The organism is Moraxella boevrei DSM 14165 (assembly GCF_000379845.1).
Lineage (GTDB): Bacteria > Pseudomonadota > Gammaproteobacteria > Pseudomonadales > Moraxellaceae > Faucicola > Faucicola boevrei.
In genome coordinates this window covers 1-57,671 of sequence record NZ_KB903809.1, presented here as the reverse complement: position 1 = coordinate 57,671, position 57,671 = coordinate 1, and the positions used below count along the sequence as shown (strand labels likewise).

The window sequence follows — 57,671 nt, the reverse complement described above, 5'->3', positions numbered from 1 at the left end:
TGATGGACTAAAAGTTGTTCCATTATCTAATACGAATTCAATTTCACTCATATTGTTTAGACCAATAAATATAGTTTTTTTTATCATAAATAAAGTCGTGGTAACTTTATCCGTTAGATTATTGTATCACAAACGTTTTTAACACGACGATTTTATCACAGATTTTCTTAATAACCTTTAACATATCAATAAAAAACGCCAATAAATCAAATTACTGACGTTTTTATGCCTTTATCACAATTTATTCATCAACATAACTTAACCAATGAGCGTATTTTTCATTGCGACCTTGCACCACATCAAAAAACAAGGTTTGCAATTTTTCGGTAATTTCACCCCTTGCACCACAGCCAATCACACGGTCATCATATTCACGAATTGGGGTAACTTCGGCGGCAGTACCTGTCATAAAGATTTCATCTGCCAAATAAAACTCATCACGAGTAATACGGCGTTCATGCACTTTGATACCCAAATCATTGGCAAACTGGATAATGGTACGGCGAGTGATACCGTCTAACGCACCCCCTGACAAATCTGGTGTGTGTAATTCTCCGTCTTTTACCAAAAATAAATTTTCGCCAGAACCTTGACAAACATAGCCTTGTGGGTCCATTAAAATCGCTTCGTCATAGCCATTGCGAGTAACTTCTTGATTTGACATGATAGACACTGGATAATTGCTCACCGCTTTGGCTTTACACATGGTAACGTTTGGCATATGGTGGGTGTAAGATGATGTTTTGACACGAATGCCTTTTTGCATACCTTCTTCACCAAGATACGCACCCCATTGCCAAGCAGCGACAATGGCGTGAATAGTGTTGTCTTTGGCGGCGATACCCAGTTTTTCTGAACCAACCCAAATTAATGGACGAATGTAAGCAGAGTCCAAATTATTTTTGCGAACCACGTCTTTTTGAGCTTGGTTAAACGTGGCGAAGTCGTAAGGTACTTCCAATTGAAAAATTTTTGCCGAATTTAACAAACGCTTGGTGTGGTCGTCAAGGCGAAAAATTGCGGTACGTCCGTCATGGGTTTTATAAGCTCGCACGCCTTCAAACACGCCCATGCCGTAATGCAAGGTATGGGTTAAAACGTGGATTTTGGCTTCACGCCAGTCAATTAATTCGCCGTCTTTCCAGATTACACCGTCACGGTCTGCCATGGTTGGGATTGTTGCCATATGAGTTACCTTCTTGTTTCTTTGTTAAAGTTTTTTCGTTAAATTCTTTTTAAACTAAATTTTTTGTTTTTACCATTTTATCAAAATAAAAGTTTTGTATAAAGTAAAGATTTTCACATTTACACCATTTATATAGAAAAATTTTTAGCCTTAACCAAATTTTCAGGAATACAAATCCATTAATCAAACCAATTTTCAATCATTATACCATTAATATGTTTAAAATCACCTACATTTTTTATTACCAAAACTGCATAATTTAAAAATGCTAGCCGTTGTCTTTACTATATCATTTTTTCTTAAAATTTTATTTATCTATACTAAAATAATGTTAAAAATCAAAGTGCTTCAGGGCGTTGCCCAATCAGCATTTGCCATTGCTCATCAACAAATATCCGCAGTTCATGCCAACCACTGTCATCTACGACGGTAGATTGTTCCGCTAATGCCAAGGTATGGGTTTTGGCACGCAAGCTCAAATAACATTCGATCAAACGTTCGCAAATCGCCTTATCCACCAAGCCTGTTTTGCCAAGTTCTTCAAAAATCCGCACATTATCGCTCCACACCGCAAGTTCTGGATAGTCGCTGGCATAGGCAAGCACGGCAAACTGTGCCATAAATTCAATATCCACCATGCCACCTGCATCTTGTTTTAGGTGAAATTTGCCTTGTTGTTTCATGTGTTTTTTCGTGCCAAGGTGGTCTTGCATTTTGTGTCGCATTTCGCCCACGTCAATCCGCACCGCATTTAGCTCTCGTGGCATACACAGAATTTTTCGGCGAATAGTGTTAAATTTTGCCATAACTTGCTTGTCACCACAAATCGCCCTTGCTCGTACCAAGGCTTGATGTTCCCATGCCCACGCTTTTTGCTCTTGGTATAGCAGATAGGCATGGCACGAGACCACAAGCATGCCCGCTTGCCCTGACGGACGCAGTCGCATATCAATTTCATAGGCTCGCCCGTCCCGAGTTTGGGTAGAGAGATAATTCATCAACCGCTGTGCCAAACGACTTGCAAACTGCATTCCGCTAATCGGTTTATCGCCAATCGTCATCGCCTGCTCGTCAATGTCATGCAAAAACACCAAGTCCAAATCCGAGCTATAACTCATCTCCAATCCACCAAGTTTGCCGTAGCCAATCACCGCAAAGCCATTTTGATTGGCATTGACAGGCTCGCCTTGGATATTGAGCGGATAGCCGTGTTTTTTCACCAAATCAGCAAATACCCGCTCCAATGCTTTTTCTAGCACCACTTCTGCAATAAAGGTCAAAGAGTCCGACACTTTCATCAAGGGTCGTTCCGCCAAAATATCACTACTAGCAACTGCCAATACTTGGGTTTTTTTAAAAAAACGAAAGGCATTGAGTAGCCCTTCTTCATCATTAGGCTCAACCCTTAGTAACTGTTGGCGTAAAATATCGGCTAGCTCATCTTTATTCGGCAAATGTCGGTATTTTTCACGCAAAAACGAATCCAACAACACAGGATGATTTGCCAATTCGGTGGCAATCCATGGACTAGATGCCAACATCGGAATGAGTTTGGCGGTAGCGTGTGGATTTTCGCTCAGCATTACCAGATAAATAGAACGGCGACTGACCGACTCAAGCAAATTTAACAAACGTGGCAACGCCACATTCGCTACCGTTTTATCCACTTGTAACAAAGCGTACACTAGTAACGGATAAGCCGTATCTAAGCGATTTTTGGCTTCATCGCTAAGTTTTTTTACCAAATTACTTTGCCAAAAATTTGTCAATTTTTGTTGATTTTCTTCGGTTAAACGTGTGGATAATTGTTCTAAATTTTGGTCATGTTTGATTTCCACAACAGCGACAGGGTGTTTGCGTTCAGTAACAAGGTTGTCAAACGGTACTTTTACCAGTAACCGATGTTGATTTAAACAGGTTAATAATGCCATCCAATCATCAAACCCTAACACATTGGCTAAATTTTGTTGCCAAACTGGGTCACTCGGCAAACGTTGGGTTTGTTCATCATGAATTGCCTGAATACCGTGTTCCAAACGGCGTAAAAACCGATAGGCATTGGCTAAATTTTCATAAGTTTGCGCATCCAAATAGTCCAATTCATGCAACTTTTGCATCGCTTGTAAACAATTTTTGACTTTTAAGGGCAATACTCGCCCACCATAAATGAGCTGAAACGACTGCACAATAAATTCAATATCCCGAATACCCCCTGCCCCAAGTTTAATATTATCGGTGTCTTGGCGTTGGGTCACTTGGTTTTCAATCAGCGACTTCATCTCTCGCAAGGCGGAAAATGCACTATAGTCCACATAATAACGAAACACAAACGGCTGAATAAGCTGTTGTAAATTGTCTGTAAAATCAATGCAATTGACAATCCGAGCTTTTAGCCATGCAAAGCGTTCCCACGCACGCCCATGTTGGGCAAAATATTTTTCTAACGCCGACAAATGTATCGCCAAATCACTACCATCGCCCCACGGACGCAATCGCATATCAATGCGAAAAACAAAACCGTCTTGGGTCGGCTTGTCTAGCAACTCAATAATACCTTGCCCCCATTTTTTCATAAAAACTTTGGTATCAATACATTTTTTGCCGTCCGTTTCGCCCTGCCCTTGATGCACAAAAATCAAATCAATATCACTGGATAAATTTAACTCTTTAGCCCCCATTTTTCCCATGGCAATAATGGCTAAATCATCTTTTTGCAAGCGATTTTTGGTATCGTAAAAATGCGGTTCGCCATACTTTTGAATTAAGGTTTGATAAACATAACTTTTGGCAAAAATTAAACACTCATCGGCAAAATGGCTTAGTTCCCATGTTAATTGTTCTAATGAAATTAGCCTTAGTGCATCTTGCCAAATCCAACGTAACATCATTAAGTTACGCAAGGTTCGCAAGCCTTTCATCACGCTGATTTCATCTGCAATACAGCACTCATCATCAAGGGTATAATCTTGGATTAAATCTTTAATAACTTGCTCATTTAGGGTTTGATTAAGCGGATAACTTTTGATAAAAGACTGGGCAACGGTTGGTTTATTTTGCCAAAGTTGAAATCCAAATTGGCTTGCCCGTTGTAAAACGTTGATAGCTTCAGGGGTTGGCAAAACGGTTGGCATGGGGTTTTCCCTTTTTTAAAACAGTCTAAACTTTAACAATAACATATTTTAGAACCTTTTTAAAAGGGTTTTCACAAATTTTTTGATAGCCAATTATTCCATTTAGCTTTAATAAAAAAAGGAGCTGTTCGCTCTGAGCTTGTCAAAGTTTTGGTTAACGTTGTATTTTGACAGGCTCACCACGAACGCAGACTGGTATAATTGTGAGAAAATACGATTTTGTAACGTAAAAACGTTTAACGCAAAAAGCTCGCCGCCATTTCAATCATTAACGCCAAAATCGCCGTGTTATAAAAAAAGGTTAGCACCGAATGCACCGTGCCGATACGTCGCACCACTTTGGTGGTAAATGATACATCTGATGCTTGCCCCGACACACCAATACCATAGGAAAAATACAAAAAATCATAATAGTCGGGGTGCGAATCGTGCGGAAAATCTAGCGGAAAATCATCGTCATGCTCAGCATGATAATAATAATGGGCGTAATATAACGCAAATAAGGTGTGAATAAAAAACCACGACAAAATCACAGTGGTAATCGCCAAACCAACGTGAAATCCAATCTGCGTATCACTCCAACGGTCGGACGAACCAAGCTCTCGCACCACCGACACCACGCAGTTAATACTCGATAAAATTGTGGTAATCAGCATAATGCGTTTACGTTCGTATTCATTTTTGGTACGACGCTTGATTTGACCATGTTGCGTATGCCAAATCATCCAAAATGTCATGCCCAAATACACCAAGGTCGCCAAATTCCAACTAATCAAATAAAGCGTTTCTGACGATAACTCAAGCGGAATAATATGCTCGATACGGCTAAACCACGGCGATTTAAACAGTATAAAACTGCCAACAAATACAAATAATGCCCACAATAATTGACGGTTTTGTGAATAAAATTTATTCATACTTCACTACTTTTTAACCAAAATTAAATAAAATAATAAAAATTTGACTATTTTACCGATTTTTTTGGCAAAAATATAAGGGTGTTTTGTTCAAAAAATGCAACAAAAACCCCTTATTTTTTATAAATTTCATAGTCTTAAGAAATTTAATAATTTGTTTAACATTATTCTAACATTTCCACGCCACTCGGACGAGCGATTAATAATTTATCGGCTTTTTGATACGCAAAAATCCCGTTACACACCACGCCCACGATGTTATTCATACGTTGTTCCATTACCAATGGTTCTGTCAAATCTAGGTCGTACACATCCAAAATCAGATTGCCATAATCGGTAACAAACCCTTCACGGTACACAGGCTCACCGCCCATTTTTACCAATTCACGAGCCACATAAGAACGAGCTTGGGGCAATACTTCAATTGGCAATGGGAAGGTGACCCCCAGTTTTTCCACCCATTTACTTCCATCAACCATACAGATAAATTGTTTAGAACTGGCACACACAATTTTTTCTCTGGTTAAAGCACCGCCACCACCTTTGATAAGTTGTAAATTGGCATTGACTTCGTCCGCACCGTCAATGTATAAATCAAGCTCACCTGTCATATTTAAATCCAACACCTCAATCCCCAGTTTAGCAAGGCGTTCAGCGGTAGCATTAGAACTTGCGACCGCCCCTTTTATTTTTAATTTTGGTAATAAGTCAATTAAGCAGTTTACAGTACTGCCTGTACCAACGCCCAAAATCATGCCATCTTCAATGTAGGTTAATGCGTGTTCGGCAACCGCTTGTTTTAATTGTTGTTGAGTTGTCATGTGAAAGAATGCCCTTTTGGTAACAAATTTGTGATATTTTAGCAAACTTTTTCACAAAATGGCATGAAAATCACGGCAAAATATGAAAAAAGCCACCGATAACCGATAAATTGGCATAGGCAAACAATTTTTCTCATGATTTGTGCGAAAAAAACTTGCAAGCATGGCTAAAAAGCCCTAAGCTAATAGGTTTACTATTTGCATGAAAGGAATTACCATGTTATCGCATTATGTCCGTCTAATCCTACAAGCAACCGTCTATGATGCTGCTATCCAAACACCGCTTGAACCTGCCAAAAAATTAAGCCTACGTTTTGGCAATGATATCCGTTTTAAACGAGAAGACTTGCAACCTGTATTTTCCTTTAAACTGCGTGGGGCATATAACCGCATTAGCCAGTTGTCAAAACACGAGCAAGCACAAGGGGTTATCTGTGCATCTGCAGGCAATCATGCTCAGGGTGTTGCCTATTCTGCCAGTCAATTAAAGCTAAAAAATGTCATCGTCATGCCCACCACCACGCCAGATATCAAAGTCAGTGCGGTTAAAGCACTGGGCGGAAATGTGGTGCTACATGGCGATAGTTTTGATGAGTCTAACCGTTATGCCATTGAACGTGCCAAAAATGAAGGATTAACCTTTATTCCGCCTTATGATGATGAATTGGTCATTGCAGGGCAAGGCACGATTGCGATGGAGCTTGTACAACAATGGCGAAAAATGGATTATGTGTTTGTCGCTGTGGGCGGTGGTGGGTTGATTGCAGGGATTTCAGCATTTTTGGGTGAAGTTGCCCCACACGTCAAAGTGGTTGCTGTTGAGCCCGAAGATGCTTGTTGTTTAAAACTTGCCTTAGAAACAGGCGAGCGACAACGCTTGCCCCAAGTTGGGCTATTTGTGGACGGCGTGGCGGTGGCACAATTGGGCGAATTACCATTTGAAATTGTCAATTTGCACAAAAGCGATAACTCTGGCAAAGTTGTTGAGCCAGACGTTGTAACTTGTAGCAATGACGAAGTCTGTTCCGCCTTAAAAGACGTGTATGAAGACACACGCAGTATTGTTGAGCCTGCAGGGGCGTTGGCGGTGGCAGGCATGAAAAAATATCTCCAAACACACCAATTAACAGGCAAAAATTGCGTGGCAATTTTGTGCGGTGCAAATATGAATTTTGACCGTTTGCGTTATATTGCCGAGCGTACCGAAATTGGCGAGAAAAAAGAAGCGATTTTTGCCGTTACCATTCCTGAAAAAACAGGGGCATTTTTGGACTTTTGCCGTAGCCTAAAAGGTCGCAATATCACCGAGTTTAACTATCGGTTACACAACAGTCCTGAAAAATTTGCCCATATTTTTGTCGGTATTGCCCTAAAAGAAGGGGAAAAAGAGCGGCAAGCGATTTTGCACTTATTAACCGATAACGGCTATCAAGTGGTAGATTTGACCGATGACGAAGTAGCAAAAACCCATATTCGCTATTTGATTGGCGGTCATGCCAATTTGAGCGATGAGCAATTATTCCGCATTATGTTCCCAGAGCGTCCGATGGCATTGTTAAACTTTTTAGAAAAATTGGGACAAGATTTTAATATTTCTTTATTCCACTATCGCAATCATGGGGCAGCAGAAGGGCGGATTTTGGCAGGTATTCAAATGGGTGAACAAACTGCCGAAACCTTGCAAAACACCTTGCAAAATATCGGTTATGAATGTGAAAATATTACCGATAATCTTGGCTATCAAGTTTTTTTAAAATAAGTTGATAATCCCATGACCCGTATTAATGTGATTGACGTACAAGAACTAACTGACCAACATTTATTTGCTGAATACCGAGAGATTACCCGTATTTTTGCCCTTGTCAAACAAGCGTGCGAAAAATACCCCACTGCCGATATTCTTAAAAAAATCCCACCGACTTATCGCATGGGTACAGGTCATGTGTTGTTTTTTTATGATAAGCTTGAGTTTATTGAAAAACGTTATTTTCAACTGCGTGATGAAGTGTTAAAACGTGGGTTTAAGGTCAGGCTAAAAGATGATATCGTGGCATTTCGTGCGTTAATTGAGCCACGATTTTATCAGGATTTTTATCCCAATCCAACCGATAAAGCGGTCAATATTGAGCGATTATTGGAAAAAATCCAAGCTAAACCAAATTGGTACAAAATAAACGGTATCATTATTGATGATGACGATTATTGCCAACAGTTGCAACAGCTTAGCGATATCAAATAGTTTTTATTCAAAAAAAATATTAAATTTATTTATTTTTTCTTAATTATAGTGAAAACTAAATTAAAATAAACACCGTTCGTCCCAAGCTTGTTGAAAGGTAACAGCCTTAGGTTTAACAGGATCAGCATGAATGGCTTTGTTCAATATATAAATGACGCCTTCGCTGACTGTCTGCTAATACTTTTGTGTTTAACCTAACGCCATTTTTAGCATTATTTTGGGCAAAATTTACAAAAATTTCAACATAACTGTTGCATAATACGTCAAAAAATACAATAATGTTGCTGGTAAACTCAACAATAACCAATTTTTGTTGATTTTTATAATGGTTTTGCTTAAAATTTAACCAAATAACCGTAAAATAGGAAAATATGTCATGACCGATTTGCGTGTGATAAAGACCACCCAACACATTGAACAAGCCTTTTTAGATTTACTTGGTAACATGCCATATCGTGCGATTACGGTGCAAGATATTTTGGACAAAGCGGTTGTCAACCGCTCTACTTTTTATCGGCATTATCTAAGCAAACAAGCCCTTGCTGAAAAAATGGTGAATGAGTTTAAAAAAAACTATGAAAGTTTGTTAAATCAACGCTTTAGCTTACCTGAAAATAGCGATTTAGATGCGTTTTTATTGACCTTTGTTGCCTTTATTGAGCGAGAAAAACCGAAAATTTTAGCACTTTGGCAAATCAAAACCGATGAATTACACCTTTATGATGATATGTACCAAATGATTAAACAAAAGTACATTGAATTTGCCAAAAATAATCAAGGATTGGGCAATTTAGATTATCAAGGTCATGCGTATGCGACCTTTATGCTCAGTAATTTGAGTTATACCTTGCAACAAGATAAGTCCATGACCATTAATGAAATCCGTTATGAATTGGCAGCCATGTTAAATACAATTGAATTCAATCATAAATATTAGTTCACAATTAATCCTGTTTTTTACAATTTTGAGTTAAGATTTTGGCTGTAAATCAATTATCCAAACTTCCGATTGTGAGCCCAAGCGAAACGGAACGCCCCAAAAACCAAAACCTGATGTCACTAACACGTCAGTATCATTAATCCGTTTATGCCCATAAGCGACTGTATTTAAGTATTTGACAATAAAATTGGCGGGGAAAACTTGCCCATTATGGGTATGCCCAGAGACTTGTAAATCAATGGGGAGCTTGACATTTTCGTCAATTTGACTGGGTCGGTGGTCAAGCAAAATCACAGGTTTATCAATGGTTTGTGGCAATAAATTGGCAGTCGGCTTACGCATTTTTATCATATCATCTAATCGCCCAACCAAATACAAACGCTCATCAACTTTTAGCGTTTCATCAATCAACATGGTGACGCCTGCTTGTTGTAAAGCAGTAACGATTTGGTTTTCATGCCCAAATACATCATGATTGCCAAACGTCGCATACACACCAAGCGGTAGGCTTTGCACGAGTTTTGTCATGCTTGGATGCATATTTTCTCGTTCATAATATTCGGTATCATCGTCAAGCACATCCCCAGCTATCAACAAAAGTTCCGGTTTTTCGCTTTGCATAATCTTTGTCAGTTTATCAAGTTGCCGATTACCCACCAAAAATCCCAAATGCAAATCCGCCACCATGGCAATTCGCATCGGTTTTGCTAAGGATTGATTGGGGGTGATTTTCAGATAACGCACAGTCGGCGTGTAGGCATTGTACACCGATTGGACAATTATCGCCAAAAAAATACCGATGATTAAAATTCTCACACCAAAATTTTGATACATTAACGAATGGTAAAATTGGCTCACAAATTGATTAAGCAACATATTTATCAAACCTGTCGCTAAAATTGCCATGATAAAAAACCATAATAAGGCTTGCCACGTCATTAACAGCCGAAAACCGACTTTGGAAAAACCAATTATCGCAAACGCCAATAACGCATTACTGAATACAAACAGCCCAATCATCAGCCAACGTTTACCCGCTATCCCAAACCAATCGCCCGCCAACCACTGTAGCCCACGAGCCACGCCGTAAGTCATGGTTTGCAACAAAATAAACGTCACTGCCAAAAAAAATATTCGCATAAATGCTATTACCTACTTTTCTACACCTAAATTTTAAACCGCCGTATATTTTATAATGAAATGGGTTACTAAAGTAGCCAAATTTTGTAAATTTTTTACCAAGAAATCATCAATTTTGTTAAGTTTTAATTAAAAATTAACACGATTAATATAGAAATGATCTTTGAATAAACGTCTTATTAGTATAAAAAATATGTTAAAATAGTTTCTTTTAACCCTTGATACATGAATAACTGTGATGCAATCTTTACCAACAACAGAAAAATCTCAACATGACACACGCCAAAATCAGCTGATAGAACTACAAAGCCAACTGATGTTCATGGAAGCTACGCTAGATACGCTCAATGATATCGTCATACAGCAAAGCCAACAAATCGCCGACCAACAGCGACAAATACAACTGTTGTACCAAAAAATCACCGCCATGCCGAACGAAAGCCAAATTCAGCCGTTTGACCTGTTGGCGGATAGACCACCGCATTATTAATAGTCAATTTTACGGTTTTTAGTTATGTTCACAAATTCTCACATTCTGCCCTTGACGACCTCCGACAATCCTATTCAAGTGGTGCAAACCTTTAGCCAAATGCCAAGTTCTGCAACAAATTTGTATGGTGATTTTAACTTAGGCTTACACGTTTTGGACAGTCCAACAATCGTGCATCAGCATCGTATGGATTTGTTAAGCGAATTGCAACAGCACTACCCAAGCGTGAACCAAATCCATTGGCTTAGCCAAGTGCATGGCAATCTTGTGCATCACGCAACACAACCACACGCCTGCCCTATTTCAGCAGATGCCCATATTACCGACCGCCCGAATGTCGCTCTTGCAATTATGACCGCTGACTGTGTGCCGATTATGCTTGCTGATGGGGCAGGTAATCTGGGAGCGATACACGCAGGTTGGCAAGGTTTGGCAAAATCTATCATTGCTGAAACCATAAATTACATGAACCGACAGGGAGCGTACCAAGCCCCAACGAGAGTGTACCAAGCATGGATAGGTGCGTGCATTGCCCAAGCCAATTATGAAGTGGATGACAATGTAAAAACCCAAGTGTTGGCAAGTTTGGCAAGATTATCTATCACGGTAGATGATGCGTTAAGCCAGTCGCTATTTACCCCAACCACGCACGGACATTATTTGGCAAATTTGGCAAAAGTCGCCGAGTTACAGTTGCAGGCGTGCGGTGTTCAGCAAATTTATCAAAGCGGTTTGGATAGTTATAGCGACCCACGTTTTTATTCGTACAGGCAACAAAGCCAACAAAAAAGCGTTGCCACAGGACGTATGGCAACGTTGATTTTTTGTACGAATTAATTGACAAACATTATTGCATAATTTTGATATAAGACTGGGCTTTTAATTCTTGCATCCAATCTTCTAGGGCTTGTGGTGCAAGGCGTTGATACAGGATTTCTTTTGCCATATTTCTACGATAAGTGCCGCTCACGTCTTGTTGGCGTTTACCGTCCACTTTTAAAATATGCCAACCAAATTGACTCTGAAATGGAATAGAAAAATCATTCACCGCCGTTTGTTTCATCATCGCTTCAAACGGTGCAACCATTTCACCTTCACTCACCCAACCAAGCGAACCGCCATTGTTTGCACTGCCTGTATCGCTAGAATAGGTGGATGCCAATGTCGCAAAATCTGCCCCTTGCTGTAACTGCTGATAAATGGCATCAATCTGCTGTTTTGCCATATCTGCCGACACGCTAGCGGACGGGCTAATCAAAATATGACGGGTTTGCCATTGGTCAATGATGTGTTTGGCATTATTTTTTTTGTCAATTAATTTAATAATATCAATACCTTGCTCGGTCAGTAGCGGTTTACTCACTTCACCCACTTGCAAACTGATAATGTCATTGGCAATATCGGTTGGCAATTCGCTCGCCATACGGTAGCCGACGTCACCGCCTTGGAGTTCTGGTTTGTAGCCTTGTTGGGCTTGTTGCATTAACGCTTCAATATTACTTGGCATGTTGGTTTTTTCAGCTTGCAAACTGTTAATTAGCTGATTTGCCACTTTTAAGGCTTGTTGTTTTTGACGTTCACTCACCGTTTCGCCTGTCTTGTTGCCGTATGGCACACGGATATGTAGCGGACGGTACTGGCTTTGCTGTAGGGCGTGGCTTTCAGGCGATTTTAAAAACGCGTCCACATCTTGCTCGCTGATATGCACACGGCGAACCACTTGCTGTTGTTGCAAGGCTTGAATGGCTAAATCATCGCCAATTTGTTGACGCAAGGCTTGATAACTGCCTTTTTGTTCACTGTCCAAACGTTGTTGAAACTCCGATAAACTACTCGCCCCATTTTTTTTAGCAAGGTTAGTTAAGGCATGATTAAGCTGATTTTCATCTACGCTTAAACCTTGACGTTTGATTAAATCTAGCTGAATTTGGCGATTTATCATTTGTGAAAGCACTTGTGAATACAAAACGCTGGCTTGTGGCATTGGCTGATTTTGGCGTTGCAGTTGGTTTGCAGTTTGGGCGACCGCTTGTTCTAATTCGCTGTTTAAAATCGCACTGTCGTTAACAATCGCTACCACGCCGTCGATTAGCTGTATTTGCGATGAATTTTGGCTCGCAGTTGCCGTATCAGTTGCCTTGTCATCTGCCATAACGTTTTGGCTAAACATTGTACCAAACACTGTAACAACGCCAAACATTGCTACTTTTAACAAACTTGGTAAAACAGCAAGTTGCATTTTGTTAAGCGTTTTCTTGTCGAAAGTTTTCATAAAGATGAACTCCTTTTTACAAATAATTTAAAATATGAATTAAAATTGATTAAAAAATCGGTTTAACTGATTAAAACCTTGGACACGGTCGTTAATCATGGATGACAGTTTGCCATCACGTTTGTTAAAAATACTGTTTAGGCTAAGTTCTGCCATAATCGCATGTTTTGGCTTGCTGTCATTGTCAAGCTCATTATAATAGCTACGACCGTACACCGAAAAACTATAACAGCAACTTTCATAAGTAAAGCCCGCCAACACATCGCTATAACGATTTTTTAGGTTGTCATACTGCACCGCTCCCAAAAAGCCCCAGTTTTGGCTAATCGGAAAAATCGCCGATGCGGTTACCGCAGACAGTGCTTGTTGCCCCATTGGGTGCGGTTGACGTTTTATCATACCAATATTGTACAAGGCGTTATTGTTGGGCTGATAGCGTAATTGGGCGTTATAATAATGTAAATCGCCGTTATCATTCACCGCCCCGTCCAAATCCACCCAAAGGTCTTGATACGGTTGTGAGCTGATTTGTAGTACCGTACCTGAGCTGTCCACGGTCAGCGGTAAATTATTATTTGCCAAATGCACCCGAATATCATCTAAATAAAACTGCTGTCCAATGCTTGCATCTAAACGTGTCAAACCATTGGCATCAATATAACGGTAATTAATCGATGGGGTGATGTGATTGTTATCCGCCAAACGGTCGTAGCCGAAAAAAAACGAATTTTCATAGAGTTGTGAAAAGTTTATCGATGCCAAACGGGTGTTAAAATTTGGTACATCACTTTGGTCTTTATAGGGTGAGTACACATATTTTAAACGTGGGCTAATTAATTGATAACCACCCCATTTTTTATCTGATTGATCAAAAGGCGAGCCTGCTTTATAAAAGTTTAACCCTGCATCAAGGCTAAATTCTGGCACAAAAATTGACTGACTTTTGTCCGCTTCGCTGTAATTATTGACAAGCGTGGTTTCTTCATCATACTGAGTGTACAAATGTTGCAAACTTGCGGTTGGGGTAATATAGCCCCATGTACGTTTCATCGGATAAGATGCACTGATTTTGTTATACAAGCGTCCGCCACTTTGCTCAGGGGCAGAGTTATCATCAATCGGACGTTTAAAATAGGCAAAATCACTCACACCACGCACATCAATATTGTCAAAAAAAGGCAAGCGATATTGCATGGATAACTGTGGTAAGCGTTGATAAGGCTTGTCTTTATCCAAAATAGCTTGCCCATCTTCTAAATTATTGTCCAAAGTTTGGAACATTTCCACTTTTGCCAAGGCGGTTAAATAATCGTTATAATAATTGGCTTGGATACGGCGTGGTAAATTTAGCTGATTCTTCTCAATACCAAGCGTGTCAAAATCATCAAAATATGCCGAGTCCGACACATATTGATATACCGCGTGTGCCGACAAAGTTGGATAGTTTGCTGATTGCCAACGGTGTTGATAAAACAAACTTTTACGGTCTTGATTGTTGTATTTTTTATCGTTTGGCAAAAATGAACCCGTCACCTCCCCTTGCCCAAAACCATCGGTTAAATAGCGAAATTCCCCCGTTAACATCGGATTACGGTTGCTAAAAATACTTGGGGTTAACGTGGCATCATAGTTGGGGGCAAGGTTAACATAATACGGCGTTTGCACTGCTAAACCGCCGTCATTGCTAAAACCCACTTTTGGCAACAAAAATCCGCTCGTGCGTCTATCGTCAATCGGAAAGTTAAAATATGGTAGATAAAAAATCGGCGTATCTTTCACTTTAAAGGTGGCATGATACACTTCACCACGCCCTGTATCGGTGTCAATATCTAGGTTTTTGGCATTAATTTGCCACGTTGGATTTTCAGGGGCACAGGTGGTAAACATCACGTCATCAATTTCATAATGACTTTCATCCACTTTATTGAGCTGTTTGGCATAGCCGTGGGCTTGGAGCGGTACGCTGGCAAAGGCAACATCTTTGGCAGTTGCCTTACTTGAGCCTGATTGATACGCCACTTCATTGGCAACGCTGATTAAACCTGAATTGGTTAAAGGTTTTTCAACATTTAGCAAGTTAAATTGATTGGCAACTTGTTGATTATTTGCGTTATCTTTATTAATTTCATCATTTTGCAACAGCATAACGTTGCCTTGAGCCAAGGCAATCCCATCTTCTAAATTCACCACCACTTTATCGGCTTTAATTTGCTGTGAGCCTTGATTAACTTGAACATTACCCACTAATTCGGCATAATTTTCGCTGTCATAATAGCCATAATCCGCTTCTGCGTAGAGTGTTGCATCGGCATCATTATTCTGACGATTATTGCTTAGGCTGTTTTGTGGTAGATTTGCTTGGGCATTTTGTTGAGCGGTGTTTTGGGTTTTGCTCGTTGGCGTTGGATACACCCACGCACCGTGACACATAGCAGGCTTTTGCGGTTTCCCCAACAAGTTATCGGATAAGTTTTTGCCAAATTCCATAAGTTTTGTCGCTGGTTTATCCGCTTGATTGTCATCAGCTGTTACATTGGCTGCTAAGTTTTCTGGATGAATTTGATAATGTTGCTTTAAACGTTGTAAACTTCGTTCTTGAGCTTCATTTGGGGTAAAATTTGGACGAGTACGAGCCGATTTTTCATCAATTTTTGGCGATGCGACACGGCTCATCGTTGGCGACAGGGTAATATCTTCAGTAGTTACGACTTCATTTAAAGCCGTATTTACAACAGCATTTGACAAATTGTTTTCAACATTTTCAGGGTTTTGCGTAACTCCCACGTCGGTCGGCAAATTTTCGGCATAACTCACAGGCGAGAATGCTACACCCGTCAAGGTCACGACACCATACAATGAACCACACCACGCTTTCCCGATTGCCAAATATAAAGAGGACGGTTTAGGCATTGAATTTGGTAAACGACTAAAATAATGTTGATAATTTTTTATCATAAATACACACCAAAGAACCACGCAAGGAATGATAGCAAAAAACCTTAGCATAATAGCATTTAACGCAGAATTATACTATTTTTTTTGACAATTTTGGCTAAAATTTTATCAATTTATCAACTTTAATCGGTTTTTAAACTTTTTTTGCCCAAATCATAGAATTTTCTTGAGAAATTCACGATTTTTGGATAGGATAGCGTTTTTCATTGTTAAAAGTCAAAAATTATGAGCAGTCTTACCACCCACCGCACCAAACAACGTGATATCGCCCTAAACCAATGGCTACAAACGGTTTTTGCCGAACAAAATTTCAGTCACCAACGCCTAGCAGGTGATGCCAGCTTTCGCAGTTATCACCGTCTGCAAGTAGGCAATGGTCAAAGCCAACAAAAGTTTATTATTATGGACGCACCGCCTGACAAAGAAAGCGTAAAAGAATTTATTGCCGTGGATAAACTCATGGCGGATTTTGTCCATGTGCCAAAACTGATGGCAGTAAACGAAAGCGAAGGTTTTATCGTATTAGAAGATTTAGGGGCGACAGATTTTGCCGATAGGCTCAATGAAAGTTCAGAAATTAGCGAAAAATTGTATCAAAAAGCCCTCCAAACACTGATAGATTTACAAAAAATTCCTGTTGAAAGGGCAAAAAATTTGCAAAACCATTCCTTGCCAAATTATGATGAAGCCCTGCTAAAACGTGAAATGGCATTATTTGATGAATGGTTTTTACCCTATCTTGGTGTCAGTTTGGACGAAAAAACGCAACAATTATGGCTAAACCTACAAAACCAAATCGTAAAAGATGCCATCACACAGCCTCAAGTTGTCGTCCATCGGGATTTTCACAGTCGCAATCTAATGATTATTCACAATGACTTAACGAAAGATTTAGGTGTGATTGATTTTCAAGATGCGGTGATTGGTTCATATTTGTATGATTTGGCATCATTGTTAAGAGATGCTTACATCAATGTTAATGAAAATTGGGTTGAAAATAAATTACAAGATTTTTACAAAATGACGGATTATAAAAATACGCTGGACTTTCAGCAAGTTAACTATGATTTTAACGTCATTAGTTTTCAGCGACATTTAAAAGTTATCGGTATCTTTATTCGTCTATCACAGCGTGATGGCAAAGACAGGTACCTTGCCAATATGCCAAAGGTCATGCAGGATTTGTTAAATTCACTAAGCAACCTTATAAATAAAAATCACGTATATGCCGAGTTTTATACGTGGATTGAACAAGTGATACTACCAAAGTTTCAACAAAAATTTTAACGATTACAATCAACTAAGAGCAAAATATGATAAATCAAGCCATGATTTTATCCGCAGGCAAAGGCACTCGCCTACGCCCATTGACATTAACCACGCCAAAACCATTGGTAGAAGTTGGCGGTAAGCCATTGATTGTATGGCATATTTTAGCATTAAAACAAGCAGGTATTTATGATATCGTCATCAATGTGTCGTGGCTTGCGGACAAACTCATTGATGCCCTAGGCGATGGCAGTCAGTTTGGCGTAACGCTAAAAATTTCACGAGAAGACGGCGAACCATTAGAAACCGCAGGTGGTATCAAAAAAGCCTTAGCGGATGGTTTGTTAAAGCATGAGCCGTTTATTTTGGTCAATGGTGATGTTTGGACAACATTTGATTTTTCTAAACTTACTCATTATCAATTTGGTAAAAATCAGCTTGCTCATTTGCTATTAACGGATAAAGCCACGCACAACCCAAATGGGGATTTTTCTTTAAAAAACAATCTAGTAACCTTGAACGATTTACCAAAATATACCTTTGCAGGAATTAGTGTCATTAGCCCAAAGTTGTTGGAAACTGTAACGCTTGGTGAAGTTCAGCCCTTAGCACCGATTTTATGTACCGCGATTAATAACGCACGAGTAACAGGCGAGTTACTGCGTGATAATTGGGTAGACGTGGGAACGCTAGAACGCTTGGAAAATTTAAATCAGTATTTATCAAATGTGAAATAAAATTTTGACATTACCCTAAAAAACGCACAAGATTAACCGTGCGTTTTTTTCATTCATTGCATTTACAATTCTAGTAATTCATTCACGTCACTTGTTTTTAATTGTTTAAGCACTTTTATCATCTCATCTTTTTGAGTTAATAAGATTTTTAAGTCATCAATGCGTTCTTGTTGGTGGCGGATTATTAATTGTAATTTGTCATTTTCAGACTTTAATTTTTCTATATCGCTTTGCAATTTTTCGTTATTATTGTAATAATTATTATTGCCGTGATAGTTTTCACCGATTTGATAGACGACATTTTGTTGCTCTAATTTTAATAAGTCAAACAACTGTACGCCAAAAATTTTGGCAATTTCGTCTAATCTTTGTAAATTTGGCAAACTTTTTCCTGTTTCTATCTTAGCATAGCCGTTACGAGTTAGCCCTAATTTTTCTGCCATTTGCTCTTGTGTCCAATGTTTTTGTTCACGCAATTCACGAATGGTGTCAAAATCAATCATAAAAAAACCTATTTTTAATAAAAGACCACTGTCAGTTGGCAGATGTAGAGTGTGGGTTGGTTTAACTTTTTAGTAAATTATTGTAACATAAGGGAAATTTTTTGGCAAATTAAATTCCATTAAAATGAATCATACATCTCAAATCATTTCACTACTAAAAAGACATACAAAGATCATTGGCAATCAGTTTGTTATTTCTGATTATCAAAATAAGCCTATCTGGTCTTCTGGCGTATTAGAGGAAGTCTCTTATCTGCTTTTGATTGCTTATGGCAATCTGATGCAAAGTGACGGTATGGATACTCATAAACGAGTATTGATTGATAAAGTGGTTGATGAATGGACAGGGATAATAACTGGTATTTTAAATCATCAAAATACACCACAAAATAAAATGATGATTAAGCAAAGATTAAATGAAAAATCCATCAAATATACACCCATTATTGATCAAATGCTTGGCGAGCGATTAGATAATAATCCTGATGACGAAGTATTTTATAAATATGAACTCTATGAATTGTTTATAGAAGAAATTAAAGACAATTTTAATACTAGATTTTGCCAAAGACCACAAGATGGCTTGGTAGGGGCAATGGATTTTATCAATTTGTCCGAAGATAATAATATCATTCGCCAAGAAGTTTTTGATGAAAGATCGGTGGTAATGCTATCACTTAAATATGATGATGTTGATGAGATTAACGAACACGATAAGATTGCCATCACAAAAAATCAACATAAAAAAGACATCAGAAAGCGAGCTTTGGTGATAAGAGATGGTGTCGTGAATTTTTTGACAGAATGTGCTTATCAAGTTACACAAAAAAGCGGTAATTCAAAAGAAAACTTTTATGACAATGATGATATTCAAGATGAAGATGGTAAAAACAAGGGGTCTCAGCTTGGATTATTTTTTATGCCTGTTATTATGACATCTTTATTATCAAAGCTGTTATTTAGTGCTGGTATTATTTTTGGATTTATATCTACTTTATTGACATTTGGAATTTGTTCGGGTTGCTATTCTTATACTTATGAGAAAGTACAATCAAACAAATTTATTAAAGAGTTTTTTGCTATTTTATCTGGAATTTTTGGGTGTATTTTATGGGTTATTTTTTTATTTTTTATTGCTGATATATTTGATTATAAGCAATCAAGTCATAATGTGAAATCTAACACAACATCTCAAAGTGTACTCAACGATCAAAATACACAAAATGTCAATATCTCACTCAACGACATTCAAACAGCTAATACCAATAACGAGCCACCATTAAATCCACAGCTTGTTTTGGCAGAAGCTCAAAAGCAATATGATAATGCGGTAGCAAATATCAATGCAGTGTGGAATAGCCTACACCCAAGCACACAAGACTTTTTGCGAGACGAACAACGAGCCATCAATAAAAAGCGAGAAGCTGATTGCACCGCCTACGGCAATAGCCAAAGTAGCGACGAGGATTTGGCAAAGGCGTATCGTTATGCGTGCGAAGTACCGCAATTAAATGAGAGAGCAGAGTTTTTAAAAACGCAATTAAATACGGTGGTTACACCACCTGCACCTAAAAATGTTGGACCTGCTTATTATCAAAATCAGCAAAGCAGTCAAAATGGCTATCATTTAAATGATTTGATCAATGATACGGTTAAAAAATCTTTATTATTTTTAGATAGAGACAGTGCCAGTTATGATGGGTATAGTCATAAATTAGAAAGTCAGGATATTACTTATGCTGATATTAATAATGATGGTATCAAAGATGCAGTGGTGGCACTTCGTTATTGTGAAGTGATAAATTGTCATACCACAACCAAATCATCAGAGTTGGCGGTTTATTTGGGTTTGGGTGATAATCAATATCTATATGGCGATATTAAAACTTTGGGGATTGACTTGACGGTTTATGTGGATACGCTTGGCAATATTTACACCCAATCAAAATATTATAGTGAACACGAAGATCCTGATTGTTGTCCTTCTATGGTCGTTGATAATGGTTTTAATTTTAAAAATGGTAAATTAAGAGAGATGAATTGATTTTAATATCTTAAATTAGCAATTTTTTGGTGTTTTCTATGTTTGATGTGCAATCAATCAATTATTCTGTCAAAAAACTAAGTGGTATAGAAGGTCAGGGTATGACAATGGTTGGATTGTCCAATGCTTTTTTGGTTATACTTACCTTAAAAATATTGGGTGGTGCGTTGGGAATGATTTTGTTTATATTGGGGTGGGTTGTCTTTGCCTTGTTATGCCAAGATAATTATCATCGTCATGGTGATTATGATGATTATATTAAAACAGATGAAAATCAAAATGTTATGATTTATAAGTGCAAATATCTCAAAGATAGAATTGCAAAGATAAAATATTATTTTTTGTCATATTTCTTCACTGTCGGTGTTTATTGCTTTATCTTTATGGATGCACATAAAGATATCCATCAAGGATTTTCAATGCTTTATGGTTTATGGGCTTTTTATATAGCCTATCATTATCACAAATTTTCAAGTGATATTTTATATTTCATTGAAAACTAAATTTTTATATTATAGGAGTTTTTTGTGAAAAAAATTTTCTTAATTTTAATGGCATTATTTGTCATAAATAATGCTCACGCCTATGAAGTTAAAAATGTCTGTGCTAAATATATGACCAATTATAGTTGGTCGCAGGCTTATCAAGTACAGACACAGATTTATACAGGGCAAGAGTTAAATCAAGCCACAGGCAATCCTTTTGGCAATTATGATATGTTTGGCCATTATGCCGTGATTTGGTGGAATAAAGGTCAAGCCAGTATTATTAAAATCAATGATATTTATGTCGCTGGTGGTATGTTATTTAACAGCAATGGCATAGACCAAAATGGTAGACAATGGCAAATCTCTGACAATAGTCATGGTTTTTGTTATTGATTTTTAGAATTTTTAATTGGAGATTTTGATGTCTGATTTAAATAAAAAAGAAAATGTAGCTGTTAGTGCTTATGTATTTATTATAATGGCAGTTAAGATTTTCTTAGGTGTTATTATGCCAATTTATGCCATCATAAAAGATGTGCAAAACGGCAAAATTATGTGGGCAATCGCTGACTTTATTTTGTTTGTACCAGTTGGAACCATTCGTGGTCTAATGTATTTATTTTAAGGAGGTAATGATGAGATTTTTATTGGTAGGATGCTTAGCGACTTTGCTTTTACTTGGGTGTGATAATAATTCTAGTCAAGAATTAAACTCAAACACGAATAGCATTGAACAATCAAACCAAAAAGCCCCAACAAAAAATGAAATGCTTGCTTACTATAATCAAAAGAGCGATGGTGAAATACAACAAATCTTTAAAAGGCAAAATATTGGTCGGTGTATGAGTGAGTTTCAATCCCAAAATATTCCCAATGCAAGTACGGTGTGCAATTGCGTTATGGATAATATGGTACAACAGTTACCAATCAGTGATTTAAAAACAATGCTATTGCCTGCTGAATATGTATCAACCAATACTATGAATGATATTCAACAGCGTTCCGCTACAGCAATGATGCAAGCGATAATGACTTGCTCTAGAAATTAGCAAGAAATTAATTTTTTTGAGTATTATTATTTTAGGAGCTTTTATGAAAAAGTTAATGTTAGCAAGTTTAGTTTTGGCGAGTGGTCAAATGGCGGTGGGAGCGAATTGGGTGCCTACTGGGGTTAGTAGTAATGTTAACAAAGAAACGATAGAAATAGACTTTGAGAGTATTTCGGCTTACTATTTTAATAGTTATGACAAATCAAGCTATTATGTAACCGCTTGGATAAAAATGAATTATCCCACCGCTCAAAAATTAAAAGATGGCAGACTATATCGACAAACGAAAGAGTTATGGTATGTGGATTGTTTAGGAAAAAGGATAACTCGGGGAGATGTGGCGGTATATACCAGTAACGGTAATTTAGTTTGGAGCAATCAAAACAGCTATGTATCAACTTATTCATCAAGTAATTGGGATAAAGTCATTCCAGATACGGTGGGCGATGGATTGTCAAAAGCTATTTGTAATTTTTATGATTTTAAATCAACTTATCAAACCAAGTAAGGAAAATCTATGAAAACCCTACCCAAACTCACTTTATCCATTTTATTATTATCCACTCTCACCACCCATGCCATGTATATCCCTGACCTATTTGGCGCTTATGAACAAGGGGCGAGCCGTGCCAGATATGAAAATCAACAGGACGCTTATTATTATGAGGAAATCAGACGACAGCAATTAGAAAGGCAGAGGCTAGAACACGAGTTGGGCAGACGACTTGAAAGATATGAAGTGGCACAAGAACCCAGATTGTATGTACAAATCATCAATCAAAAGACAGGCAAGGATAAAGGTCATATGAATTTATCTTTAAAGAAAAATGACATGCTGTGTTGGGCGGTAACGCCTGTAAACAGTGCTCAAACTTATCAAGTCAGTGAGCTATTTACCATGCCAGTTCATGCAACCTTTACAGGCAATGCAGGACAAAATGCCAATAATCAATTAACCAGTAGTGTACAAACAAGCTCAAATACTGCCAAATTTGGCAGACAAATTTATGCAACAAAAAATCAGCTAGATGCTTGCTGGTTTTTTCCTGCCAACACCCCAAAAGGCATTTATCATATTCGTGTGGGCGTAGGGGGTGCCGAGTTTGGCACGCAATCGTTTAAAGTGGTGGATTGATATTATTGTTGGAGTTAAAACAAAATGCTTAAACGAATTTGGTATTTTTTGACCTTTAAGACCTATCAAAATAACTTGCTAACATCAGGAGGTGCAAATTATTTAAGCGTGATTGCTGTCATCGTATCGTTAGCGGCGTTATCCGAAGCGTTTGCATGGGGGCATTTTGGAAGTACTTTTACCCCAGATAATCCTTACTTGGGTGGGCTAACACTGGGCATTTTTATTTTCTTATTGTTTTGGTTTTTTGATAGAACAATGGTAACCCAAGACATGATGGGTGAAGAACACGCCAAGATATTAGAAGGCGATGAATATAATCCAAGTTTTTTAAATAAATATAAAAGCAATTTTATATTTCTAATCCGTTTATGTATTGTTATGGGGTCTTTATATATTACAGCACCATTTTTAACACAACTTGTATTTAAAACAGATATTGAAAATGAAATGCAAGTGCAATATCAAACCAGTATAGAAAATGCCAAACAAGAAACCTTAGGTAATATAGAAAAAAAATTAAGAGAACAAGAGACTTATATTCGTGAAATTAACCAAAAACTACAACAAGAAATTAGCGGAAAGCGTGGTACAGGCTATGGTAAAGGGGTAGTCGCTCAAAGTATTGAAACTGAATTAAATACTGCTAATAGCGAATTTGAAAATTTAAAACAACAACTAGCAACTACCAAGACAACACTTGATACAGCTATTATTCAAGACGATACCAAAACATTAGAAAGTTTTGGCATTTTTATGGTAAAAGACAGTCCGATTTTTCGTGAAAATTCTATTCAAAAATTAAAAACAGAGCCAGCTTTTCAAAATACACAATATGCGGTTGATGGTTTTTTGATTTTGGTTGGTGTGATTTTAATTTTGTCTAAATTATTACAACCAAGCTCTTTAAAAATGTATTATTCATCACGCCTGCAAGAAGCGTGGGCAAATTATAAAAATGGTAATTATGACGATTATTTATTAGAAAGCGAAAAAAGCATTTATATGCCAAATATGCCAATACCGCAAACTTTTGAAAAGATTGCTATCCACTATGCCCAAACCAAAAATGAGCGTATTAAAGATGATATTGCCAAAAAACAAAAGCAAAAACAAGCACAATTAAATCAAGAAATGGAACACCAAAAAATTAAAGAAAGCGAACGAGTGTATAACGAACGCCAAGCCAAAGAAGTTCAAAGATTTAGCTATGAAGACAAAGTAACCAATCAGAAAAAAGGACGCATTAGCCACGCCTTAAAACAAACATATAGTTATAAGCAAAAATTTATGCAAGAAGAATATCCCAACAAAGAGCCTTTATTAGCCAAACAAGATGAGCTTGAACAAGCATTATTTGAAGCGAAGCGTTTATATGAAAGCAAACAAGAAGACGCAACCGCACGCCAAAAACGCTTACAAAACGAACAAAATAAACTGGCAGAATTACAACAATTAGCCCAAGAGCAAGAACAAAAAGACAATACATCATTGGAGAATGTAAAGTCTTTTATTGTTACGCAAGAAGCATTAGAAAAACAAAAACAAACCATTAAAAATATGCAAGATAATTATTTATCTTTTGAGCGTGATATGAATAGCCATAAAGAAAAAGTAGCTAATTTAACCCAAGAACTAAATCACATTACCGAGCAAATTGAAGCAATTAACGATAAAGAAAAACAGTTAAATGCAATTATTTCTGATTTGGAATTAGAAGAGTTAAAATTTTTAACAGCCGTCGCTAAGAGTAACACAACCGCCTATCTTAAAGGCGATGATAATGAATTAACTTTTATCGCTCAAAAGAAAAAGATGAACAACGGTGTTTATGAATTTACCCACTTTAACACTCCTGAAAAGGTAGTTAATGATGAGTAATTGGTTCATTGGGATTATCATTTTTATTGGGATTTTAGCAATACTGGATTATAGTGATAAACAACAATCACGCAAATACGATACCACAAATTATAACAATAGCTATTCAACCAAAACCACCTATGACAAATCCCACAATGCTACTGCTTTATGCCGAGACGGTACATACAGTTATAGTGCAAATCGGCGTGGCACTTGCTCACATCATGGTGGCGTAAAATATTGGCTAAATGATAGCCAATCAATCCCCACAACCACGCTTGCCTACACTTATATTTCACCAAAATCCTACCAAAATTATGATTACATACAACCAGTCCAAAACCCATTTACCACAACAGAACCAACTCAATACATTCAACAAAATGAACAACCACAACCCACATTTACCGTTGAACAAGCCAAACAAATGTATGAACAAGAAGTTGCCAACATTAACCAAGCATGGCAAGCCCTAGACCCTGATTTTAGGGAAAGTATTCGTCTAGAACAACGAGCCATTAACAAACAACGAGAAAGCGAATGCATCGCCTACGGTCAAACACAATCCAATGTTTCTGAAATCCAACAAGCCTATCGTTATTTATGTGAAGTGCCAAAATTAAAAGAGCGTACCCAATATTTGCAAGAAAACAAAGAGACAAAAATTGTTTTAACACCCATTTTAGAGACACTTGATAAACCAAACAAAGTAATCTCACAGCCAAACCCACCGATGACCCTTGAACAGGCAAAAAAAGCCTACGAAGCAGAAGTTCACCATATTAATCAAGTATGGAAAGCATTGGATAGTGATATTAGGGAGAATATCCGCATAGAGCAAAGACAACTTAACAACGAACGTGAATATCATTGCAAAATATACGGACAATCACAATCTACTGATATTCACGTTCAAGCAACTTATCGTTATTTGTGCGAAATTCCTTTATTGCAAGAAAGAACAGAATATCTAAAATCTGTTAAAAATTCAACCGTTTTTGATGTGGCTGGTTAAACAATTTATTGCAATAATATAACCACCAACACAAAAAACGCACAGCCATTTAAGCCGTGCGTTTTTTATCAGCCCAAACGATTAAGCATTACTTGCCATAACTTCTGCCACACGGATTACTTGGGTACTATAGCCCATTTCGTTGTCATACCATAGATAAAGGGTGGCACGGTTATCGCTTGCAATAGTCGCCTTAGCGTCAAAAATCGCCACTTTTTCAGAGCCGACAAAGTCGGTTGATACGGCTTCTGGCGAATCTGAATAATCAATTTGCTCTTGCCATTTCTCGCTGTCGGCTTGCCTCTTGATAAAGGCGTTTAGCTCGTCTGCAGTGCCAACCGCTTTTTCAAAATTAAGATTTAAAATTGCCAGCGATACGTTCGGCGTTGGTACACGAATGGCGTTGCCTGTGAGTTTACCTTTTAATTCTGGAATGGCTTTTGATACCGCACTTGCCGCACCCGTTGAAGTCATTACCATGTTAAGCGGGGCAGCACGTCCACGACGCTCAGATTTGTGGTGATTGTCCACAAGGTTTTGGTCGTTGGTGAAAGCGTGAACTGTCTCCATATGACCGTTGACAATGCCGTAAGTATCATGCAACACTTTTAAGGTGGGTGTAATGGCGTTCGTCGTACAGCTTGCCGCTGAAACAATCGTATCAGAACCGATAGTGTCATGATTTACACCGTAAACAACGTTTTTAATCTCACCTTTGGCAGGCGCGGTGAGTAGCACTTTTTTCACGCCACGGCTTGCCAAATGCTTGCCTAGACCTGCTTCATCTTTCCACTTGCCAGTGTTATCAATCACAATCGCATTGTCAATGCCATGAGCGGTATAGTCAACCTCGCTTGGGTCAGACGCATAAATTACTTTGATAAAGCGACCATTCACGATGATGCCATTATTCTCACTGTCAATTTCAACCGAACCATCAAACCAGCCGTGAACTGAATCACGCTCTAATAGCGAAGCACGTTTTGCCAAATCGCCATCACCTGCAGGACGCACGACAATCGCTTTTAATTGTAAGCCTTTGTCATTTGCAGGACGGCTCATCAAAAGGCGTGCCAAAATACGACCAATACGTCCAAAACCGTATAGCACCACATCAGTACTTGGGATAGCGTTACCATTTGCAAAATCGCTGGCTTTTTTACCTGCTTTAATGGCTTGCCCCACGTCAATCGTGGTATCTGATACGTTCAATTCATTGACAAACGCAAGGCTTTGAGCAACATCAACGCCATGCTCGCTGTGCTTGGCAAGAATATCGGCAATCGATAACGCCACACGCTCACCAAAAAATAGTACGTTTACATTTTGGGTAGTAAGTTTGGCAAGGCTTACAATGAATTCAACCGCTGTGTTTTCTACCGACTGGCGAGCTTTTAGATGAGTTTCATAAATTGACATAATGATTTTCCTGTTTTGGTTAAAAAATATCTAAATTTTTACGATTATAAGCCAAAATCCGCACATTTTCAAATTTAATTTTTCAATAAAATGGGGATATTTTTCTAAGAAATGATTTTATAAAAATCCCCTTATCCCTGACACGCCATACGCCCCATAGCGTTGGGCATTTTTGCAATCATTTGGCGATAATCCACCCAACGCAAAGACAGGCACATGGGATTGATTAGCAAGTTCCGCGAAACTTTCAAAACCTAATGGCACAGCACTCGGGTGAGTTTTGGTCAGCTTCACAGGTGATAAAAATATGCCAAGAACAGTGTGCATTTTAGAAAGTTGGTTGATTTTTATAATCTCATCTAGCGTATGGCAACTGGCAAAATAACGAAAATTTGTCGGTAAATTGTTAAAATTATCCGCAAAATCCGTGTGCGTTAAAACTACAATATTAGGGTTTATTTGCAAATCCGCTGTATCAGACGCACTTGCAAAAATTTTTACATCATCACGCAATTTTTGTAACTCATTGATTACTAGGCAATTATTGGCTCTATTATCTTTTGGACGAGCATAAAAATGGGTGTTTTTTGGCAAATGATTGGCATAAAAATCCACCCAATTTTCTTGGCTTTTAGCGATTTTTTCATTATCAAAATCCGCCAATTCTTGGCTAATGATAATTTGATTAGGCAAAGTCAGCCACTCTAAAATGCGGGCATTAGCGTCTGGCAAGTTATACTTTTTTACCAATAAATCTTCTTTTTTCACCCAGATAATCGGCTGATTCTCCGCCCCTGTTCCGCCTTGCAAATTGTCAAATTGCGACTTGTTAAAAATTACTTTAAAAATATGTAACATCACCGATTTATCGCTATAATCGTGATGAATTTGTCCCATCTTTATAATTGGATTGTCTGTAATATCTACGCCAGTTTCTTCATGAATTTCACGAATTAACGCCGATTTGGGGCTTTCATTATTATCAATTTTACCACCGATGAACTCATAACGATTGCCTTGATGTTGCTTTTCGTTTCTAAATCCCAATAAAAATTGATTGTCAAATTCAATCACCGCCACTGCAACATGAATTTTTTTCATAAAATTTTCCTTTAATAACAAATATTTATAAAAAATTTACATTTTTTTAGCAAAAAACCCTTGACGAAAATAAGAATTTAAATGATAATTATTCTCAATTAATCACTATTGTAACAGTTACTTTGAAGAAGCCAACAAGGAGCAACTTATGTACCACTTACTTAACCGTGCAATCCCACAAAACCAAACAATTTTACCAACTTTACAATCCAATCATCTATTTGCGATGACCAAAGAAATTCGCATTCAGCATGATGGTGAAGAGTATCGTTTACGATTAACTCGCAATAACCGCTTAATTTTAACCAAATAATTTTTATAAAAATTTAACAATAAATTTAGTAACAACATAAATTTACAAAACCAATCCAAGCGATTGGTTTTGTATTTTAGTAAGTTTTATTAAATTACTGAATAAATTTAAAAAAGTGTTCTTTATAATGGCGTAGTTCACGAATGGAGTCACGAATGTCGTCCAATGCCAAATGACTGCCTTTCTTTTCAAAACTATTTAAAATATCAGGTCGCCAACGGTATGCTAACTCTTTAACGGTGGAGACATCAAGGTTGCGATAGTGAAAAAATGCTTCTAATTTTGGCATTTGCCGAGCCATGAAACGGCGGTCTTGACAGATAGAATTACCACACATCGGCGATTTGCCTGCTTCTACATATTTTGCCAAAAAAGCGATGGTTTCGGCTTCCGCTTGCTCAAGCGTCACCGTGCTACGGCGAATTCTATCCACCAATCCTGATTGGTTGTGTTGGCGAGTGTTCCAATCGTCCATCGCATTTAGCACGATGTCAGGTGTGTGAATAGCGAAAACAGGACCTTCTGCCAAAATATTAAGTTCGCTGTCGGTGACAATGGTAGCGATTTCAATAATCGTATCGCTCATGGTGTCTAAACCTGTCATTTCAAGGTCTATCCAAACCAAATTTTTTTTATCAATTGCCATAATTTTCTCAAGTTTTTTTAGTGGTTTTTCATTTATTTCTGAAGAATGTTTACGAAATAATTTACCATATTAACAGATTTTTGAGCTAAAATATGCTTTATTTTTTATATTTTGATAATTTTTCAAGATTTGGCAACTTTATGGCACTAATTCGCAAACGTAAACTCACCGACCAACAAACCAGACGTATTGAAAAACAACAACAAAAACAACGGGTTGTTGATGATGACGAGTTAATGGACGGCATTGTGATTGCCAATTATGGCAAACAGTTAGAAGTACAAGCCACCTCCCTACCTAAGCGGTTGCCCGAAAAACCCGTGCCAATCGTGGGTGAGCCTGAACCGTTTTGGCAAGCGATTACGTTGCACAGCATTTGGCGTTGTCATACTCGGACCAATTTACCATTGATTGCCACAGGCGACAAGGTGCGACTATCTGCCGACCCCAATACGGGACTTGGTCGGATTGAAGCGATTTATGACCGTAAAACGGTGATATTTCGCCCAGACCGCTATCATAAACTCAAACCGATTGCCAGTAATGTGGATATTTTGGCAATTGTGTTTGCCCCTTTGCCATTACCGTCCGCCCAGTTGATTGACCGTTATTTGGTGGCGTGTCATACATCAAATATTAAGCCGTTATTAATTTTAAATAAAGCTGACTTAATTAATAATAACAATATTCATGAAACCCAAGATTTGTTAAATGATTATCAAAAATTGGGCTATGAGACGTTAATTACCCAATCTGACGGCGATTTAAGCGAACTAAACCGTTATTTACAACAAAAAAATGTAATTTTTGCAGGGCAATCAGGCGTTGGTAAAAGTAGTTTAGTCAATCACTTATTACCAAATGTTGAACAGTCGGTCAATGAAATTTCAACCATTTCCCAACTGGGGCAACACACCACGACAACCAGTCGTTTTTTGGCATTTGACCCCACCAATTTGAGCCAAGGAGCGGTGATTGACACCCCTGGTATTCGGGAATATGGCTTGTGGCATTTAGATAAAGACGCTATTTTGGCAGGGTTTGTGGAGTTAGCACCGCTTGCAGGCTTGTGCCGTTTTCGAGATTGCAAACATACCGCCCACACGCCAAACTGTGCGATGTGGCAAGCGGTGGAAAATGGCGAAGTTTTGGCAAGACGTGTGGAAAATTTGGTGTTATTACAAGCTGAAACGCAAACGAATTTGGGTAGCTAATGGCAAATTATTTTTACAATGACAACGATTAACGGTATAATATTAGCTTTATTTTTACCGCAATAAACAGGGTAATTAATAAAACTTTATACATTTTTAAATAAAACTGGAGACAGCTTTGGAACGTTGGTTTGAATTTATGGGCAATCACCCATTTTTATTTGGCATTTTATTTGTGCTAATTGTGTTGTTTTTTATGATAGAAACCAAACGTGGTGGCAAAAAAATCAACCCAAATACCGTTGGCTTAATGGTCAATAATGACAATGCACAAATCATTGACGTTCGCCCCAAAAAAGACTTTGAAAAAGGGTATATTAAAGGCAGTCACAACGTGCCATTTACTGACTTAAAAGACCACATTGACAGCTTAAAACAAGATAGTCGCCCATTAATCATCGTGTGTCAAATGGGCATGATGGCAGGCACGGTGGTAGCGATGATTGGGAAAGAAAACGTTTACCGTTTGGACGGGGGAATTGCCAATTGGCAAGCGTCTGGACTGCCATTGGTGAGCGAAAAAGTGGTAAAAAAATAACTAAAAAATAAATTTTTGACAAAATTGCGATATAATGTCTTGAATTTAAAAAATTCAACCTTATTATTATTTTTTGTAAAGGTTAATTTTTAATGAATTTTTAACAAAAAGGATAAACGATGAGCGTTCCTGTTACCATTTATACCACACCAACCTGCCCTTACTGTACCCGTGCTAAACAATTGTTGACCAATAAAGGCGTGGATTTTACCGAAATTAGTATGTATGACGTGTCTAGTGAAGACCGTCAAGCCCTTGCTCAAAAAACCAACAATTACCGTACCGTACCACAGATTTTTATCGGTGAGCGGTTTATCGGTGGTTCAGATGATTTGGCAAAATTAGAGCGTGAAAATCAGCTTGATGCCTTATTAGCGGGCTAATTTTTTTAGCGTTTTTTTTGGCAAAAACATTAAATTTTTTAATTTTTTACCATTCTGGTTTTAAATTAACTTTGTAATTAACAATGCTTTGGGAGAAAAATCATGGCAGAAGAACAAATTTTACAACCACAACTTGCCCTAGAACGTATCTACGTAAAAGATATGTCACTAGAAGTCCCAGGGGCTCAAGTATTCACACGTGAATGGCAACCAGAGCTTGATATTAACCTATCAAGCAGTGCCGAAAAATTGGACGATGAGCATTATCAAATCGTGTTAACCGTGAATGTAACGGCGAATAATGGCGGTGAAACGGCGTTTATCGCAGAAGTGCATCAAGCGGGGATTTTTATGATGCAACATATCCCTGAAGACCAAATGAGTGCAATTCTAGGTGCGTACTGCCCGAATGTGTTGTTTCCATATGCACGTGAAGTGATTAGCGATATCGTAACGCGTGGTAGTTTCCCACAGTTGTTGCTTGCTCCTGTGAATTTTGACCAAGCCTATCAACAAAGTTTGGAACAAAATCAAGCGTAATGGTTTGATATGAACTAAAAAAAGGGCGTTGAATGACGCTCTTTTTTATGTAAATTAGACTATTAATTTTCGGTCTAACTTCCCAAATCAGTAAAAAACCCAGTTCCAGCCATTTAGAAGGTCAACTAGGTTTTTTTAAAATCAATCGTTTATCAAATTATTACTCTTTACGACGCATATGCGGAAATAAAATCACATCACGAATGCTCGGTGCATCAGCAAATAACATCACTAATCTGTCAACGCCAATACCCTCGCCTGCGGTTGGTGGCAAGCCGTAATTTAACGCTTCGATAAAGTCACCATCATAGTGCATGGCTTCGTCATCGCCTGCGTCTTTCTCAGCGACTTGGGCTTTAAAACGTTCGTCTTGGTCAATCGGGTCGTTTAATTCGCTAAAGCCATTAGCAATCTCACGCCCGCCAATGAATAACTCAAAACGGTCGGTAATCTCGGGATTATCATCGTTACGACGAGCCAATGGCGATGTTTCAGCAGGATATTCGGTGATAAACGTTGGCTGACGTAGCTCGGTTTCTGCCGTTTCTTCAAAGATAATCGTCTGTAATTTGCCTACACCAAAGATGTCTTTAATTTCTTCTTTTAATTCATTTTTGACGTAATCTGCCAAATACTCACGGTCATTGATTTTACTCATGTCAAAATTTTTGGCATATTTTTCAATGGCTTTGGTCATTGGCAAGCGTTCAAACGGGGTCTTTAGGCTAATCGCTTCGCCTTGGTAATTCAGCTCGGTGGTGCCTAGAATATCCATCGCAAGTTGATTAAACATACGCTCGGTCAAGTCCATGGCATCTTCATAGGTGGCGTAGGCTTGGTAGAACTCAATCATGGTGAATTCAGGATTATGACGAGCGGACACGCCTTCGTTACGGAAGTTACGGTTAATCTCAAACACCCGCTCAAAACCGCCCACCACAAGGCGTTTTAAATACAATTCTGGGGCAATGCGTAAAAATAACGGCATATCAAGGGCGTTATGGTGCGTGATAAACGGACGAGCGACCGCTCCCCCTGGGATAACATGCATCATCGGTGTTTCGACTTCCATAAAACGCTCGTTTAACATAAAGTTGCGGATACCTGCGATGACTTGGCTACGAATGATAAAAGTTCTACGACTTTCGTCATTCATCATCAAATCAAGGTGACGACTACGATAGCGAGCTTCGGTGTCGGCAAGTCCGTGGAATTTATCAGGCAACGGACGCAAAGATTTGGTTAAAAGTTGCACTTCGGTAGCGTGAACCGACAATTCGCCTGTATTGGTACGGAACAGATAACCTTGTACACCCACGATATCGCCGATGTCCCACGTTTTAAAGTCGTTATACACGTCGTCGCCCAAGTCATTTTTACTGACGTAGGCTTGGATTTTTCCGCTCATATCGGCAAGCGTGATAAAGCTCGCCTTACCCATAATGCGTTTTAGCATGATACGCCCAGCCACCATGACATTGACTTTATCGTTGTTGGCAAGGGTTTCTTTGTCTTGGTCAGCAAATTGGGTTTGTAAATCTTGGGCGTAATGCTCACGTTTAAATTGATTTGGGTAAGGGTTTTTGCCCGCTTGTTTAATCAAGTCAAGTTTGTGATGACGCTGGCGGATAAGCTCGTTTACGTCTTGGACTTCTTCAGTTTTTTGGATTTGGTCGGTCATATTTTTACCTTAATAAAGAGTTACCTTAAATTTTAATTAAAACCTCAATAAACTTAATAATTTATCAGCGAAACTTACTTTTTCATCTTCAAATGAAATGTCTAAATCCACTGACCAAACAATAAAATAGCCAAATTTGCCTTTTTTCAGTTCGCCACCAACTTCACGCCCTTTATCTGTCAAAAATGGCGTATTACCTTTCATTTCAAGATAACCACTCTCCACCAACATTTTGGTAAATTCTTGATTATCAATACCAAATTTTTCAGCTAATTTTGCGGTAGTTATTTTATCAAAATTTTTCGGTTTTTCAGGTGCAACAGAGGTTTGAGTATTTGGCTGTGTTTTTTCAGTATCAGCAGATAATCGCACTTCTTCGCTAATTCTGATAATGCGTTGCACTTCATCGTAGGTGTCGTTGTATAATTGACTATCATCAGTTTTATCAATTAATACACCCATTTCATTATTATTTACTTGACTAAATTCATATAAATTTAAACTGGTAATAATGCACTCATGTTCGTTCAAATAACATTTGGCGTGCAGATTTTTGCAAAAACTGGTTCTAACAAAAGTCAAATCTTTTAGCCAATTAATTTCTTGGGGCGATAATTCACTTTTACCGTACACAATACGAATGTCAATTTTTAAACGATTTTTATCTTCAAGCAATTCTTTAATGCGTTCGTTAAATTGCAAATATGGGCTAATTAAAACCAATCGCTCGCTTGCTTTTTTAATCAATTCTTCTAAATGATACGTTGTACCGCTTGTATTTAAAAATTTTGCCATATCTGTTACCTTATATCAATCAATCCACACACACCGAATAGCCAACTTTACCGTTTTCTATAGTGGAAAAACAACCAAATGAGCTATTATTGATTTTGCACATACCTGTTACGGTTTGTGTGTACGGATTATATCTCGAGCTATTATCTACCAAGCACTCTCCACTTTGACATTCGCTACCGTCCGTGCAAGACTTGCCAGCATCCGCATACGAGATAACGCACATATAGCCACCTGCCATACCTTGACGGCTCATTATTCCACCTTTGGCTATACAGTCGTCTAACTCAGCTTGTGAAGGTTTTGGCGGAAATCCATCGTCAAATTCTAGCAACTTTTTTTCGCTAATCGTTGGTTTTGGTTCGTCTTGTATCGGATTTTGTTGGGTATTTTGACACGCCAATAAACCAATCGGTAATAAAGAAATACTTAGAAATTTTGGCAGGAAATCAAGCATAGATAAATACATACCTATCGGGGTTAAATGAATGTGGCTTAACATAATAAAATATGAGGGCATATTTCAAAATTTTTTATAAAATAAGCCACACATTATATAATAATGGCTTTAGACTAGCAAGTTATACAAAATTACTCAACATAACTCACCTTTTTTTGCAAGAGTCCAAACAGCATATCCAAAATCATGCCCACAAGCCCAATCATCAACACCGCAAAAATCACGTTACCGATAGACAAATTATTCCACTGATTCCACACAAAATAGCCAATCCCTGTACCGCCCACGAGCATTTCGGCGGCTACAATCACAAGCCACGCAATCCCCATCGAAATTCGCATACCTGTCACAATGGTTGGTGCAGCCGCTGGCAAAATAATTTTGGTGGCAGTCTGCATCGGTGATAATTCCAAAGTTTTGGCAACATTTCGCCATTCACGGCGCACATTTGCCACGCCAAAAGCGGTGTTGGTGAGCATCGGCCACATCGAACAGATAAAAATCACAAAAATACTAGAAGCATTGCTGTCTTTGATGGTGTACAAGGCAATCGGCATCCACGCAAGCGGTGAAATCGGCTTTAAAATCTGCACAAAGGGCATTAACGCACGATTTAATACAGGCGACATACCGACCAAAAACCCCAAGGGAATGGCGACAATCATCGCCAAAAAAAATCCAAGTAAGACTCGCCCAATGGAATAGCCAAGCTGAATGCCAATGCCTTTATCATTTAAGCCCTTGTCATAAAACGGGTCAGACAAATGACCAACAGACAATTTGGCAAAATCGGTGGGCGTGGGGAATTCACTTTTTTGGCTGGCAACGACTGCCCCTGCTGGCGTGCCTTCTGGAATGTCACCCATTAATACGCTGTATTCTAGCTTTAATGGGTTGGTGGGAGCATGGATTTGTTTTGGCAAGGTGCTAAATTGCCAAACACCAAGCGTGGCAAAGACAATCAGTAGTGAGAAAAGATAGCCTTTGATTTTTGTGTTATTTTTTATCATTATTATGAATTCCTGATTAAATTAATGCAAACCTATTTTAAACGATTTTAAATATTCATCAGGCTTATTCACATCAAACGCCTTGCCCATAATCTTAATCGGCGGATTTGCCCCATATTTGTCAAAATCTGGCGTGGCATAGCCCATAGCGGTCATTTGTTTTTTGGCATCGGTCAATAAAAACACCTTTTGGGCAATGTCGTTATAATTCACATCACCTTTAATATAGCCCCAACGTTTCATTTGTGTGAGCATCCACACCGCCACACTGTGATAAGGCATGACATCAAAATTCATGCGATCTGGCACATCTTGCACATTGCCCACACCATCAGCAAATCGCCCCATCAGCGACTGACGTAGCACAAGTTCTGGTTGATTTAAGTAATTGGCAGGGGCAAGCAAAGTGGATAAGTCACGGCGGATTTTGCGGTCGTTTGCCATGACATTTGCCTTAATAATCGCCCTCAGCATTGCCAAAAAAGTTTGCGGATTGTCATTGATAAAGCTTTGGGACGTGCCAAAACTACAGCACGGATGCCCATTCCAAATATCACGGCTTAGCGTATGAATATAGCCTGCCTTATCCCAGACGGCTCGCTGATTAAACGGCTCTGGCCCAAAAAATCCATCAATGTTACCTGCCTTTAAATTGGCAATCATATCAGGCGGTGTGGTCAGACGCAGTTTGACATCTTTCTCGGGGTCAATCCCATGTTCGGCTAAAAAGTATCTTAATAAATAATTGTGAATGGAATGCTCAAATGGAATAGCAAAGGTAAAGCCCTTCCAGTTTTTTGGGTCACGGTTGTCTTTGTGTTTTAGGCTCATCACAAATGCTTGCCCGTTGATGTTTTGGATACATGCCACTTTCATATCTTGCTTAGCAGAGCCGGCTCCCATCGTAATTGCTAGTGGCATAGGGGCTAAGAAATGCGTGGCATCTAGCTCACGGTTCATCATCTGGTCACGCACGAGTGCCCAACCGGCCCGTTTCATCAAATTGGCTTTAATACCCTGCTCTTGATAATAGCCCAAAGGGTCAGCCATGATAAGCGGTGTGGCACATAAAATCGGCAAAAAGCCAATATCCACTTGCTTTTTTTCGGGATTTAAGCGGTCAAGTGCCATCGCTTCTTGCAAATTGGCAAGCGGAAAAATGCTCGCAATCGCTCCCATCGCCGTCGCCTTGCCAACTGATTTTAAAAATGCTCGGCGTGTCGGCTCGTGCGGAAATAGGGCTTTGACGGCCACCGCTTCAATAAAATCGGTACTAACTGTTTCAACCTTGCTGTTATCATTGACATTGTTAAAACTAGCCGTCACAACGTGGCTATTGGGGTCAGTATCGCACTCAGATTGCGTGGCATGTTGTCCACAAGTACAGCCAAAATTTAAAGGTTTGTCAGTATCGAAAGGGCGAAAAATGTTGGGCATAATCGTTCTATTATTACAAAATGAAAACGCTTATCTTATAAAAATACGATGGGTTTTGCATGGGGTGATTTGGCATATCGTTATTCAGTTGAGATATATGAGTTATGAATGATATAAAATCTGGATTTATGATAAAGCAAATTGTCAGCACCCGCACGCATAAGGTATATGTTTTACAGTTGGCTTAAAGCCAATCTTCAGCTATCGCAATCATCATCAAACGTAGCTATAAATTCTTTACCAACTTTAATAAAACAAGGAATAGCATTTTTTAAAAAAACTATCATTAAAATAGCTTCAGTTTTTTTGGTATTGTTAAAAAAAGATAGATTTAAGGTTTGCCGTTCGGACTAAGATTGTCAACGTCTATAATAAAGTATATTTAATTCACAATGTCGTTTTTTTAGCACACAACTTTATAAAAAACTGGTGCTAAATCTCTACCATTTCAAAATCCGCCTTCCCCACCCCACAATCAGGACACAACCAGTCATCTGGAATATCTTCCCATTTTGTGCCCGCCACAATGCCATGCTCAGGGCTACCTACCGCTTCATCATAAATCCAACCGCACACGATACACTGATATTTTTTCATGGTAAAATTGCCTATATTTGCCAAAATAAAATAACAAGTTTACAGTCATTCACTATTTTTAGCAAGGGAAAACGTTTAAATTTTATCAAAAAAAACGTATAATAGATGTTTATTGTGCATTTTCTGCACCCATTGAGCTATAATTGAGAACTAATAACCCAATAGGCAAGCCATGACCGAACAAAATACCACCACAAAAAATCACCCTTTTTGGCAAATTATCCGCACCGTGAACGATTTTCCGAAAGCAGGCATTGAGTTTTACGACATCACACCCCTGCTACAGCACCATGTTGAGCATGTAACCGATGCGTTGTTGGCGAGCTTGCCAAACGGATTGTTTGATAACATTGACTGTCTTGTTGGGGTGGAATCTCGTGGCTTTTTATTCGCAAGTCTTCTGTCGGGACGCACGGGTAAAGGCATGACGGTGGTGCGTAAAGCAGGCAAATTGCCACCGCCTGTCGTGCGTGAAGATTATACGTTGGAATACGGCACGGACAGCCTAGAAATGTTAAAAAACGCCGACCCAATTATCCGTAAAGTGTTGATTGTAGATGATATTTTGGCAACAGGTGGCACGTTAAAGGCCACGGCAAAACTTTGTCAATCCGCAGGTTATGAAGTTGTTGGTGCATTGGTACTCATTGATTTAGTGGATTTGCATGAAGATCTAGGCTTGCCTGTATTTAGCGTATTACAAGCCTAGAAAGCAAAAACTAAGTAAAAAAATGAACCGAAACTTGCACTAAATTACGCATAATTTCGCTGTCTTAAAATCTCATACAGACATACCGACCCTGCCACGCCAACATTCAGGCTTTCTTGACCGTTTGGTTGGGGTAGGGCAAGTTTTTTAGCTTGATTTAATAAAATTTCATTCACCCCTTGCCCTTCATGCCCCATAATCAAGGCTAAAGGCTGTTTTAAATCTAGCTCATAAATCACTTCATCGGTATGCGAGCTTGTGGCAAATAACGGCACTTTAATAAAGTTTAACATATCATTAACCGACACATTTTCATAAATTATTAAGCTAAAATTCGCCCCCATGCCCGCCCGCAAGGTTTTGGGGCTATACGCCTGTGCTGTGCCTGTGGTGCAAATCACCGTGCTAAAGCCCACCGCTGACGCAGTCCGCAAAAGCGTGCCAAGATTGCCGTTATCCTGCACGCCGTTGATGATTAGGCAGTCGGTGGTAACCTCTTGATTTAACTGATGATTTGGCGTATCAATAATTGCCATAATTGGCAAACTTTCGCCCAATGTGCGAATTTCTTTGTACAGATTATCGTGAATGGTTAAAATTTTAACACCATTTAATCGGTGAATTAATGTGTTAATTTCACTATTTTCTAAACCACTTTCGCTGACTATGACTGTTTTTGGCAAAAGTTTGGCATTTAAATAGGCATCTAATAAATGCGTGCCTTCAAGCACCGTCTGACCGAGCTTCTTACGTTGGCGTGATTGGGTAAGTAGGGCATGGGCGGTTTTGATGGTGGGATTGTCTTTACTTGTAATAATCATTTTATTAAACTTGCTCTTTGAATGATTGTGGTGATTATATTTTGATTAGTATTTAACCAATTTTCGCATTCATTTAAAAACGCTAAAATATTATTTTGAATGTCTAACCTCAAATAAATATCTGTTTCAATAATATAAACATAATCACCAAAAAATGTTAAATTATCAATAACATCATAATCAATACTATTATAAAACTTAGAACCTGTATTCACAACCTTACGCAACTTAATTTTTTTTATAAAAGTAGTCAATAAAAGTTTGCTTTTGCATGAAAACTGGTTAAATCTTGCTTTTCTGCGTCAAAAACTTGCTTGATAGAATGACTATCAACCTGCGTTTTTTCCTTGAAAAGCGGGCAATTTATCGCATTTTTCATTGCAAAAACGTTATGAATACAGGTTCTTAAATATTGAGAATGAATTTAAAATCTCATTTTCAACAACTTGATTATTAAGGTAGTGATTAGCTAAGTAAGCTAATTTAAATGGTCTAATTGTGAAGGAACAAATCAAAGAAAAAGTATAGAAATATTTAGCTTGTTCTTTATTAAGGGTAATTAAATTAAGATTGTCTAATATTTTTGATAATAATTGTGCTAATTCATCAACCACCAAGTTTTTGTTATCATCCATAATATCAAGCATGAAATCATCATAATACCCATTATCCATTAAGTAATGGGTAAATTCAATAATCTTATTCCTTTCTAATAAATTTAATGATAAATGACTGGCAATAAGTGTGATTTGATATTGCCAGTCACTGATATGCGGTAGTTTTAAACTAAGTAAGTTGTCCATTCGCCAACATACCCATTTCATCGTGCAATTTTTTCACGTATTCCACTTCGTTTTTTGCCCCCAAAACCACAGGCACACGCTGATGAATGTTGGTCGGTTCAATATCCAAAATACGATGAACAGCGTCCGTACTCGCCCCACCTGCTTGTTCTATAATAAAGCTCATTGGATTGGCTTCGTACATGAGACGAAGTTTGCCTGCTTTATTGGCAAATTTAGTGTCAAACGGATAAGTAAACAGCCCGCCACGGATTAAAATACGGTGCACATCACCGACCATCGCTGCAATCCATCGCATATTAAAATCCTTGCCCCGCACGCCAATCTCGCCCGCATTGCATTCATCAATATAGCGTTTGATTGGGTCAAGCCAATAGCGGTAATTGGACGCATTGATGGCATATTCTTTGGTATCAGGCGAGATTTTGACATTATCATTAATTAAAATGAACTGGCGTAAATTTGGGTCATAGCTAAACATCACCACCCCCTCGCCTGTGGTCAAGGTCAAAACAGTACTCGTGCCATACAGGATATAACCTGAAGCTAACTGCTGTGTACCCTTTTGTAAAAAGTCATCATCTGTCACTTCTTGACCTTGATTATTATATGGCAAAATTGAAAAAATTGTTCCCACCGCCATGTTAATGTCAATATTACTTGAGCCGTCCAGTGGGTCAAATAACACCAAAACTTCACCATTAGGATTAGCAGACGTTGCATGGTCTAGCTCTTCGGATGCTACCCCTGCACAGTATTTATTATGAGCCAAGGCATTTAAGAGTAAATCATTGGCAATCACATCCAGTTTTTTTTGGTCTTCGCCTTGCACGTTTTGATTGCCAGCATCACCTAAAATATCCGCCAATGCCCCACGTTTTAACAGCTCGCTAATCTCTTCGCAAGTCTGTGTGAGTGTGGCAATCACCGATTTGACCGCAGGTGTGGCGTTATGCTCAGCAAGATAATCCACCAACGTGGTAACATGAATAAACATAATTTTTTCCTTATCAGGATATGATTAAATAATATTTAAAAAAAATTAAAATCATTCTGGCTTTTTACCAATTTGCATATAATGTTGAAAATTTTCAGCATAATCATCAATATTATCCGACAACATTCGCTCAAAATTATGGGTAAAATGCTGAATAATATCTTCTTTTTCTTTGAGATAGTCGCTACCTTTGACAAATCCTGTTGCCGCCACCCACGCACTAAAACGTGCTACTGCGTACAGCATGGATGCGTTGACTTTGCCTGCATGGTTAGCATCATCACGCAAACTGTTTGCCAAATTGATAAAGGCGTCCGCTCGTTCATAAAAAGCGTGCATTTCATCGCTTAATTCATTGTTTTCAATTGGGTTTTCATTCAGATTTTCGGGGTTTTGATTGGCTGATGGTTGGTTCATGATGGATACTTTTTAAAGTGGATAAGGGTTGATCAAAAAAATTTTTATCATAAATTTTTTCATAGCGTTGAAAGGGTTTTTAAGCGTAACAATATGGGTTAATGAGTAACCCATATTATTTAAATAAATTAAATTACCAATATTAAAAAACTACAAATCTGCATCCGCTTTTAACAGATTGGCTTTATCGGTTTTTTCCCAAGTAAAGGCGGTTTCTGAGCCATGACGACCAAAATGCCCATAAGTTGCAGTTTGTTGGTACATCGGTTGCAGTAAGTTTAGCATACGTGTGATGCCGTAAGGACGCAGGTCAAAATGGGTGCGAATTAGCTCAATGATTTTGTCATCGCTGATTTTGCCTGTACCAAAGGTGTTAATAGAAATAGACGTTGGTTCAGCGACACCGATGGCGTAACTCACTTGGATTTCACAGCGGTCAGCCAAGCCTGATGCCACAATATTTTTTGCCACATAACGCCCTGCATACGCCGCAGAACGGTCAACTTTTGATGGGTCTTTTCCAGAAAACGCACCACCCCCGTGGCGTGCCATACCGCCATAAGTGTCCACGATAATTTTACGCCCTGTCAACCCTGCATCACCAACAGGCCCACCAATCACGAACAAACCCGTTGGATTAATGTGAAATTGGGTATCTTTGTGCAACATCTCGGCAGGGATAACCGCTTTTACGATTTCTTCCATCACCGCTTCGTGCAAATCCACTTGTGAAATCTCAGGACTGTGCTGAGTGGATAACACTAACGCATCAATAAACGCAGGTTTTACCCCGTCATAACGCACAGTAACTTGGGCTTTGGCATCGGGACGTAACCACGCCAGTTTGCCATTTTTACGCAATTCGGCTTGTTTTTCCATTAAACGATGCGATAATTGAATGGGTGCTGGCATCAACACATCGGTTTCGTGAGTGGCGTAACCGAACATCAAACCTTGGTCGCCTGCCCCCTGCTCTTCTGGTTTGGCACGGTCAACGCCTTGGGCAATTTCTGGTGATTGTTTACCAATCATGTTAATCACCGCACAAGTCGCACCGTCAAAGCCCAAATCCGTATGATTATAGCCGACTTTGGTGACCGTATCACGCACGATTTTTTCAAAATCCACATTCGCAGTCGTGGTAATTTCCCCTGCCAACACCACCGCTCCTGTTTTTACTAGGGTTTCACACGCCACACGAGCGTGCAAATCTTCTGCCAAAATCGCATCTAAAATCGCATCCGAAATTTGGTCAGCCAACTTATCAGGGTGACCTTCGCTCACCGATTCAGACGTAAAAAGTGAATATTCACGCATAATTTTTCCTATTACTAAAATGATTAATTAATATAATTTAATCACTTTGCAAACCTATCTCCAATATGATTTATAAAATTTATTAACAAAACTTATCATAAAGGAAAGTCACTTTTTTAATTTTTTTCAACAATAAAAAAAGAGCAAGTTTGCAAAATGATTAATACTGATTAAATTTGACAAAATTTTTAACCTTATTTACAAAATTTTTGCCAAATTTAACCGTTTATTATAACCCAATTTTTAACCGTTCGCTATTAAATTTATTTCAAACGCAACTTAAATTTCTTCATTTGGATTGGCAGTTTGGCAATTTTCATCAAGGCGATGCGGTTCTGCCAAATAGTCTTGCGATTGCATCTCTAACAGGCGTGAGCGAGTGCGTTCAATTTCAAACGCCAATTTTTCGCCTTGATAAATTTCTAAAATAGACTGCTCAGCCCGCATCAATAATTTGACACGGCGGTCATAAAACTCATCCACTAAATAAATCAATCGGCGAGTTGGGTCGGCAACGATATCGTTTAACACAGGCACGTTGTCCACGAGTACCGTGCTAAAATTGTTGGCAATTTCAATAAAATCGCTCGCCGAACGTGGTTGCATACACAAGGCACGAAATTCAACGTACAAAATCGTTTCGGTACGAGCTTTAATCGTAATTTCCCGACCGTTAATCACAATCGGCTCATGGCTGACCGCCTGATTTTGGCTCAATGCCGAAAAACGCTCCGCCAACCAATCGGCATTGGCCTCAGTGAGTGGCGATACGTACAACTGTGCCTGTTGCAACACACGCAAGCGATAATCAATCCCTGCATCAATATTCATCACCGTGGTATTTTGTTTGACCGCTTCAATCGCAGGCAAAAATCGGTCTCGGTGGATACCATTTTTGTACAAGCCGTCTGGGGCAATATTGGACGTCGCCACCAGCGTAATCCCTTTGTTAAACAACATGGTAAACAAATCACCTAAAATCATCGCATCCGACACATTGGACACAAAAAATTCATCAAAACAAATCACATCCGCTTCGTCATGAATAATTTTGGCAACCTGTTGCAACGGGTCAGCTTGTCCTTTTAACTGATTTAGTTCCTGATGCACCCGCTTCATAAAATGGTGAAAATGTTGTCTCATTTTGCGTTCATTTGGCAAACTGTCGAAAAACATATCCATCATCCATGTTTTACCACGTCCGACCCCACCCCACATATATAAGCCTTTGGGGGCTCGATAACTTTTTAAAAAACTAAAAAACCCTTTTTGGTCAGCACGATTTTTGATAATTTGATGATACACATTGTCAAGATACGTCATCGCTTGGCGTTGCTGAGCATCTTCGCTAAAATTACCTGATTGTAACGCTTGCTCGTAACGTTGTAAAGGGCTAGTCATGGCAAATCCTATATTGTCTGTTGTCTTAAAATGTTAAGTAAAATTAACTGCTAAAAATAGTACTATAATAACAAAAAACAGATATTTTGGGAAAAATTATCCAAAAAAAAGCAAAAAAATTCATTTTTTTGAAAAAAACACTTGCAAAGCTAAAAAAAACCTGCTAAAATACGCACCCATAAGCAAACAATGCTTAACCACTTATGCCAGTGTGGTGAAATTGGTAGACACGTCGGATTCAAAATCCGATGCCTTAAAAGCGTGTCGGTTCGAGTCCGACCACTGGTACCATTATACCTTTTCAAGGTTTTTCAAAAAAATCCAAAACAACCCCAAAAGCCTAACAAAATAAAGGTTTTTGGGGTTTTTTGTTATCTTGTGCTGTTGCAATGCTTTTCAATTTGTTGCATAATGATTGTACCCCAAATTGTACCCAGTATTTTTTTATGTCAGAAATCAAGACCGACAAACAAATCATTGCCTTAAAAGCCGAACCCAAAGAATATCACGCCAAAATCTACGCCAAGCCCCGCCTATTTATCCGAGTACGAGCGACCAAAGACGGTGCAGTCAAGTCGTGGGTGTATCGCCACACCAAAGACGGTAAAACGGTCAAATATTTTTTGGGCGATTATCCAGCCATTACGATGACAAAAGCGTTTGAAAAATGGCAAGAGTTGAACGAACTCATCGCCAATAACATAGACCCCAAAACCCATTATGAGCAGTTGGAAAAAGAGCGAAAACGCCTAGCCAGTAATACTTTTGATGTGATTTGTCAAATGTGGGCTGACAAACAAAATTGGAAAAGCAACACGGCAAAAAGACGAAAATATCGCATAAATTTGTTTATCAAACACTTTGGGCAAACGCCAATAGACCAAATCACCACTTCTGACTTAATAGAATTGTTGCAAAACATTGAACGCACCCACCGCCAACAAAAAGACCCCACCAAACCTAGCGATATGGCGGACAGGTGCAGGGGGCATTTGATTGATATTTTTGCGTGGGCAACCTTGCACGGCTATTGTACGCACAACCCAATGAGCGATATCGCCAACGCCAAAACAAGCCATTTATTAACCACCGTCAAATACGGCAACCGCAAGGCATTGGTTAAACCGTCCTATTTTGCACGCCTGCTTAAAGATATTTTTAGCGACAACACAATGGACGACCACACCCGCCATAATATGCTACTGCTTGCCTACACCGCCGTGCGAAATGGCGATATTCGGGCGATGGAGTGGGCGGATTTGGATTTGGAAAATGGCAAATGGGAACTTATTCCCATTAAAGGGCAATCAAACAGCGGTATCAAAATGGTTGAAAAAATGACCGTTCCCCTATCTCGCCAAGTCATCAAAATTTTGCAAAAACAACACAAACTCACAGGGCATTTGCCTTATGTGTTTGGTAAAGAGACAAAAACTGGCTATATATCAGACGGAGCGACCAACACTGCCCTAAAACGGCTTGGCTATGACGGATTGCACCAATCGCACGGTTTTAGGTCAAGTGCAAAAAGCATTTTAATGGGTGAGTTGGATTATAGCGATTTAATTACAGAGATGATGTTGGGACATCAAATCAAGGGCGATAATCCTTATATGCGAGCCGACCTATACGCCAAGCGGTGCGAGCTTATGCAGACTTGGGCAAATTATATTGATGACCTAGCCAATGGCAGGGACACCACGCATTATAGGAGCGTATATCGTGAAAAGCCAAGCGATATTTTAAAAGCGTTAATCAATATGATTGGCAAAGATGAATTGCTGAAAATATTGCAGGGTGGATAATCACTTATTGCAAAAAACCACCACTTGTCTTGTTATCAAAATATTTCAAAAAAAACGCTTGACATAGTACGCAAAGAATACTATAATAAGCACATCAAGACGAGAAGTGCAGTTCAAATCTTGATACTAAACAACAATCAACTAAGCAAAAGAGAGAAATGTTATGAACATCACAACTATTCAATTTTTTAACCAAACTTTTGAAAACCCAATTTCTGAGTTTGACAGCGAAACTATTCGCCAATATTCTGCAAATGTTGCCATTGACGATAAATTTATTATTCAGTTAAGCGGAAACGATGAAAGCTGTAACGTATCAATCCCAAGCCCAGACGAGATGTCTTGGGACGGCGAAGAAGGTCAAAAATGGGCGTACGAAAATTTAGACGCTCATGAAATTATGAGCGAACTAGAAAATATGGGTGTAGAAAATAATTTTGATTGGCTAAATGAAAATGCTGATGAATTATACTAAAAAACAAAAGGCTTAGATGTGCAGTCTAAGCCTTTTTAAACCACCTAAGCGGTGGAGAGAAACTAGCCAAAACAAAGCCACCTATGCGGTGGTAACGTTGGCTAGTTTTTGCATTGTATCAAAAACAAATAGTTTAGTCAATAAATGATTTTAAAAAATTAATAATTAATTTCAGATGAGTTAATAAAATGAGTTATTTACACTATTTAGACAAACCAACGCACGAAAATGTGCGATCAGTCTACAAAAAAAGCAATAAAACACAAGCTGAACTTGCTGATATCGCAAAGATTAAGCTACAAACAATCAAAGGTTGGCTTGCCGAACCAACTAACACAAATCACCGCACGCCACCATTATCAACTTGGAATTTGCTTATCTATGAATTAGAAGCTAGAGAGAAAAAATATGAAAATATTTTAGATTTTTTAAAAAAAAATTAAAAAATAAAAAAGCAAAAACCCCAATAACTTCTGGGGTTTATTTTAGTTAAATCGCATGACCATGCCCATCAAAAATAATTCCACTTTCTAAAAAAATACTTATCAGTATTTTCCAAAAATGCGTTAATAACGTCATCTTGTGTAATTTCTTCGTTGTTAAATTCGACTTGAAATGCCGATTTTACTGATAAATTTTCTTTATCTAGTATTTCACGATACCAAATTTTCTTGTTAGATTTTAAGCGACTATAGCGTAAGCGTACTTTTTAGCCACCTTCATTTCGATAAAATTCGTTGTTCATATTGATATCCTTTAAATATTGTTTGATTGAGTCAATTTCTAATTGGCGCTGATTTGCGATAAATAATAACTGGTGCAATGCCCAGTTCGGCACTTTATCGCGATTGTGCCAAGATTGTACAGTTTGTCTTGAAAGTGATTTGCCATCGCTATTTGTCAAAACACGGGCTACTTGAGCCATCCAACTTTGACCGAATAATGCTATTCCAATTTTTTCAATTTGAGAAATTTTTTTTTGCGACATTTTTACTTGCCTTTTATTTTTTAGTCAGTTGAGAGATGAGTTTTAAGATTTGTTTTGCATCTTCTTCATATTCAGAAGTAACAAACATTGAAGCATTGATATCAAAAAATACTTTGCCCCAAATTGTGTAAAATTCGTTTTCACGATAGATTTTATCTTTAGCTTGAGCGGTTAAGTAGTAACGATTGTATTCGCCATTTTTGCCTGTGAATTTCTCTAAAAATCCAAGTTTTGCAAACGATTGGCACATAGCTTCCATTCCTTTGTTTTTAAGAGAAAGAGCAGTTGTGTATTTTCCAGATAATGTTTTGCGGTATGCAATGATGTCTTTTAGACAAAGAGCGAAAGTCGCAGAGTAGCTATCGCCAGCTTGAATGATTTTTTTAGTTAAATTATGAGCTGCTTGAAATAGATGTGATTTGTTCATTTTTTATCCCCTTGGGCTAGACTGCAACGATTTGCTGTCTTTGTATGCTTATTATAGCATAAATACAAAAGTATTCAAGCACTTTTTGCAAAGTATTTTAAATTTTTTCATTAACTTAATAAAAAACACGTTAATGAAAGATTGAATTATCAAACTGTTTATCAATCTGTGTTTGTTTTTCTTCTTTAATATTCATTTTTGGTATCACTCCAACTACCTGTGTTTTGAGTGTCTTGTTTAACAGTTGATTTTTTTTGCATTAAAAACTGCACAAGTTGATACTTATGCGGTTTTGTTTTTGATAGCTAAAATCTCTAAGCCAAAAACACACTTCTTTCCCTTTGCCGTCTAGACAATAAAATCGGCTTACCCCCTGCATTTTTCCACAGCAAAAACGCATTGGCAGAAGCGGTTGTTCTTTTTTTAAGGTAAATAAATCACAATAAAAAACCGCCCAAAAAGGACGGTTTTTGGTCGCAGTGATAAGAGTGGGCTAACGAATACCGATTGCTTTGCTATGACGTTTTAGTGATGCGTTTTGCAGTTGTTTGACTTTTTTCATATTTGTATAGATATTCTTATCTACGCCTTTGCCCAGAGATTTCATTTGTTTGCGAATAGCTGAACCTGTATTGGCTTTAGCACGGGCTTTACGCAGTGAAGATTTCTGTTTTGAGCTAAGAATGATATTGCCAGAAACTCGTTTATTAACTGTAACGACTTTGCCGTTTCTAACTGCCTTTACTGCCTTGTACTGGATTGTATGCCCATTGACTTTTTTGACAGTTTTTTGACCTTTTCGCAATTTTTGTTTTTTTGCACCGTCCAACATCACACCATCATAACCTTCATCGTCATCATCGTTATCATCATCACCATAGACAAACTGATTGACAAAATCATCTAAAGGCTCGCCATCATCAGGCAAATTATCAAGCACAACTTGACAAACCTTTTCAATCGCTTCATCGGCTAAATCTACATCAAGCCCAAATGCATCATCAATTAGCCCTTTATCAACCCCTAGCGAACTCATACAATCCGCCACATGAGCAGACAAAATCAGACGTACCGTATCGTCCACATCATCGTCATCATCGTTGTCAAATGCTTCAATAATCAAGCCATCTAACACTTCGCTTGGCAATAATTCTTGTTCGTCAATATCTTGTTCTTCAGACACAATCATCGCCAAAGTCAATAAGATTGACACTGCAGCCATACGCATATTCGCTGTTTCAACCAATGCTTGACGTTCGCTAATTGGGTCAAATTGCACCTGTTCAACGGCTTCTTTAATGCCGTCAAATTGGCGGTTACGCTCCGCCATAGCGTTTAAAATTGGGTTATAACCAAATGTACTCATAACTACTTCCTTCTTTGTTAAAAAATTACTTGTTAATTGTGGTTTCAAGGTAGGCTTGACGTACCGCACCTTCAGGACGGCGAGCAAACTTGACATCTACCTTTTCAAATGGATTATCCGCTCTTGGCGTGATAGACAGGGCATAATATTGACCGCCTAATTGTTCAGACGGTACTAGCAAGCCAGCACTCACACACGCATTTAAAAACTTTTCGCAATCATCATACGCATTTTGCAAAAAGGCACTCATACGAGTGAGCATATGCTTTTTGATGATGTCAATCACACTATTTGCGGTAAACGTGGCAATTTCGGACGCATTGGCTAATCGTAACGCACTGGTATCGCTATCACGCTGAGTCAAAACATCGCCATAAATCCAGCGACTTTCGCTTTGATAAGTTTCGTTTAGCACAACAATCACTTGAGCATCCGCCAACGCATTTTGAGCTTCTTCATCAAGGACCACGCCTGCCATTTGTCGCATATCCTTAAATTCCACAGGAAAATGATAACCTGCCACAGGGATATGGATTGGTGGGATACCCTGATTGTTTGTCATGGCATTTCTAAGCAAATGTTTTGCCAGATAATCGCCAACACAAGGTCGCCATTTTTTGCGAGTTAAAACACTGTTAGCCCCATTTGGACGTGAAAGATTTGGATTCCACACAAAGCGTATGCGGTGGTCTTTGAATGCCAAACTTTGTTTCAATGCCACAATTTGACGCCAATCGGTAATACTACCCAAATCAACAAACAAATGATTGTTAAATTTGTCCATAACCGCTACAACCGATTCAAGCATTGCCAAATCATCCACATTTGCCAAAGCAAAGTAGTTTGGCTTGTCGGATTTTGCCAAAATGGTACGCACTTGCTCAGCTGTTAAGCCCACATCATTGGCTGTTTTTGGAATTTGTAACACTTTTTGATGCACTCGGTAATCCGATAAAGTGTTAAAAACGCCAAATTCTTTGAGTTTTGCGATGATTTGTGTTACCTGTTCTTTGTTGTAGCGAGTTTCTACCGCATCAAAAAAGTCATTTTCGCTATCCATTGCCCCATAAAAATCCAGTTTTCTGCTGATATAACTGAACTTTTGCGGAAAATTTTGCTCTAATGCTTCAATACCACCACCAACATACAACCGACCTGTGAGACTGGTAATTTGCTTGTTATCCACTTTATCGCTAATCAAAATTGAAAAAACAAGGTGGTTTAATGGGTCATCAGGCGTAGCTGATTCTTTGCTATCGGTGACTTTTACGGTCAGTTGTGTGTTACTGTCAAACACATAATCCGTTGCCATTGCAATTTGAACCAATGCGTTAGGATTATCTGTTGTGGTAACAGTTAGCCCTGTTTGGGTAAGGGCAAGATAAAGGGTGTGTTTTGCCATAAAAAAAGCCTATATCAACCAATGATTTAGTCATTATAGGCTTTATAAAACTTAGGTTTGGCGGTGTTCCGTTAACTTTATTCACCGCCATAGTAGCTAACAGCACAAGAATGTAGCACGATTTCATCTTGTCCGTTATGCGGTAGATATTGGAATAAATCTAAATTACCGTCATTGGCAGGGCTTAGGGTTAGGCGGTTTTGTTCTTCACGAACAAAGTCAGGATAAAAAATTGGCTCACTCTTTTCTATAGCGATTATCTTCGTAATCCCCCCAATCGTAATCGACTCTTGCGTGTTATGTAAAATACTGCTTGTAATCGGTGGAGCAATCCAATGCTCACCGCCTGATCCACTAACACAAACATTTTCTAAATTTTGTAGCATTCGTAGCAATATTTTGACAGGTGTGACAAGATTGCTTGGATTATCACTAGATTTTTGAGTAAAAATTTGTGGTTCTTTATCATTGACCTGTATTTTTAGACTATAAGTACCTTCTGCAACAGCTTGCGTATTGTCTACGTCAATACTGCTTGGTTTACACTGAATAGCCGTTGGCTCTGTGCTATCATTGACAGGCTTGCCAAATAATTCTGCTTCTAGTTTTTCGGTTTCGGCATTTTTTTTGTAATAATAATCTGCGTAAAAAGTAATTTTTTGCCCGTCATCGACTGCCAAGTTATAGCCGTCTTGTTCAAGTTGCACATCGTGATTTAGCCATGTTTTGATGATATCATACGCATCAGTTGCCCCTTTTAGCTCTTCTTTTTGCATTTTATGCACATGAAGTTGGGTGGGTTGATTGATTGTGTCGTAAGTTTTGCTAAATCTTGTCTCAGGCGAATAGGTGTCAGGCTGATTTTGTGCATTGTGTTTATTGCACAACAGTTTTTCATTACGAAGTTCACCAACTATCATACCGACGATACTGTTTGGATTAGCAGAGATTTGTTCTGTTTCACCTTTAACCGTGTCACTTTTAAAGAAAAAACCAATTTGTGTTAGCAGTGTTAAACAATCTATGTTGTCATCACCGCTAGTAAATATCGGCTTAATAATCTTAGGTGTGTCTAGCTGTTCACCATTGACTAAACCGCTTACTTTAATTAATACGCTCATGTAACCTCCAGAATATTACGGAATAATTGCATAACTTGGATTCGGCATTGGTGTATTTGAACTGCCTGTATTACTGCCAGCACTTTGTTTTGCAGGATTTGGAGTGACAGCTCCAACACGCAAAATGGTTAATTCAGGCACACCACTACTTAGCGTGTCTGCTACCGCCATATAATCAGGATTGTTATTATCAACACCCAACAATGCTTGATAGTTATCTCGAGTAACTTTAAATGGACGACCCATAATGCCACGTCTAAAACGACCCACAAAAGTCGCTTTTGTCAGTCTGCTTGGACTTGCGGTTTCGGATAAATCTTTTTCACCTTGATACTGAATACCGACCGCTTCGCCCAAAATTTTTGATTCAATCATAAATCACCCCCAATCACAAGGCAGTTACCATGCAAATAATTTAACTGGTTTAAATTACCGATAATACGCTCTTTACTAACGGTTAAAACAATTTCGGTCATCTCACCACTTTTTAACAAGGTGCGAGTAGCAGGCTCAAGAAAATCACGGCTTGCATTATTGATAACAGTGATTGTGTTTTTAGGCTCGATCGTTGTTACGTCATTGATTGCAGAATTAATTTCACTTTCTTCTGTTGCAAGGCTTGCAAGTTCTTTAATCGCTTCAACAGGCGTGTTGTCAGTTTGGATTTCATCATCAGCGTGATTTTCTGTAACATCGTCAGTATCAGTAACATCGTTATCTTGCGTGATGTTGACATCTTGATTGTCCAACACGTCAGTATTAGAGACATCGTTTTCAATGGTTGTTGTATCTGGTGTTTCAGTTGTTTTGCGTCTGGTTGTTTTTGCCATAAAATTTCTCCTTTTTTAAAATACCTACCGTCAAATAACGATAGGTATTGTATTTTTGATTGATTGGACGGATTAAATGCTCGGTAAATTTATCATTTGAATTAAAATACCCTGATTGTTAAACATCGGATTTGGGTTGCGGTCAGCACCCATGCGAGCATACACCGACACTTTTTCTTCAAACTCTGGTGCACCATAGTTCATTGGCAATACCATAGGCGAAACAGCGGTATGCCCCACAAATGGCGAATGACTAGGCACGGTGGGGCGTGGCAACAATAAAGCCGTTGCGGTCGTGGTAGCCCCTGCTTCATCAAGCCAACCTAGGCTACTAGGCACATAGTAAACGTGCGTACCGTCTTTTAATGCCCCAATGCGATAAATACTAGAATTATCGCCATAGCTGACATTGGTAGCCGTCCATTCAGTTGCAGGTAGTGATGTAAACACATTTGCCCCTGCTTCACCGACAAAAATATCCACCGCCCCAACAGGGAAATTTAATTCTTGCGACAACTTGGCACGAGATTGGGTGATTTTGGTGCGAATTGCCGAAAATACATCAAAAAAGTTGGTATATTGCACGCCTGTTTTTTGAGCATCAAAGGTAATGGTACGACCAGATTGTTGCAGACTTGACAACACTTGTTCACGCAATAGACGGGCATTTTGCTCAAGGAAATATTTATTTTGAATAATGGCAACCACTGCACTATGCCAGTCTAATTTTAGTTCATTACGCATTTGGGTAACTGCATCAATAGTTGCAGTTGCTTTGGCACGCATAGGGCTTGCATACACACTGGCGGTGCTAAAAGTCATATCTAGACCTGGTGCATCTAAGATATAATCACGTCCATTGGCATCTTTACGCTCATAATCAAAAATCACCTGCACATGAACTTCGGTATCTTGTGGTTCGGTGTAAGAGCCGTCAAAGGTAACCGTAACTTTATGGTTGTCAAGGTCAGCCGTACCAGTTTGGACAAGATATTGTTTACCGTCAATCGTGATAGGTTTATCGCCGATGGGATTTAACTTGGTCGTACCGCCATGCGTGGCATGACTGCGGTAATGGTCGTTGGCAACTTCTACGCCTTTTACCATGATTTTGACACGCCCGCCCAAAAATGGGGCTTTAATGGTGCTGGTATCAGGTTTAAAGCCGATAGAATGATTGGCATTGACCACCTTGTTATAACCAACATGAACATCAACGCTAAAAGTTGCTCCTGCTTTTTCCATTTGCAAGGTATGGCGGTTTTCAAGGTAGGGCATACCTGCCTTATCACCGTCAATATATTCGCCTTTTTTCATCGCCCCCATACGCATATTGGTAACACTGCGACCATAGACTAACGGCACTTCATTTGAGCCTGTTGGGTTTGGCAGTTGGGCTACGATTGGCAAGCTATTGGCAATGGCGGTAAAAATCGTTACTGTAATTTGAGCAGGTACAACCGATAATGCTTCGTGGTGGTCAAATGACAGGCTATCTAACATTTGTTGAACTTTTGGGTCTTCAGAATGTTCAGTACAGCTATTTACCGCTCGGTACAAAGCGTCCAAAATTACATGAGCAGGGGCAGTATCACCGCCATTACGTTTGGCGTATTCAGCCATACCCAGCTCAATACCGTCAAAAATCGCTTGCGAACCAATAACATGGCTGAGTTTTTCCTGCTTTTCAGCGGATAAATTATCAAAAGCTGTATTGGTATTTTGTAAAAAGGCATCGGCGGTTTTAATCGCTTTGCTATTAAGCAGTTTTTTTAATGGGTCTGGCAAACGGTGTTCACCGACTGCTTCGCCCATAGGGTGCTGTTTGACAAGGCTATCAAAGGCTTGTAAAGAACTTTGTTCTTTGCGTTTATGTGCAAAATCGGTTAAAAACGCTTGGGTTTTACGCACTTGTTCGGCGGTTGCGGCGGCAACTGCCTGAGCTTCTTTTACATTGTAGGTCATATCAATTTCCTATTTAATTAAAGGTCATCATAGGATAAAACCTTATAAATAGGTGATTTTGGCGTGTTCCGTTTTTTTTAAAATGTTTATCAACGCTTTTAGTCTAAGGCTTTGACATCGCTTAACTTACTTTCATCAAACACAGGCAAAAAGTCCAAATTAAACTTTTGATTAAACACATATTTTGCCCCAAAGTCTGACATAATACTTGAACCAGTTCGCCCAACACATTCAAAATACAGATAATCATCTTTAGCGAGCAAGGCACAAAACAAGTCGCCTTTTTTAGGTTTCCAATTTGGTATTTGCATCAAGCGTTCACGCCCTTTTAGATTTGGGTTAAATGGTTCAATCTGCCCTGCAATCATCACTTCATCAGTGCTAACCACCAAATCATTATCCAAAATCGCACCACCGATAAACTGCTCAATGGTCATCATGGCAAAACCCAAATCTTCATAATCAAAAGCGTGTTCTTCCATATTACTTGCCACGCCAAGACCGCCCCACGTTTCATCAGTCCGATTGTCAAAATGGCTATGGCTAACAGGGACAATCACCCTACGAAAGGCATAACAAGGGATAGATTGCAAACTTTGTAATACGATAGCACGACTGGCAAGCCGTCTGCCGTCTGCGATTAAATGCGGTTCTTGTCTGATACTCATCGTTATTTTCTCCCATTTCTAAACGGTACTTGCCCACGCTGATAATTTTCAAAGGCTCGCTGTTGTTCAGGGCTAAACTGAATGCCGACCGCTTGCATTTGTCGCATAACTTGATACTGCTGTTGTGTTGGCATTGGTTCTAAGGTTTGCATGGCAAGTTTTAACTGTTTTTGGATTTTTTTTACGATTTTTTTACGATAATGTTCAGCACGTCTAGGGTCAGCTTGAAATTCGGCTTCTCTGCTGATTTGTTTATCAGTAAGTCGTTGTGATTGGTGTTTGCCGTCTGCTTTTTGCAAATCTTTTTTAATATATTGTTTAATTTTTTCTACACCGTCTGTACTCATCAAATTTTGCATGACACGCAAAACGTGCTTACACGCAACGCCTGTTAACTGGGGATTTCGTGTACTGGGATAACGGTTTTCATACGCCCCAAAATTAAACTTTCCCACACTGGCAATATAACGATACCAGTATTGATGCCGTCCGCAGTCGCAATCAAATTTGATTTTGCCATGCTCCAGTAAATTTTTGATTTCTCGGTAAGTCGGTAAGTTTTTTCGTCCAATCAGTAGTTGTGGCATATCCAATAATTCAACGGTTACGGTATGATTTTGGCTTTTGCTATCAGGTCCTGCATTGGTCAAAAAATATAAGACATTGCCTTTTCGTTTAAACACGGTTGCCAAAAAAATCTGCTCATTGGCTCGTTTAATATCTACTTGGCGAGATTGGTTAATCACCTGTGTCGGTGAAATACCGCCTGTAAAGTGCTTTGACGCTTTTTTGACATTTTCCACAAAATACTGCAAAACCGCAGGGGATAACGCATTGTTTTGTAAGCTAAGATTAACCTTGGTTTTACCCAAGGTGAAATCTAACAAGGCATTGCTATCTATGCCTGCATTAGCCCCAGCGTTTTTTATCAGCTTTTGTAAACTTTTATCGGTTAAACGTTCGCCTAGATGAATGGCTTTGACAAGTTCGTCATGACGTGCATTATGGGTGCTGACATAACGTCCAGTTAGGGCTTGACGGACAGCATTTTGGCGAAATTCACGGATTTGTGCCTTTGACATAGTTGCCATTAGGCGGTCTTGAATGCTGACACCGTCTTCATTTTGTAGGTTAAAAAAATTCTCTACCGACATGATAAATTATCCAATCTTAAGATAAGCTATCATAGCGTGACATGGCGAGATGATTGGCAATTGTTCCAGTTGCTTTTAACTGTATTTTTCGTTAAGATGATTTTAGATTTACCTTGCCAAAACGCTTGATTTACCCAGCAACAAATATCCCATTAGATTAAATCCCCGCCAAACTGGCGATATTTTTTCTTTAACCTAAATAACTGGGCTTTGGTGGGTAAATAAATTTCTCTTTCTGGCAATGCTTGCCAAATGCTATTAGTGCCTGCACACACCATCACCACGTCATAGTCATGCCGATTGCCATACACACGCAAACTCACTAATGTGGGGTCGTGGATTTCATCAGGCCCAATAGCGTGTTTGATAATTTGCCCTGTTTTGCCTTTGTTTATCATCAAGGTAACAAGGTCTCTTATCGCATTATGGTAGTGGTTGGTGTTCATGGTATGCCTACAATCATGGGGTGGAAGTTTGCCATTTTGTTTCCTTTTTTTTGGGATTAAAAATTATTTTTTAGAAATATGAATAGTTAAATCATATTTTCTCATTTCTTTACCAGCAGTAATAACCTCCGAATAATCTTCATTTGGTAAAATAACAATCCAACGTTGATGGTTTTTTTGTTGTTCAGTTAGCATATTTGGATAAGCACCATAGTACGAGTCATTAACGAA

General features: G+C 38.7%; 61 protein-coding genes and 1 tRNA gene (1 of these 62 running past the window's edge). 26 read left to right on the top strand and 36 right to left on the bottom strand.

The annotated features are described in order from the left end of the window. The 5 genes from A3G3_RS0110710 to rpiA all read right to left on the bottom strand — a co-directional run. Positions 1 to 51: the start of a hypothetical protein gene (locus tag A3G3_RS0110710; protein ID WP_156802160.1), read on the bottom strand. Its footprint begins 867 nt before the window's first position; 51 of the gene's 918 nt are visible here — the first part of the coding sequence; its start codon is at positions 49 to 51; its stop codon lies beyond the left edge, outside the window. 190 nt (positions 52 to 241) lie between these two features. After that, a complete protein-coding gene (locus tag A3G3_RS0110705) occupies positions 242 to 1,168 on the bottom strand; it encodes a branched-chain amino acid transaminase (RefSeq protein ID WP_407635258.1) in 927 nt (308 codons plus the stop codon). 356 nt (positions 1,169 to 1,524) lie between these two features. Further along, a complete protein-coding gene (glnE, locus tag A3G3_RS0110700) occupies positions 1,525 to 4,317 on the bottom strand; it encodes a bifunctional [glutamate--ammonia ligase]-adenylyl-L-tyrosine phosphorylase/[glutamate--ammonia-ligase] adenylyltransferase (protein WP_019520513.1) in 2,793 nt (930 codons plus the stop codon). Positions 4,318 to 4,553: 236 nt separating this feature from the next. Then, a complete protein-coding gene (locus A3G3_RS0110695) occupies positions 4,554 to 5,234 on the bottom strand; it encodes a DUF1345 domain-containing protein (protein ID WP_019520512.1) in 681 nt (226 codons plus the stop codon). A gap of 164 nt (positions 5,235 to 5,398) precedes the next feature. Further along, complete coding sequence (gene rpiA / locus A3G3_RS0110690; RefSeq protein ID WP_019520511.1) at positions 5,399 to 6,055, bottom strand: ribose-5-phosphate isomerase RpiA; 657 nt, start codon at positions 6,053 to 6,055, stop codon at positions 5,399 to 5,401. 217 nt (positions 6,056 to 6,272) lie between these two features. Between rpiA and ilvA the strand changes: the two genes are divergently transcribed. The 3 genes from ilvA (at position 6,273) to A3G3_RS0110675 (ending at position 9,231) form a co-directional block, all read left to right on the top strand. Beyond that, entirely contained in the window at positions 6,273 to 7,814 is a 1,542-nt protein-coding gene (ilvA, locus tag A3G3_RS0110685; RefSeq protein ID WP_019520510.1) for a threonine ammonia-lyase, biosynthetic, read from the top strand. A gap of 12 nt (positions 7,815 to 7,826) precedes the next feature. Next, positions 7,827 to 8,294 carry a pyrimidine dimer DNA glycosylase/endonuclease V gene (locus A3G3_RS0110680; RefSeq protein ID WP_019520509.1) on the top strand — a complete coding sequence of 156 codons (468 nt, stop codon included), beginning with the start codon at positions 7,827 to 7,829 and terminating at the stop codon, positions 8,292 to 8,294. A 376-nt stretch (positions 8,295 to 8,670) separates the two neighbouring features. Further along, positions 8,671 to 9,231 (top strand): TetR/AcrR family transcriptional regulator, encoded by a 561-nt coding sequence (locus A3G3_RS0110675; RefSeq protein ID WP_019520508.1) that lies wholly within the window; start codon positions 8,671 to 8,673, stop codon positions 9,229 to 9,231. Between the two features lie 33 nt (positions 9,232 to 9,264). On the opposite strand, the gene A3G3_RS0110670 is transcribed toward A3G3_RS0110675, so the two are convergent. Beyond that, positions 9,265 to 10,374 carry a metallophosphoesterase gene (locus A3G3_RS0110670; protein ID WP_019520507.1) on the bottom strand — a complete coding sequence of 370 codons (1,110 nt, stop codon included), beginning with the start codon at positions 10,372 to 10,374 and terminating at the stop codon, positions 9,265 to 9,267. A 238-nt stretch (positions 10,375 to 10,612) separates the two neighbouring features. Between A3G3_RS0110670 and A3G3_RS0110665 the strand changes: the two genes are divergently transcribed. Next, complete coding sequence (locus A3G3_RS0110665; protein ID WP_019520506.1) at positions 10,613 to 10,864, top strand: SlyX family protein; 252 nt, start codon at positions 10,613 to 10,615, stop codon at positions 10,862 to 10,864. Positions 10,865 to 10,888: 24 nt separating this feature from the next. Next, the gene (gene pgeF, locus A3G3_RS0110660; RefSeq protein WP_019520505.1) at positions 10,889 to 11,701 is read left to right on the top strand and encodes a peptidoglycan editing factor PgeF; all 813 of its coding nucleotides are present in this window, start codon (positions 10,889 to 10,891) and stop codon (positions 11,699 to 11,701) included. A gap of 10 nt (positions 11,702 to 11,711) precedes the next feature. On the opposite strand, the gene A3G3_RS0110655 is transcribed toward pgeF, so the two are convergent. Then, complete coding sequence (locus tag A3G3_RS0110655) at positions 11,712 to 13,136, bottom strand: peptidylprolyl isomerase (protein ID WP_019520504.1); 1,425 nt, start codon at positions 13,134 to 13,136, stop codon at positions 11,712 to 11,714. Between the two features lie 39 nt (positions 13,137 to 13,175). Then, positions 13,176 to 16,091, bottom strand: a complete 2,916-nt coding sequence (locus A3G3_RS0110650) for an LPS-assembly protein LptD (protein ID WP_019520503.1) — start codon at positions 16,089 to 16,091, stop codon at positions 13,176 to 13,178. 225 nt (positions 16,092 to 16,316) lie between these two features. On the opposite strand from A3G3_RS0110650, the gene A3G3_RS0110645 reads away from it, so the two are divergent. Together A3G3_RS0110645 and murU are read left to right on the top strand one after the other, a co-directional pair. Beyond that, positions 16,317 to 17,378 carry an aminoglycoside phosphotransferase family protein gene (locus tag A3G3_RS0110645; protein WP_019520502.1) on the top strand — a complete coding sequence of 354 codons (1,062 nt, stop codon included), beginning with the start codon at positions 16,317 to 16,319 and terminating at the stop codon, positions 17,376 to 17,378. Between the two features lie 26 nt (positions 17,379 to 17,404). Beyond that, a complete protein-coding gene (murU, locus tag A3G3_RS0110640; RefSeq protein WP_019520501.1) occupies positions 17,405 to 18,097 on the top strand; it encodes an N-acetylmuramate alpha-1-phosphate uridylyltransferase MurU in 693 nt (230 codons plus the stop codon). Between the two features lie 62 nt (positions 18,098 to 18,159). Here the strand turns inward: murU and A3G3_RS0110635 are convergent, their stop codons facing one another. After that, positions 18,160 to 18,600 (bottom strand): helix-turn-helix transcriptional regulator, encoded by a 441-nt coding sequence (locus A3G3_RS0110635; RefSeq protein ID WP_019520500.1) that lies wholly within the window; start codon positions 18,598 to 18,600, stop codon positions 18,160 to 18,162. A 280-nt stretch (positions 18,601 to 18,880) separates the two neighbouring features. Between A3G3_RS0110635 and A3G3_RS0110630 the strand changes: the two genes are divergently transcribed. The 9 genes from A3G3_RS0110630 to A3G3_RS14690 are packed head-to-tail and all read left to right on the top strand — an operon-like array spanning position 18,881 to position 26,194. After that, the gene (locus A3G3_RS0110630) at positions 18,881 to 20,644 is read left to right on the top strand and encodes a lysozyme inhibitor LprI family protein (protein WP_019520499.1); all 1,764 of its coding nucleotides are present in this window, start codon (positions 18,881 to 18,883) and stop codon (positions 20,642 to 20,644) included. Between the two features lie 38 nt (positions 20,645 to 20,682). Next, positions 20,683 to 21,147 carry a hypothetical protein gene (locus tag A3G3_RS0110625; protein ID WP_019520498.1) on the top strand — a complete coding sequence of 155 codons (465 nt, stop codon included), beginning with the start codon at positions 20,683 to 20,685 and terminating at the stop codon, positions 21,145 to 21,147. A gap of 24 nt (positions 21,148 to 21,171) precedes the next feature. Further along, positions 21,172 to 21,525 (top strand): hypothetical protein, encoded by a 354-nt coding sequence (locus A3G3_RS0110620; RefSeq protein ID WP_019520497.1) that lies wholly within the window; start codon positions 21,172 to 21,174, stop codon positions 21,523 to 21,525. Between the two features lie 28 nt (positions 21,526 to 21,553). Continuing rightward, the gene (locus A3G3_RS0110615) at positions 21,554 to 21,757 is read left to right on the top strand and encodes a hypothetical protein (protein ID WP_019520496.1); all 204 of its coding nucleotides are present in this window, start codon (positions 21,554 to 21,556) and stop codon (positions 21,755 to 21,757) included. Between the two features lie 10 nt (positions 21,758 to 21,767). Continuing rightward, positions 21,768 to 22,181: a hypothetical protein gene (locus tag A3G3_RS0110610; RefSeq protein ID WP_019520495.1), complete on the top strand. Its 414-nt coding sequence runs from the start codon at positions 21,768 to 21,770 to the stop codon at positions 22,179 to 22,181. 43 nt (positions 22,182 to 22,224) lie between these two features. Beyond that, a complete protein-coding gene (locus tag A3G3_RS0110605; protein WP_019520494.1) occupies positions 22,225 to 22,689 on the top strand; it encodes a surface-adhesin E family protein in 465 nt (154 codons plus the stop codon). Between the two features lie 9 nt (positions 22,690 to 22,698). Continuing rightward, the gene (locus tag A3G3_RS0110600; RefSeq protein WP_019520493.1) at positions 22,699 to 23,316 is read left to right on the top strand and encodes a hypothetical protein; all 618 of its coding nucleotides are present in this window, start codon (positions 22,699 to 22,701) and stop codon (positions 23,314 to 23,316) included. Positions 23,317 to 23,340: 24 nt separating this feature from the next. Beyond that, complete coding sequence (locus tag A3G3_RS0110595; protein WP_019520492.1) at positions 23,341 to 25,197, top strand: DUF4407 domain-containing protein; 1,857 nt, start codon at positions 23,341 to 23,343, stop codon at positions 25,195 to 25,197. Beyond that, positions 25,190 to 26,194: a DUF3761 domain-containing protein gene (locus A3G3_RS14690; protein WP_019520491.1), complete on the top strand. Its 1,005-nt coding sequence runs from the start codon at positions 25,190 to 25,192 to the stop codon at positions 26,192 to 26,194. The genes A3G3_RS0110595 and A3G3_RS14690 overlap by 8 nt, the downstream gene beginning before the upstream one ends. An 81-nt stretch (positions 26,195 to 26,275) precedes the next feature. On the opposite strand, the gene A3G3_RS0110585 is transcribed toward A3G3_RS14690, so the two are convergent. Together A3G3_RS0110585 and A3G3_RS0110580 are read right to left on the bottom strand one after the other, a co-directional pair. Then, positions 26,276 to 27,613, bottom strand: coding sequence for a glyceraldehyde-3-phosphate dehydrogenase (locus A3G3_RS0110585; protein ID WP_019520490.1), 1,338 nt, complete (start codon positions 27,611 to 27,613; stop codon positions 26,276 to 26,278). A gap of 117 nt (positions 27,614 to 27,730) precedes the next feature. Further along, on the bottom strand, positions 27,731 to 28,714 hold the full coding sequence (locus tag A3G3_RS0110580) for an NUDIX domain-containing protein (RefSeq protein ID WP_019520489.1): 984 nt from the start codon (positions 28,712 to 28,714) through the stop codon (positions 27,731 to 27,733). A gap of 148 nt (positions 28,715 to 28,862) precedes the next feature. Here A3G3_RS0110580 and hemP point away from each other — a divergent pair, with 148 nt between their 5' ends. Further along, positions 28,863 to 29,027, top strand: a complete 165-nt coding sequence (hemP, locus tag A3G3_RS14345; protein WP_019520488.1) for a hemin uptake protein HemP — start codon at positions 28,863 to 28,865, stop codon at positions 29,025 to 29,027. 94 nt (positions 29,028 to 29,121) lie between these two features. On the opposite strand, the gene orn is transcribed toward hemP, so the two are convergent. Next, positions 29,122 to 29,673 carry an oligoribonuclease gene (orn, locus tag A3G3_RS0110570; RefSeq protein ID WP_019520487.1) on the bottom strand — a complete coding sequence of 184 codons (552 nt, stop codon included), beginning with the start codon at positions 29,671 to 29,673 and terminating at the stop codon, positions 29,122 to 29,124. A gap of 140 nt (positions 29,674 to 29,813) precedes the next feature. Here orn and rsgA point away from each other — a divergent pair, with 140 nt between their 5' ends. From rsgA to secB, 4 genes are all read left to right on the top strand, one after another. Beyond that, entirely contained in the window at positions 29,814 to 30,887 is a 1,074-nt protein-coding gene (rsgA, locus tag A3G3_RS0110565) for a ribosome small subunit-dependent GTPase A (RefSeq protein ID WP_026212993.1), read from the top strand. Between the two features lie 118 nt (positions 30,888 to 31,005). Then, positions 31,006 to 31,425, top strand: a complete 420-nt coding sequence (locus tag A3G3_RS0110560) for a rhodanese-like domain-containing protein (RefSeq protein ID WP_019520485.1) — start codon at positions 31,006 to 31,008, stop codon at positions 31,423 to 31,425. 119 nt (positions 31,426 to 31,544) lie between these two features. Beyond that, a complete protein-coding gene (gene grxC / locus A3G3_RS0110555) occupies positions 31,545 to 31,808 on the top strand; it encodes a glutaredoxin 3 (protein ID WP_019520484.1) in 264 nt (87 codons plus the stop codon). A 102-nt stretch (positions 31,809 to 31,910) separates the two neighbouring features. Next, positions 31,911 to 32,348: a protein-export chaperone SecB gene (gene secB, locus A3G3_RS0110550; RefSeq protein ID WP_019520483.1), complete on the top strand. Its 438-nt coding sequence runs from the start codon at positions 31,911 to 31,913 to the stop codon at positions 32,346 to 32,348. A 160-nt stretch (positions 32,349 to 32,508) separates the two neighbouring features. Here secB and lysS read toward each other — a convergent pair whose 3' ends face one another. From lysS to A3G3_RS0110520, 6 genes are all read right to left on the bottom strand, one after another. Further along, the gene (lysS, locus tag A3G3_RS0110545) at positions 32,509 to 34,029 is read right to left on the bottom strand and encodes a lysine--tRNA ligase (protein WP_019520482.1); all 1,521 of its coding nucleotides are present in this window, start codon (positions 34,027 to 34,029) and stop codon (positions 32,509 to 32,511) included. A gap of 36 nt (positions 34,030 to 34,065) precedes the next feature. After that, a complete protein-coding gene (locus A3G3_RS0110540; RefSeq protein ID WP_019520481.1) occupies positions 34,066 to 34,824 on the bottom strand; it encodes a phospholipase D family protein in 759 nt (252 codons plus the stop codon). Between the two features lie 19 nt (positions 34,825 to 34,843). Further along, entirely contained in the window at positions 34,844 to 35,344 is a 501-nt protein-coding gene (locus tag A3G3_RS14120) for a hypothetical protein (RefSeq protein ID WP_169333207.1), read from the bottom strand. Between the two features lie 71 nt (positions 35,345 to 35,415). Then, positions 35,416 to 36,294 carry a nitrate ABC transporter permease gene (ntrB, locus tag A3G3_RS0110530; RefSeq protein ID WP_019520479.1) on the bottom strand — a complete coding sequence of 293 codons (879 nt, stop codon included), beginning with the start codon at positions 36,292 to 36,294 and terminating at the stop codon, positions 35,416 to 35,418. A gap of 21 nt (positions 36,295 to 36,315) precedes the next feature. Next, on the bottom strand, positions 36,316 to 37,731 hold the full coding sequence (locus tag A3G3_RS0110525; RefSeq protein ID WP_019520478.1) for a CmpA/NrtA family ABC transporter substrate-binding protein: 1,416 nt from the start codon (positions 37,729 to 37,731) through the stop codon (positions 36,316 to 36,318). A gap of 432 nt (positions 37,732 to 38,163) precedes the next feature. Beyond that, entirely contained in the window at positions 38,164 to 38,328 is a 165-nt protein-coding gene (locus A3G3_RS0110520) for a rubredoxin (protein ID WP_019520477.1), read from the bottom strand. Positions 38,329 to 38,500: 172 nt separating this feature from the next. Here A3G3_RS0110520 and A3G3_RS0110515 point away from each other — a divergent pair, with 172 nt between their 5' ends. Beyond that, positions 38,501 to 39,037, top strand: a complete 537-nt coding sequence (locus tag A3G3_RS0110515; RefSeq protein ID WP_019520476.1) for an adenine phosphoribosyltransferase — start codon at positions 38,501 to 38,503, stop codon at positions 39,035 to 39,037. Positions 39,038 to 39,081: 44 nt separating this feature from the next. Here A3G3_RS0110515 and A3G3_RS0110510 read toward each other — a convergent pair whose 3' ends face one another. The 7 genes from A3G3_RS0110510 to zapE form a co-directional block, all read right to left on the bottom strand. After that, positions 39,082 to 39,858 (bottom strand): TrmH family RNA methyltransferase, encoded by a 777-nt coding sequence (locus A3G3_RS0110510; protein WP_019520475.1) that lies wholly within the window; start codon positions 39,856 to 39,858, stop codon positions 39,082 to 39,084. Then, complete coding sequence (locus tag A3G3_RS0110505; RefSeq protein ID WP_156802159.1) at positions 39,855 to 40,073, bottom strand: hypothetical protein; 219 nt, start codon at positions 40,071 to 40,073, stop codon at positions 39,855 to 39,857. Before A3G3_RS0110505 ends, A3G3_RS0110510 begins: the two co-directional genes overlap by 4 nt. Positions 40,074 to 40,247: 174 nt before the next feature. Continuing rightward, positions 40,248 to 40,661, bottom strand: a complete 414-nt coding sequence (locus A3G3_RS0110495; protein WP_019520473.1) for a hypothetical protein — start codon at positions 40,659 to 40,661, stop codon at positions 40,248 to 40,250. After that, positions 40,645 to 41,658 (bottom strand): class 1 fructose-bisphosphatase, encoded by a 1,014-nt coding sequence (locus tag A3G3_RS0110490; RefSeq protein ID WP_019520472.1) that lies wholly within the window; start codon positions 41,656 to 41,658, stop codon positions 40,645 to 40,647. The genes A3G3_RS0110495 and A3G3_RS0110490 overlap by 17 nt, the downstream gene beginning before the upstream one ends. 51 nt (positions 41,659 to 41,709) lie before the next feature. Continuing rightward, positions 41,710 to 42,075 carry a DUF3144 domain-containing protein gene (locus A3G3_RS0110485; protein WP_019520471.1) on the bottom strand — a complete coding sequence of 122 codons (366 nt, stop codon included), beginning with the start codon at positions 42,073 to 42,075 and terminating at the stop codon, positions 41,710 to 41,712. A gap of 150 nt (positions 42,076 to 42,225) precedes the next feature. Then, positions 42,226 to 43,392 (bottom strand): methionine adenosyltransferase, encoded by a 1,167-nt coding sequence (gene metK / locus A3G3_RS0110480; protein WP_019520470.1) that lies wholly within the window; start codon positions 43,390 to 43,392, stop codon positions 42,226 to 42,228. Between the two features lie 279 nt (positions 43,393 to 43,671). Continuing rightward, a complete protein-coding gene (zapE, locus tag A3G3_RS0110475; RefSeq protein ID WP_019520469.1) occupies positions 43,672 to 44,793 on the bottom strand; it encodes a cell division protein ZapE in 1,122 nt (373 codons plus the stop codon). A 205-nt stretch (positions 44,794 to 44,998) separates the two neighbouring features. Between zapE and A3G3_RS0110470 the strand changes: the two genes are divergently transcribed. The 4 genes from A3G3_RS0110470 to A3G3_RS0110455 all read left to right on the top strand — a co-directional run bounded on the left by A3G3_RS0110470 (position 44,999) and on the right by A3G3_RS0110455 (position 47,516). Continuing rightward, positions 44,999 to 45,084, top strand: a tRNA-Leu gene (locus A3G3_RS0110470). Between the two features lie 155 nt (positions 45,085 to 45,239). Continuing rightward, entirely contained in the window at positions 45,240 to 46,598 is a 1,359-nt protein-coding gene (locus A3G3_RS14115; protein ID WP_169333206.1) for a tyrosine-type recombinase/integrase, read from the top strand. A gap of 163 nt (positions 46,599 to 46,761) precedes the next feature. After that, positions 46,762 to 47,073 (top strand): hypothetical protein, encoded by a 312-nt coding sequence (locus A3G3_RS0110460; protein WP_019520467.1) that lies wholly within the window; start codon positions 46,762 to 46,764, stop codon positions 47,071 to 47,073. Positions 47,074 to 47,261: 188 nt separating this feature from the next. Then, positions 47,262 to 47,516 carry a hypothetical protein gene (locus A3G3_RS0110455; protein ID WP_019520466.1) on the top strand — a complete coding sequence of 85 codons (255 nt, stop codon included), beginning with the start codon at positions 47,262 to 47,264 and terminating at the stop codon, positions 47,514 to 47,516. 266 nt (positions 47,517 to 47,782) lie between these two features. Here the strand turns inward: A3G3_RS0110455 and A3G3_RS0110450 are convergent, their stop codons facing one another. The 11 genes from A3G3_RS0110450 to A3G3_RS0110400 all read right to left on the bottom strand — a co-directional run bounded on the left by A3G3_RS0110450 (position 47,783) and on the right by A3G3_RS0110400 (position 57,440). Then, entirely contained in the window at positions 47,783 to 48,061 is a 279-nt protein-coding gene (locus A3G3_RS0110450; RefSeq protein WP_019520465.1) for a hypothetical protein, read from the bottom strand. Positions 48,062 to 48,074: 13 nt separating this feature from the next. Next, a complete protein-coding gene (locus A3G3_RS0110445; protein WP_019520464.1) occupies positions 48,075 to 48,488 on the bottom strand; it encodes a hypothetical protein in 414 nt (137 codons plus the stop codon). 493 nt (positions 48,489 to 48,981) lie between these two features. Next, complete coding sequence (locus tag A3G3_RS0110440) at positions 48,982 to 49,854, bottom strand: hypothetical protein (RefSeq protein WP_019520463.1); 873 nt, start codon at positions 49,852 to 49,854, stop codon at positions 48,982 to 48,984. 25 nt (positions 49,855 to 49,879) lie between these two features. Then, positions 49,880 to 51,256 carry a hypothetical protein gene (locus tag A3G3_RS0110435; protein WP_019520462.1) on the bottom strand — a complete coding sequence of 459 codons (1,377 nt, stop codon included), beginning with the start codon at positions 51,254 to 51,256 and terminating at the stop codon, positions 49,880 to 49,882. A gap of 77 nt (positions 51,257 to 51,333) precedes the next feature. Beyond that, entirely contained in the window at positions 51,334 to 52,377 is a 1,044-nt protein-coding gene (locus tag A3G3_RS0110430) for a hypothetical protein (RefSeq protein WP_019520461.1), read from the bottom strand. 15 nt (positions 52,378 to 52,392) lie between these two features. Further along, complete coding sequence (locus A3G3_RS13685) at positions 52,393 to 52,752, bottom strand: hypothetical protein (protein ID WP_019520460.1); 360 nt, start codon at positions 52,750 to 52,752, stop codon at positions 52,393 to 52,395. Next, complete coding sequence (locus A3G3_RS0110420; RefSeq protein WP_019520459.1) at positions 52,749 to 53,207, bottom strand: hypothetical protein; 459 nt, start codon at positions 53,205 to 53,207, stop codon at positions 52,749 to 52,751. Before A3G3_RS0110420 ends, A3G3_RS13685 begins: the two co-directional genes overlap by 4 nt. Positions 53,208 to 53,279: 72 nt before the next feature. Continuing rightward, the gene (locus A3G3_RS0110415; protein ID WP_019520458.1) at positions 53,280 to 55,172 is read right to left on the bottom strand and encodes a hypothetical protein; all 1,893 of its coding nucleotides are present in this window, start codon (positions 55,170 to 55,172) and stop codon (positions 53,280 to 53,282) included. 98 nt (positions 55,173 to 55,270) lie between these two features. Further along, positions 55,271 to 55,840 carry a hypothetical protein gene (locus A3G3_RS0110410; protein ID WP_019520457.1) on the bottom strand — a complete coding sequence of 190 codons (570 nt, stop codon included), beginning with the start codon at positions 55,838 to 55,840 and terminating at the stop codon, positions 55,271 to 55,273. 2 nt (positions 55,841 to 55,842) lie between these two features. Continuing rightward, complete coding sequence (locus tag A3G3_RS14110; RefSeq protein WP_019520456.1) at positions 55,843 to 56,994, bottom strand: hypothetical protein; 1,152 nt, start codon at positions 56,992 to 56,994, stop codon at positions 55,843 to 55,845. Positions 56,995 to 57,146: 152 nt separating this feature from the next. Next, positions 57,147 to 57,440 carry a hypothetical protein gene (locus tag A3G3_RS0110400; protein ID WP_019520455.1) on the bottom strand — a complete coding sequence of 98 codons (294 nt, stop codon included), beginning with the start codon at positions 57,438 to 57,440 and terminating at the stop codon, positions 57,147 to 57,149. Positions 57,441 to 57,671: the final 231 nt, after the last annotated feature.

Coding starts and splice junctions, on each gene's coding strand:
- A3G3_RS0110420 (WP_019520459.1), bottom strand. CDS start 53,207: ATGGCAAAAACAACCAGACGCAAAACAACTGAAACACCAGATACAACA.
- grxC (WP_019520484.1), top strand. CDS start 31,545: ATGAGCGTTCCTGTTACCATTTATACCACACCAACCTGCCCTTACTGT.
- A3G3_RS14690 (WP_019520491.1), top strand. CDS start 25,190: ATGAGTAATTGGTTCATTGGGATTATCATTTTTATTGGGATTTTAGCA.
- A3G3_RS14120 (WP_169333207.1), bottom strand. CDS start 35,344: ATGCCCTCATATTTTATTATGTTAAGCCACATTCATTTAACCCCGATA.
- A3G3_RS0110430 (WP_019520461.1), bottom strand. CDS start 52,377: ATGAGCGTATTAATTAAAGTAAGCGGTTTAGTCAATGGTGAACAGCTA.
- A3G3_RS0110440 (WP_019520463.1), bottom strand. CDS start 49,854: ATGAGTACATTTGGTTATAACCCAATTTTAAACGCTATGGCGGAGCGT.
- rpiA (WP_019520511.1), bottom strand. CDS start 6,055: ATGACAACTCAACAACAATTAAAACAAGCGGTTGCCGAACACGCATTA.
- A3G3_RS0110445 (WP_019520464.1), bottom strand. CDS start 48,488: ATGAACAAATCACATCTATTTCAAGCAGCTCATAATTTAACTAAAAAA.
- A3G3_RS0110680 (WP_019520509.1), top strand. CDS start 7,827: ATGACCCGTATTAATGTGATTGACGTACAAGAACTAACTGACCAACAT.
- A3G3_RS0110580 (WP_019520489.1), bottom strand. CDS start 28,714: ATGAAAAAAATTCATGTTGCAGTGGCGGTGATTGAATTTGACAATCAA.
- A3G3_RS0110415 (WP_019520458.1), bottom strand. CDS start 55,172: ATGACCTACAATGTAAAAGAAGCTCAGGCAGTTGCCGCCGCAACCGCC.
- A3G3_RS0110510 (WP_019520475.1), bottom strand. CDS start 39,858: ATGATTATTACAAGTAAAGACAATCCCACCATCAAAACCGCCCATGCC.
- A3G3_RS0110650 (WP_019520503.1), bottom strand. CDS start 16,091: ATGATAAAAAATTATCAACATTATTTTAGTCGTTTACCAAATTCAATG.
- A3G3_RS0110455 (WP_019520466.1), top strand. CDS start 47,262: ATGAGTTATTTACACTATTTAGACAAACCAACGCACGAAAATGTGCGA.
- lysS (WP_019520482.1), bottom strand. CDS start 34,029: ATGACCGACCAAATCCAAAAAACTGAAGAAGTCCAAGACGTAAACGAG.
- A3G3_RS0110400 (WP_019520455.1), bottom strand. CDS start 57,440: ATGAACACCAACCACTACCATAATGCGATAAGAGACCTTGTTACCTTG.
- A3G3_RS0110670 (WP_019520507.1), bottom strand. CDS start 10,374: ATGCGAATATTTTTTTTGGCAGTGACGTTTATTTTGTTGCAAACCATG.
- murU (WP_019520501.1), top strand. CDS start 17,405: ATGATAAATCAAGCCATGATTTTATCCGCAGGCAAAGGCACTCGCCTA.
- orn (WP_019520487.1), bottom strand. CDS start 29,673: ATGGCAATTGATAAAAAAAATTTGGTTTGGATAGACCTTGAAATGACA.
- A3G3_RS14115 (WP_169333206.1), top strand. CDS start 45,240: ATGTCAGAAATCAAGACCGACAAACAAATCATTGCCTTAAAAGCCGAA.
- A3G3_RS0110485 (WP_019520471.1), bottom strand. CDS start 42,075: ATGAACCAACCATCAGCCAATCAAAACCCCGAAAATCTGAATGAAAAC.
- ntrB (WP_019520479.1), bottom strand. CDS start 36,294: ATGATAAAAAATAACACAAAAATCAAAGGCTATCTTTTCTCACTACTG.
- A3G3_RS0110495 (WP_019520473.1), bottom strand. CDS start 40,661: ATGGACAACTTACTTAGTTTAAAACTACCGCATATCAGTGACTGGCAA.
- pgeF (WP_019520505.1), top strand. CDS start 10,889: ATGTTCACAAATTCTCACATTCTGCCCTTGACGACCTCCGACAATCCT.
- A3G3_RS0110595 (WP_019520492.1), top strand. CDS start 23,341: ATGCTTAAACGAATTTGGTATTTTTTGACCTTTAAGACCTATCAAAAT.
- A3G3_RS0110410 (WP_019520457.1), bottom strand. CDS start 55,840: ATGAGTATCAGACAAGAACCGCATTTAATCGCAGACGGCAGACGGCTT.
- A3G3_RS13685 (WP_019520460.1), bottom strand. CDS start 52,752: ATGATTGAATCAAAAATTTTGGGCGAAGCGGTCGGTATTCAGTATCAA.
- A3G3_RS0110635 (WP_019520500.1), bottom strand. CDS start 18,600: ATGATTGATTTTGACACCATTCGTGAATTGCGTGAACAAAAACATTGG.
- A3G3_RS0110435 (WP_019520462.1), bottom strand. CDS start 51,256: ATGGCAAAACACACCCTTTATCTTGCCCTTACCCAAACAGGGCTAACT.
- A3G3_RS0110645 (WP_019520502.1), top strand. CDS start 16,317: ATGAGCAGTCTTACCACCCACCGCACCAAACAACGTGATATCGCCCTA.
- A3G3_RS0110705 (WP_407635258.1), bottom strand. CDS start 1,168: ATGGCAGACCGTGACGGTGTAATCTGGAAAGACGGCGAATTAATTGAC.
- A3G3_RS0110540 (WP_019520481.1), bottom strand. CDS start 34,824: ATGGCAAAATTTTTAAATACAAGCGGTACAACGTATCATTTAGAAGAA.
- A3G3_RS0110655 (WP_019520504.1), bottom strand. CDS start 13,136: ATGAAAACTTTCGACAAGAAAACGCTTAACAAAATGCAACTTGCTGTT.
- secB (WP_019520483.1), top strand. CDS start 31,911: ATGGCAGAAGAACAAATTTTACAACCACAACTTGCCCTAGAACGTATC.
- A3G3_RS0110605 (WP_019520494.1), top strand. CDS start 22,225: ATGAAAAAGTTAATGTTAGCAAGTTTAGTTTTGGCGAGTGGTCAAATG.
- A3G3_RS0110695 (WP_019520512.1), bottom strand. CDS start 5,234: ATGAATAAATTTTATTCACAAAACCGTCAATTATTGTGGGCATTATTT.
- ilvA (WP_019520510.1), top strand. CDS start 6,273: ATGTTATCGCATTATGTCCGTCTAATCCTACAAGCAACCGTCTATGAT.
- metK (WP_019520470.1), bottom strand. CDS start 43,392: ATGCGTGAATATTCACTTTTTACGTCTGAATCGGTGAGCGAAGGTCAC.
- A3G3_RS0110675 (WP_019520508.1), top strand. CDS start 8,671: ATGACCGATTTGCGTGTGATAAAGACCACCCAACACATTGAACAAGCC.
- A3G3_RS0110460 (WP_019520467.1), top strand. CDS start 46,762: ATGAACATCACAACTATTCAATTTTTTAACCAAACTTTTGAAAACCCA.
- A3G3_RS0110615 (WP_019520496.1), top strand. CDS start 21,554: ATGTCTGATTTAAATAAAAAAGAAAATGTAGCTGTTAGTGCTTATGTA.
- A3G3_RS0110450 (WP_019520465.1), bottom strand. CDS start 48,061: ATGTCGCAAAAAAAAATTTCTCAAATTGAAAAAATTGGAATAGCATTA.
- A3G3_RS0110515 (WP_019520476.1), top strand. CDS start 38,501: ATGACCGAACAAAATACCACCACAAAAAATCACCCTTTTTGGCAAATT.
- A3G3_RS0110610 (WP_019520495.1), top strand. CDS start 21,768: ATGAGATTTTTATTGGTAGGATGCTTAGCGACTTTGCTTTTACTTGGG.
- rsgA (WP_026212993.1), top strand. CDS start 29,814: ATGGCACTAATTCGCAAACGTAAACTCACCGACCAACAAACCAGACGT.
- A3G3_RS0110630 (WP_019520499.1), top strand. CDS start 18,881: ATGCAAAGTGACGGTATGGATACTCATAAACGAGTATTGATTGATAAA.
- glnE (WP_019520513.1), bottom strand. CDS start 4,317: ATGCCAACCGTTTTGCCAACCCCTGAAGCTATCAACGTTTTACAACGG.
- zapE (WP_019520469.1), bottom strand. CDS start 44,793: ATGACTAGCCCTTTACAACGTTACGAGCAAGCGTTACAATCAGGTAAT.
- A3G3_RS0110665 (WP_019520506.1), top strand. CDS start 10,613: ATGCAATCTTTACCAACAACAGAAAAATCTCAACATGACACACGCCAA.
- A3G3_RS0110585 (WP_019520490.1), bottom strand. CDS start 27,613: ATGTCAATTTATGAAACTCATCTAAAAGCTCGCCAGTCGGTAGAAAAC.
- A3G3_RS0110490 (WP_019520472.1), bottom strand. CDS start 41,658: ATGTTTATTCATGTTACCACGTTGGTGGATTATCTTGCTGAGCATAAC.
- A3G3_RS0110625 (WP_019520498.1), top strand. CDS start 20,683: ATGTTTGATGTGCAATCAATCAATTATTCTGTCAAAAAACTAAGTGGT.
- A3G3_RS0110520 (WP_019520477.1), bottom strand. CDS start 38,328: ATGAAAAAATATCAGTGTATCGTGTGCGGTTGGATTTATGATGAAGCG.
- A3G3_RS0110600 (WP_019520493.1), top strand. CDS start 22,699: ATGAAAACCCTACCCAAACTCACTTTATCCATTTTATTATTATCCACT.
- hemP (WP_019520488.1), top strand. CDS start 28,863: ATGTACCACTTACTTAACCGTGCAATCCCACAAAACCAAACAATTTTA.
- A3G3_RS0110525 (WP_019520478.1), bottom strand. CDS start 37,731: ATGCCCAACATTTTTCGCCCTTTCGATACTGACAAACCTTTAAATTTT.
- A3G3_RS14110 (WP_019520456.1), bottom strand. CDS start 56,994: ATGTCGGTAGAGAATTTTTTTAACCTACAAAATGAAGACGGTGTCAGC.